Origin of the sequence: Streptomyces abikoensis, from assembly GCF_014648775.1 — a bacterium.
Classification (GTDB): Bacteria; Actinomycetota; Actinomycetes; order Streptomycetales; family Streptomycetaceae; genus Streptomyces; species Streptomyces abikoensis.
The window spans coordinates 1-57,002 of record NZ_BMRT01000004.1 but is presented as its reverse complement, the minus strand read 5'-3'; the positions used below and the strand labels follow the sequence as shown (position 1 = coordinate 57,002).

50 protein-coding genes and 2 pseudogenes (1 of these 52 running past the window's edge) are annotated in these 57,002 nt (G+C 73.2%); 17 read left to right on the top strand and 35 right to left on the bottom strand.

Features of this window, described 5'->3' with window-relative positions; genetic code table 11:
- Positions 1-1,784 carry the 3' portion of a bifunctional [glutamine synthetase] adenylyltransferase/[glutamine synthetase]-adenylyl-L-tyrosine phosphorylase gene (locus tag IE096_RS14270; RefSeq protein ID WP_189451839.1) on the top strand. Its footprint begins 1,330 nt before the window's first position, so only the last 1,784 of its 3,114 coding nucleotides appear in the window; the start codon falls outside the window, past its left edge; it ends in the stop codon at positions 1,782-1,784.
- Between the two features lie 41 nt (positions 1,785-1,825).
- Entirely contained in the window at positions 1,826-2,173 is a 348-nt protein-coding gene (locus IE096_RS14265) for a VOC family protein (protein WP_189451838.1), read from the top strand.
- Positions 2,174-2,194: 21 nt separating this feature from the next.
- On the opposite strand, the gene IE096_RS14260 is transcribed toward IE096_RS14265, so the two are convergent.
- Positions 2,195-3,592: an alpha-amylase gene (locus IE096_RS14260; RefSeq protein WP_189451837.1), complete on the bottom strand. Its 1,398-nt coding sequence runs from the start codon at positions 3,590-3,592 to the stop codon at positions 2,195-2,197.
- Between the two features lie 336 nt (positions 3,593-3,928).
- On the opposite strand from IE096_RS14260, the gene IE096_RS14255 reads away from it, so the two are divergent.
- The 7 genes and pseudogenes from IE096_RS14255 to pulA form a co-directional block, all read left to right on the top strand.
- On the top strand, positions 3,929-5,230 hold the full coding sequence (locus IE096_RS14255) for an extracellular solute-binding protein (protein WP_189451836.1): 1,302 nt from the start codon (positions 3,929-3,931) through the stop codon (positions 5,228-5,230).
- 7 nt (positions 5,231-5,237) lie between these two features.
- Positions 5,238-6,182 carry a carbohydrate ABC transporter permease gene (locus IE096_RS14250; RefSeq protein ID WP_189451835.1) on the top strand — a complete coding sequence of 315 codons (945 nt, stop codon included), beginning with the start codon at positions 5,238-5,240 and terminating at the stop codon, positions 6,180-6,182.
- A complete protein-coding gene (locus tag IE096_RS14245; RefSeq protein ID WP_189451834.1) occupies positions 6,179-7,027 on the top strand; it encodes a sugar ABC transporter permease in 849 nt (282 codons plus the stop codon). The genes IE096_RS14250 and IE096_RS14245 overlap by 4 nt, the downstream gene beginning before the upstream one ends.
- Before the next feature lie 76 nt (positions 7,028-7,103).
- Positions 7,104-8,774 (top strand): glycoside hydrolase family 13 protein, encoded by a 1,671-nt coding sequence (locus IE096_RS14240; protein WP_189451833.1) that lies wholly within the window; start codon positions 7,104-7,106, stop codon positions 8,772-8,774.
- Between the two features lie 25 nt (positions 8,775-8,799).
- On the top strand, positions 8,800-9,825 hold the full coding sequence (locus tag IE096_RS14235; protein WP_229820181.1) for a LacI family DNA-binding transcriptional regulator: 1,026 nt from the start codon (positions 8,800-8,802) through the stop codon (positions 9,823-9,825).
- 117 nt (positions 9,826-9,942) lie between these two features.
- Positions 9,943-10,938, top strand: coding sequence for a phosphatase PAP2 family protein (locus tag IE096_RS14230; protein ID WP_189451831.1), 996 nt, complete (start codon positions 9,943-9,945; stop codon positions 10,936-10,938).
- A gap of 187 nt (positions 10,939-11,125) precedes the next feature.
- A pseudogene (gene pulA / locus IE096_RS14225) lies at positions 11,126-13,657 on the top strand (pullulanase-type alpha-1,6-glucosidase); the annotation flags it as partial.
- On the opposite strand, the gene IE096_RS14220 reads toward pulA, so the two are convergent.
- The 10 genes from IE096_RS14220 to IE096_RS14175 all read right to left on the bottom strand — a co-directional run bounded on the left by IE096_RS14220 (position 13,638) and on the right by IE096_RS14175 (position 24,122).
- Positions 13,638-14,366: a TetR/AcrR family transcriptional regulator gene (locus IE096_RS14220; protein WP_189451830.1), complete on the bottom strand. Its 729-nt coding sequence runs from the start codon at positions 14,364-14,366 to the stop codon at positions 13,638-13,640. The pseudogene pulA and the gene IE096_RS14220 sit on opposite strands and share 20 nt — an antisense overlap.
- Before the next feature lie 55 nt (positions 14,367-14,421).
- Complete coding sequence (locus IE096_RS14215; RefSeq protein ID WP_189451829.1) at positions 14,422-16,365, bottom strand: hypothetical protein; 1,944 nt, start codon at positions 16,363-16,365, stop codon at positions 14,422-14,424.
- Between the two features lie 93 nt (positions 16,366-16,458).
- The gene (locus tag IE096_RS14210; RefSeq protein WP_189451828.1) at positions 16,459-17,265 is read right to left on the bottom strand and encodes a tyrosine-protein phosphatase; all 807 of its coding nucleotides are present in this window, start codon (positions 17,263-17,265) and stop codon (positions 16,459-16,461) included.
- 51 nt (positions 17,266-17,316) lie between these two features.
- Entirely contained in the window at positions 17,317-17,943 is a 627-nt protein-coding gene (locus tag IE096_RS14205; protein WP_189451827.1) for a rhomboid-like protein, read from the bottom strand.
- A gap of 4 nt (positions 17,944-17,947) precedes the next feature.
- Positions 17,948-18,595: a response regulator transcription factor gene (locus tag IE096_RS14200; RefSeq protein ID WP_189451826.1), complete on the bottom strand. Its 648-nt coding sequence runs from the start codon at positions 18,593-18,595 to the stop codon at positions 17,948-17,950.
- Positions 18,586-19,059, bottom strand: a complete 474-nt coding sequence (locus tag IE096_RS14195; RefSeq protein ID WP_189451825.1) for a cupin domain-containing protein — start codon at positions 19,057-19,059, stop codon at positions 18,586-18,588. Before IE096_RS14195 ends, IE096_RS14200 begins: the two co-directional genes overlap by 10 nt.
- 34 nt (positions 19,060-19,093) lie before the next feature.
- The gene (locus IE096_RS14190; RefSeq protein WP_189451824.1) at positions 19,094-20,353 is read right to left on the bottom strand and encodes a sensor histidine kinase; all 1,260 of its coding nucleotides are present in this window, start codon (positions 20,351-20,353) and stop codon (positions 19,094-19,096) included.
- A 142-nt stretch (positions 20,354-20,495) separates the two neighbouring features.
- Positions 20,496-21,149 (bottom strand): winged helix-turn-helix domain-containing protein, encoded by a 654-nt coding sequence (locus tag IE096_RS14185; protein WP_189451823.1) that lies wholly within the window; start codon positions 21,147-21,149, stop codon positions 20,496-20,498.
- 392 nt (positions 21,150-21,541) lie between these two features.
- Positions 21,542-22,519 (bottom strand): sphingomyelin phosphodiesterase, encoded by a 978-nt coding sequence (gene sph, locus IE096_RS14180; RefSeq protein WP_189451822.1) that lies wholly within the window; start codon positions 22,517-22,519, stop codon positions 21,542-21,544.
- Positions 22,520-22,613: 94 nt separating this feature from the next.
- On the bottom strand, positions 22,614-24,122 hold the full coding sequence (locus IE096_RS14175) for an MFS transporter (RefSeq protein WP_229820180.1): 1,509 nt from the start codon (positions 24,120-24,122) through the stop codon (positions 22,614-22,616).
- A 64-nt stretch (positions 24,123-24,186) separates the two neighbouring features.
- On the opposite strand from IE096_RS14175, the gene IE096_RS14170 reads away from it, so the two are divergent.
- Positions 24,187-24,948, top strand: a complete 762-nt coding sequence (locus IE096_RS14170; protein ID WP_229820179.1) for an ArsR/SmtB family transcription factor — start codon at positions 24,187-24,189, stop codon at positions 24,946-24,948.
- A gap of 67 nt (positions 24,949-25,015) precedes the next feature.
- Here the strand turns inward: IE096_RS14170 and IE096_RS14165 are convergent, their stop codons facing one another.
- The 3 genes from IE096_RS14165 to glnA form a co-directional block, all read right to left on the bottom strand.
- The gene (locus IE096_RS14165; protein WP_189451821.1) at positions 25,016-25,381 is read right to left on the bottom strand and encodes an arsenate reductase family protein; all 366 of its coding nucleotides are present in this window, start codon (positions 25,379-25,381) and stop codon (positions 25,016-25,018) included.
- Between the two features lie 26 nt (positions 25,382-25,407).
- Entirely contained in the window at positions 25,408-26,205 is a 798-nt protein-coding gene (locus IE096_RS14160; RefSeq protein ID WP_189451820.1) for an SDR family oxidoreductase, read from the bottom strand.
- A 157-nt stretch (positions 26,206-26,362) separates the two neighbouring features.
- Positions 26,363-27,772 carry a type I glutamate--ammonia ligase gene (glnA, locus tag IE096_RS14155; protein WP_189451819.1) on the bottom strand — a complete coding sequence of 470 codons (1,410 nt, stop codon included), beginning with the start codon at positions 27,770-27,772 and terminating at the stop codon, positions 26,363-26,365.
- Between the two features lie 242 nt (positions 27,773-28,014).
- Here glnA and IE096_RS14150 point away from each other — a divergent pair, with 242 nt between their 5' ends.
- Positions 28,015-28,482, top strand: coding sequence for an RDD family protein (locus tag IE096_RS14150; RefSeq protein WP_189451818.1), 468 nt, complete (start codon positions 28,015-28,017; stop codon positions 28,480-28,482).
- A gap of 112 nt (positions 28,483-28,594) precedes the next feature.
- Here IE096_RS14150 and IE096_RS14145 read toward each other — a convergent pair whose 3' ends face one another.
- From IE096_RS14145 to lipB, 4 genes are all read right to left on the bottom strand, one after another.
- Positions 28,595-29,281, bottom strand: coding sequence for a DUF4191 domain-containing protein (locus IE096_RS14145; protein WP_189451817.1), 687 nt, complete (start codon positions 29,279-29,281; stop codon positions 28,595-28,597).
- A 10-nt stretch (positions 29,282-29,291) separates the two neighbouring features.
- Positions 29,292-29,552, bottom strand: coding sequence for an SCO2195 family GlnR-regulated protein (locus tag IE096_RS14140; protein WP_229820178.1), 261 nt, complete (start codon positions 29,550-29,552; stop codon positions 29,292-29,294).
- Positions 29,553-29,780: 228 nt separating this feature from the next.
- A complete protein-coding gene (lipA, locus tag IE096_RS14135) occupies positions 29,781-30,746 on the bottom strand; it encodes a lipoyl synthase (protein WP_126913818.1) in 966 nt (321 codons plus the stop codon).
- A 161-nt stretch (positions 30,747-30,907) separates the two neighbouring features.
- Entirely contained in the window at positions 30,908-31,708 is an 801-nt protein-coding gene (gene lipB / locus IE096_RS14130) for a lipoyl(octanoyl) transferase LipB (protein WP_189451816.1), read from the bottom strand.
- A 313-nt stretch (positions 31,709-32,021) separates the two neighbouring features.
- Here lipB and IE096_RS14125 point away from each other — a divergent pair.
- Positions 32,022-33,477 (top strand): annotated as a pseudogene (locus IE096_RS14125) (NsdA family TPR-like regulatory protein).
- A 77-nt stretch (positions 33,478-33,554) separates the two neighbouring features.
- Here IE096_RS14125 and IE096_RS14120 read toward each other — a convergent pair.
- From IE096_RS14120 to IE096_RS14110, 3 genes are all read right to left on the bottom strand, one after another.
- The gene (locus tag IE096_RS14120; protein WP_189451815.1) at positions 33,555-34,877 is read right to left on the bottom strand and encodes an NAD(P)/FAD-dependent oxidoreductase; all 1,323 of its coding nucleotides are present in this window, start codon (positions 34,875-34,877) and stop codon (positions 33,555-33,557) included.
- A 176-nt stretch (positions 34,878-35,053) separates the two neighbouring features.
- Positions 35,054-35,947, bottom strand: a complete 894-nt coding sequence (locus IE096_RS14115) for a TIGR01777 family oxidoreductase (protein ID WP_189451814.1) — start codon at positions 35,945-35,947, stop codon at positions 35,054-35,056.
- A gap of 2 nt (positions 35,948-35,949) precedes the next feature.
- Complete coding sequence (locus tag IE096_RS14110; protein WP_189451813.1) at positions 35,950-36,468, bottom strand: DUF4240 domain-containing protein; 519 nt, start codon at positions 36,466-36,468, stop codon at positions 35,950-35,952.
- Between the two features lie 193 nt (positions 36,469-36,661).
- On the opposite strand from IE096_RS14110, the gene IE096_RS14105 reads away from it, so the two are divergent.
- Positions 36,662-37,591, top strand: a complete 930-nt coding sequence (locus IE096_RS14105; RefSeq protein WP_229820177.1) for an SDR family oxidoreductase — start codon at positions 36,662-36,664, stop codon at positions 37,589-37,591.
- Positions 37,592-37,978: 387 nt separating this feature from the next.
- On the opposite strand, the gene IE096_RS14100 is transcribed toward IE096_RS14105, so the two are convergent.
- From IE096_RS14100 to IE096_RS14075, 6 genes are all read right to left on the bottom strand, one after another.
- A complete protein-coding gene (locus tag IE096_RS14100) occupies positions 37,979-38,926 on the bottom strand; it encodes a helix-turn-helix transcriptional regulator (RefSeq protein WP_189451812.1) in 948 nt (315 codons plus the stop codon).
- Between the two features lie 197 nt (positions 38,927-39,123).
- A complete protein-coding gene (locus IE096_RS14095) occupies positions 39,124-39,747 on the bottom strand; it encodes a GntR family transcriptional regulator (protein WP_189451811.1) in 624 nt (207 codons plus the stop codon).
- Between the two features lie 135 nt (positions 39,748-39,882).
- Positions 39,883-41,607 (bottom strand): 2-oxoglutarate dehydrogenase, E2 component, dihydrolipoamide succinyltransferase, encoded by a 1,725-nt coding sequence (gene sucB, locus IE096_RS14090; protein ID WP_189451810.1) that lies wholly within the window; start codon positions 41,605-41,607, stop codon positions 39,883-39,885.
- 49 nt (positions 41,608-41,656) lie between these two features.
- Positions 41,657-43,045: a dihydrolipoyl dehydrogenase gene (gene lpdA / locus IE096_RS14085; protein ID WP_126913808.1), complete on the bottom strand. Its 1,389-nt coding sequence runs from the start codon at positions 43,043-43,045 to the stop codon at positions 41,657-41,659.
- A 323-nt stretch (positions 43,046-43,368) separates the two neighbouring features.
- Entirely contained in the window at positions 43,369-44,901 is a 1,533-nt protein-coding gene (locus tag IE096_RS14080; RefSeq protein WP_189451809.1) for a leucyl aminopeptidase, read from the bottom strand.
- Positions 44,902-45,034: 133 nt separating this feature from the next.
- Entirely contained in the window at positions 45,035-45,838 is an 804-nt protein-coding gene (locus tag IE096_RS14075; RefSeq protein WP_189451808.1) for an adenosylcobinamide-GDP ribazoletransferase, read from the bottom strand.
- Between the two features lie 94 nt (positions 45,839-45,932).
- Between IE096_RS14075 and IE096_RS14070 the strand changes: the two genes are divergently transcribed.
- A complete protein-coding gene (locus IE096_RS14070; protein WP_189451807.1) occupies positions 45,933-46,670 on the top strand; it encodes a hypothetical protein in 738 nt (245 codons plus the stop codon).
- On the opposite strand, the gene IE096_RS14065 is transcribed toward IE096_RS14070, so the two are convergent.
- The 7 genes from IE096_RS14065 to IE096_RS14035 form a co-directional block, all read right to left on the bottom strand.
- A complete protein-coding gene (locus tag IE096_RS14065; protein WP_189451806.1) occupies positions 46,630-47,388 on the bottom strand; it encodes a hypothetical protein in 759 nt (252 codons plus the stop codon). The genes IE096_RS14070 and IE096_RS14065 overlap by 41 nt on opposite strands.
- On the bottom strand, positions 47,385-49,160 hold the full coding sequence (locus IE096_RS14060; RefSeq protein ID WP_189451805.1) for a phosphatidylglycerol lysyltransferase domain-containing protein: 1,776 nt from the start codon (positions 49,158-49,160) through the stop codon (positions 47,385-47,387). The genes IE096_RS14065 and IE096_RS14060 overlap by 4 nt, the downstream gene beginning before the upstream one ends.
- A 79-nt stretch (positions 49,161-49,239) precedes the next feature.
- Complete coding sequence (gene cobT / locus IE096_RS14055) at positions 49,240-50,286, bottom strand: nicotinate-nucleotide--dimethylbenzimidazole phosphoribosyltransferase (RefSeq protein ID WP_189451804.1); 1,047 nt, start codon at positions 50,284-50,286, stop codon at positions 49,240-49,242.
- A 113-nt stretch (positions 50,287-50,399) separates the two neighbouring features.
- A complete protein-coding gene (locus tag IE096_RS14050) occupies positions 50,400-51,086 on the bottom strand; it encodes a response regulator (protein WP_189451803.1) in 687 nt (228 codons plus the stop codon).
- Positions 51,083-52,393, bottom strand: a complete 1,311-nt coding sequence (locus tag IE096_RS14045) for a sensor histidine kinase (RefSeq protein WP_189451802.1) — start codon at positions 52,391-52,393, stop codon at positions 51,083-51,085. The genes IE096_RS14050 and IE096_RS14045 overlap by 4 nt, the downstream gene beginning before the upstream one ends.
- Positions 52,394-52,536: 143 nt before the next feature.
- A complete protein-coding gene (pspAA, locus tag IE096_RS14040; RefSeq protein ID WP_189451801.1) occupies positions 52,537-52,815 on the bottom strand; it encodes a PspA-associated protein PspAA in 279 nt (92 codons plus the stop codon).
- A 45-nt stretch (positions 52,816-52,860) separates the two neighbouring features.
- Positions 52,861-53,655 carry a PspA/IM30 family protein gene (locus IE096_RS14035; RefSeq protein ID WP_189451800.1) on the bottom strand — a complete coding sequence of 265 codons (795 nt, stop codon included), beginning with the start codon at positions 53,653-53,655 and terminating at the stop codon, positions 52,861-52,863.
- Positions 53,656-53,932: 277 nt separating this feature from the next.
- On the opposite strand from IE096_RS14035, the gene IE096_RS14030 reads away from it, so the two are divergent.
- Entirely contained in the window at positions 53,933-54,526 is a 594-nt protein-coding gene (locus IE096_RS14030; protein ID WP_229820176.1) for a DUF3043 domain-containing protein, read from the top strand.
- Between the two features lie 59 nt (positions 54,527-54,585).
- Positions 54,586-55,308: a methyltransferase domain-containing protein gene (locus tag IE096_RS14025; protein WP_229820175.1), complete on the top strand. Its 723-nt coding sequence runs from the start codon at positions 54,586-54,588 to the stop codon at positions 55,306-55,308.
- A gap of 69 nt (positions 55,309-55,377) precedes the next feature.
- Here IE096_RS14025 and IE096_RS14020 read toward each other — a convergent pair whose 3' ends face one another.
- Positions 55,378-55,593 (bottom strand): hypothetical protein, encoded by a 216-nt coding sequence (locus tag IE096_RS14020; RefSeq protein ID WP_189451799.1) that lies wholly within the window; start codon positions 55,591-55,593, stop codon positions 55,378-55,380.
- A 109-nt stretch (positions 55,594-55,702) separates the two neighbouring features.
- On the opposite strand from IE096_RS14020, the gene IE096_RS14015 reads away from it, so the two are divergent.
- Positions 55,703-56,905, top strand: coding sequence for a bifunctional adenosylcobinamide kinase/adenosylcobinamide-phosphate guanylyltransferase (locus IE096_RS14015; protein WP_189451798.1), 1,203 nt, complete (start codon positions 55,703-55,705; stop codon positions 56,903-56,905).
- Positions 56,906-57,002: the final 97 nt, after the last annotated feature.

The following is a 57,002-nucleotide window of genomic DNA, read 5'->3' as shown; positions in this document are numbered from 1 at the left end:
ACCTCGTGCCCGACCGCGAGGACGACCTGCGCCGCCTGGGCCGCTCCCTGGCCCGTACGTACGAGTGGGCCCCCGGCAAGGAACCGGTCGCCGAATTCGGCCGGCAGTGGAAGCTCCACGCCCGCGAGGTCCGCCGGCTGCACGAGAAGCTCTTCTACCGGCCGCTGCTCGACGCCGTCGCCCAGCTGGAACCCGGCGAGATCCGCCTCAGCCCCAAGGCCGCCGGCCAGCGCCTCGCGGCCCTCGGCTACGCCGACCCCGCCGCCGCCCTCCGCCACCTGGAGGCCCTCGCCTCCGGCGTCACCCGCAAGGCCGCCATCCAGCGGACGCTGCTGCCCGTGCTGCTGGGCTGGTTCGCCGACTCCGCCGACCCCGACGCCGGGCTGCTCAACTTCCACAAGGTCTCCGACGCCCTCGGCAAGACCCCCTGGTACCTGCGGCTGCTGCGCGACGAGGGCGCCGCCGCAGAGAACCTCGCCCGCGTCCTGTCCGCCGGCCGGCTCGCCCCCGACCTGCTGCTGCGCGCCCCCGAGGCCGTCGCCCTCCTCGGCGACTCCGGGGGCCTGCGCCCACGCGGCCGCGAGGCCCTGGAACAGGAGGTCCTCGCCGCCGTCGGCCGCGCCGAGGACGCCGAGGCGGCCATCGTCGCGGTGCGCGGCGTCCGCCGCCGCGAGCTGTTCCGCACCGCGGCCGCCGACATCATCGGCGCCTACGGGCGCGTCGGCCCCGCCGCCCGCGCCCACGCCTCCGGCGAGCACGGCACCGGCTCGCGCGGCGCCGCCGAGACCGCCGGGAACGACCACGCCGCCCGCGCCGGCATTGTCGGCGACGCCGTCTCCGACCTCAACGCCGCCGCCGTCGCCGGCGCCCTGCGCGCGGCCGTCCGGGGCGAGTGGGGCGACACCCTGCCCACCCGGTTCGCGGTCATCGGCATGGGCCGCTTCGGCGGCCACGAACAGGGCTACGGATCCGACGCGGACGTCCTGTTCGTCCACGAGCCGCGCGAAGGCGTCTCCGACGAGGACGCCGCCAAGGCCGCCTTCGCCGTCGCCGGCGAGATGCGCCGGCTGCTCCAGCTCCCCACCACCGACCCGCCGCTGCTCGTCGACGCCGACCTGCGGCCCGAGGGCAAGTCCGGGCCGATCGTCCGCACCCTCGCCTCCTACGCCGCCTACTACCGCCGCTGGTCGCTGGTGTGGGAGAGCCAGGCCCTGCTGCGCGCCGAGCCCGTCGCGGGCGACGCCGACCTGGGCCGGCGATTCATCGAGCTGATCGACCCGCTGCGCTACCCGCCCGAGGGCCTCGGCGAGGACGCCGTCCGCGAGATCCGCCGCCTCAAGGCCCGCATGGAGTCCGAGCGGCTCCCGCGCGGCGCCGACCCCACCACCCACACCAAGCTGGGACGCGGCGGCCTGTCGGACGTCGAATGGACCGTCCAGCTCCTCCAGATGCGGCACGGCCACTCCGAGCCCGGCCTGCGCACCACCCGCACCCGCGAGGCCCTCGCCGCCGCGTGTGCCGCCAGGCTGCTCACCACCGAGGAGGCCCGCATCCTCGACGAGGCGTGGGTGCTGGCGACGAGCGTCCGCAACGCGGTGATGCTGGTGCGCGGCCGGCCCGGCGACACGTTCCCGGGCGAGGCCCGGGAACTGGCCGCGGTGGGCCGGTACCTGGGCTACCCGGCGGGGCACGGCGGGGAGATGCTGGACGACTACCGGCGGACGACGCGCCGGGCGCGTGCGGTGGTGGAGGACCTGTTCTACGGGAGCCCGGGCCCCCGCTGAGCGGGGGCACAAGACAGCTTCGTTCTCGTTTGGAGGCACTGATGACCGTCCGACGTGTCGTGCCCAACATCCGGTCGGAGGCCGGGAGGGAGAGCCGGGAGTTCTACGGCCTGCTGGGCTTCGAGGAGGTCATGAACCACGGCTGGATCATGACGCTCGCTTCCCCGTCCAGCCCGGCGGCGCAGATCAGTGTCATGACCGACGACAGGACCGCGCCCATCGCCCCCGACATGAGCGTCGAGGTGGACGACGTGGACGCGGCTTACGCGGTCATGGTGAAGAGCGGTGCGGAGATCATTCACCCCTTGCAGGACGAGGAGTGGGGCGTGCGGCGGTTCTTCGTTCGCGACCCCAGCGGGCGGGTGGTCAACGTGCTGGGCCACCTCTGACGGCCCTTCCCGCTCCGGGCGTCAGCCACAGCCACGCGCGCCCACATGCAGCGCCAGTGCCGTGTTCGGTGCGACCGTCGCCGTGAAGCGGCCGTCCGCGCCCACCGCGACGCGACGGCCGCTCTGGACGTCGCAGTAGTCCCCACCCGGCAGCGACGTCTGAAAGGTCCGACTCAGCGCGAACCCCTCGTGGTTGACCACCACGTACCCCTTGTCGCCCCGCGCGAAGGCGATCGCCTGATAGCCGTTGTCCCACCACCCCGTCACCGGCGTGCCCCGCACCGCGTTGCGGAACGCCACCATGCTCCGGATCTCCGGCCACGCGTGCTGGCACTTCCAGCCGTCCTGCCAGCACGCTCCCACCGCGCCCCCGCGAGGCGGTCCCGCATCGCGGTCGGTGAACTCGTAGCCGGAGTGGACGTCCGGCGAGCCGTACGGCCAGGCGAGCATAAAGGCCTGCGCCAGTGTGTAGTTCGCGCCGTCCTTGTACGTGAGAGTGTCGCCGTTGCGCTCGGTGTCGTGGTTGTCGACGAAGACCGACGCCCTGTCGCTCGGCAGATAGGCCCAGCCCTCGCCGTAGTTCTTCAGGTAGGCCAGTCGTTCGCGCTGGAAGACGCGCTTGAGGTCGCGGGCGTAGCGGAACTCCTGGACGTCACCGGTGCGGGTGTACTCCTCGGGCCGGACGGCCTCGCCGGCGCCGTGGATCGTCTCCTGCTTCCAGTAGACGTCCGGCCGGCTCAGCTTCGCCTTGATCGCGGCGAGGTCGTCGGCGGCGATGTGCTTGGCGGCGTCGACGCGGAAGCCGTCGGCACCGAGGGAGAGCAGGTCGTCGAGGTAGCCGGCGATGGCGGTGCGGACGTGGTCGTTGCCGGTGTCGAGGTCGGCGAGACCGACCAGCTCACAGTTCTGGACGTCCGTGCGGCTGGTGTAATCGCTGATGGGCTTGCGACAGGTGTGGAAGTCGGTGTCGCCGTAGAGACCGGGGTAGCCGTACTTGGTATACGACGTGCCGCCCGTGCCCACGCCGGTGCCCGCCGCCATGTGGTTGACGACGGCGTCGACAACGACCTTCACGCCCGCCGCGTGGCAGGCGCGCGTCATCTCCGCGAAGGCGGCCCGGTCGCCGAGCCGGCCGGCGATCCGGTAGCCGACGGGCTGGTAGGAGGTCCACCACTGGGGCCCCTGGATGTGTTCCTGGGGCGGGGAGACCTGGACGTATCCGTAGCCGGAGGGGCCGAGGGTGTTCGCGCACTCGCGGGCCACGGACTTGAGGTCCCATTCGAAGAGGACGGCGGTGACGTCCTTCCCGCCGGGGGCGCTCGCCGCCGCCGGCGGGGCGCCGACGGCCGTTCCCACCAGGAGGGCGGCGGCCGCGACAGTAAGGATTCTCCGGGCGATTCCGGACGCGTTTCCGGGCATGTTTCCGGGCGTGCGAGTGGGGGGCACGGCGACTCCTGGCGTGGGGGTGGGGGCGGCGGTGCGGCGTTCGACGACCCCGCGCGGCAACCCGCCTTGCCCGTAAGGCCATGAAGGTTCTTGCAGCAAAGGTGCCCGCACGACCGCAACCGCTTGCCGGTCGAGACCGTACGAGCCCCGGCCGCACCGGTCAACCCTCTGGACACGGGATGGTTACAACCGCGAAATCTTGGGATTCCCTTCTTGCAAGGTCTTTCGCAAGAGATTGCAGCCTGTTAGCTTCCTCCTCAGCTCGGGCCGTCCTCCCCTCAGGCGGCCTCCCGAAAGAGGAGCATCCATATGCGAAGAGGCATATCGGTCGCCGCCGTTGTCGGTGCGCTGGCCCTGACCATGACCGCGTGCGGCGGTGGCGGCGACAACAGCGGTGACGGCTCCAAGGCGGCGAACGACCCGGGCGCCGTGAGCGGCACCATCACCTGGTGGGACACCTCCGACGCGACCAACGAGGCGCCGGCCTTCAAGAAGCTCGTCAAGGACTTCGAGGCCAAGTACCCGAAGATCAAGGTCGATTACGTCAACGTCCCCTTCGACCAGGCGCAGCAGAAGTTCAAGACGGCGGCCTCCACCGGCAAGGGCGCCCCGGACGTGCTCCGCTCCGACGTGGGCTGGACCCCGGGCTTCGCCCAGCTCGGCTACCTCAAGGACCTCACCGGCACCCCCGCTCTGGAGAACACCGGCGACTTCCTCGAAGGCCCGCTGAAGAACGCGGCGTACCAGGGCAAGACCTATGGCGTCCCCCAGGTCACCGACACCCTCGGGCTCCTCTACAACAAGGAGCTCTTCCAGAAGGCCGGCGTCGAGAAGACCCCGGCGAACTGGCAGGAGGTGAAGGAGGCGGCCGCGAAGGTCAAGGAGAAGACGGGCGCCGAGGGCATCGGCCTCAGCCCCGACAGCTACTACTCGCTGCCCTTCCTCTACGGCGAGAACAGCGACATGGTCGACGCCGCCAAGAAGAAGATCACCATCGCGAACGCCGCGTCCCTCAAGGGCATCGAGACCGCCGTCGACCTGGTGAAGTCCGGCGCCGCGCCGAAGCCCGCCGGCACCGACGGCTACAACGTCCTCAAGACGGACTTCAAGAACGGCAAGCTGTCGATGCTGATCGACGGCCCCTGGGCGACCAAGGAGATCTTCGGCGGCGACGCCTACAAGTCCCGGGAGAACCTGGGCATCGCGCCGATCCCGGCCGGTTCCACCGGCACGGCGGGCGCCCCGGTCGGCGGCCACAACCTCGTCGTCTACGCCGGGTCCAAGAACTTCGACGCCTCCTACCTCTTCACCCGGTTCATGACCGAGGCCGCCCAGCAGGAGAGCGTCTCCACCGCCGTCGGCGTGCTGCCGACCCGCAAGTCGGCCTACACCCAGGCCGTGCTGGCCGACCCGGTGCGCAAGTCCTACTACGAGGCGCTGAGCAAGGCCCACCCGCGCCCGCCGATCCCGCAGGGCGGCGACCTCTTCACCGAGTGGCTCCAGCACTACACCAAGATCCTGACGCTCAAGGAGGAGCCCAAGGCGGGCCTCGACGCCACGGCCAAGGCCTGGCAGTCCGCGCTCCTCAAGGACTACGGGGTCGAGGAGTAGGACCCCCATGGCTGCCACAGTCGTCACCCGGGTCAAGCGCTCCTTCGGCACGCACTGGTACGCGTGGGCGATGGTGCTGCCTGTCGTCATCGTCCTGGCGGTCCTCGTCGGGTATCCGTTGGGACGGGGCATCTACCTGTCCTTCACCGACGCCAACGAGGCCAACATCGGCCGGACGATCGGCGTCAACCACATCCCGTCGAGCTACCAGTTCGTCGGCCTCGACAACTACTGGAAGGTGCTCTCCGGCCAGGAGGGCCACTTCTACTCGCGGCTGGGCTGGACGGTCGTGTGGACGGCGTCCTGTGTGGTGCTCCACTACACGATCGGCCTGGGGCTGGCGCTGCTGCTCAACCGGCAGATGCGGTTCCGGACGCTGTACCGGGTGCTGCTGGTGCTGCCGTGGGCGGTGCCCGCGTTCGTCGCCACGTTCTCCTGGCGGCTGATGTTCAACGAGAAGTACGGCGTCCTCAACTCCTTCATGACCACGCTGGGCCTGGACCCGGTGGACTGGCTCGGCGACAGCTTCCTGCAGAAGGTCTCGGCGGTCGCCGTCAACGTCTGGCTGGGCGTGCCGTTCATGATGGTGGCCATCCTGGGCGGGCTGCAGTCGATCCCCGCCGAGCTCCACGAGGCGGCCGAGATGGACGGCGCCTCGCCGTGGCAGCGGTTCCGGCACGTGACGCTGCCGGGGCTGCGGGAGGTGAGCGGGACGGTGATCCTGCTCGGCGTCATCTGGACGTTCAACATGTTCCAGGTGATCTACCTGCTGATCGGCGCGGGGGCCAGTTCGGACAGCGAGATCCTGGTGACGTACTCCTACCGGCTCGCCTTCCAGGGCATCCGCGACTACGCGGGCTCGGCGACCTACGGGATCCTCATCCTCTCCCTCCTCCTGGTCTTCGCCGTCTTCTACCGCCGGACGCTCGCCCGACAGGAGGCCTCGCGATGACGAGCACCACCCCCCGCCCCCGCGGCGAGCGCTCCCGGGCGGCCTCGGCCGGGCTGCACACCGCGCTGATCGCCGCCTCGGCCGTGGCGCTGTTCCCCGTCCTGTTCGTCGTCTTCGTCTCGCTGCGCGGCCGCGACGGCTGGCAGGAGCCCACCCGGTTCGTGGGCTTCAGCCTGGACAACTACACCCATGTGCTGGGCGAGACGAAGTTCCTGACGTGGTTCGGCAACTCCGTGGTCGTCGCCCTCGGGGCGACCGTCCTGGGCGTGCTGGTCGCGGCGAGCGCGGGGTACGCGGTCTCGCGGATGCGCTTCCCCGGCCACCGGCCGCTGATGTGGACGTTCCTCGTCGTGCAGATGTTCCCGATGGCGGTGCTGATCGTGCCGCTCTACAACCTCCTCGGGCAGCTGGAGCTCCTCGACTCCTACACCGGCCTGATCGTCACCTACTGCTCGATCTCGGTGCCGTTCTGCGCGTGGATGCTCAAGGGCTACTTCGACACGATCCCCGCCGAGATCGACGAGGCGGGCCGGGTGGACGGGCTGACGCCCTTCGGCACGTTCTGGCGGCTGATCGTGCCGCTGGCCCGGCCGGGGCTGGCCGTCACCGCGTTCTACTCCTTCATCACGGCCTGGGGCGAGGTCGCCTTCGCCTCCCAGTTCATGAGCAGCGAGGAGCACTACACGCTCGCCGTGGGCCTGCAGACCTTCGTGGGCCAGCAGAAGGCCGAGTGGGGGCTGATGACGGCGGCGGCCGTGCTCATCACCGTCCCCGCCGGCGTGGTCTTCTTCCTCGCCCAGCGGCACCTGGTCGCCGGGCTCACCTCGGGCGGCACCAAGGGCTGACCCCTCGGCCCGACGGCCGGCCCATGTAGCGACGCACCCCGAACCGACAGCGACCCTACGAACCGATAGGACGTACATGACCCAGGACCTCGCGCCCTCCGTCCGCCCGGACGCCCACGCCGACGCCGACGCCGCGCGGGCGGCGGACGGCTGGTGGCGCAGCGCCGTCATCTACCAGGTGTACGTGCGCTCGTTCGCCGACAGCGACGGCGACGGCATCGGCGACCTGCGCGGGATCCGCGAGCGGCTGCCGTACCTGGCGGGACTGGGCGTGGACGCGCTGTGGCTGACGCCGTTCTACGCCTCGCCGCAGGCGGACGGGGGCTACGACGTCGCGGACTACCGGGCCGTGGACCCGCTGTTCGGGCAGCTGTCGGACGCGGACGACCTGGTGCGGGAGGCGCACCGGCTGGGCCTGCGGGTGATCGTCGACATCGTGCCCAACCACACGTCGGACCGGCACGCCTGGTTCGAGGAGGCGCTCGCGGACCGCCCGGGGGGGACGGCCCGCGAGCGCTACCACTTCCGGCCGGGCCGGGGCGCGGCCGGGGAACTCCCGCCGAACGACTGGGAGTCCGTCTTCGGCGGCCCGGCCTGGACCCGGACGACCGGTCCGGACGGCACCCCGGGCGAGTGGTACCTCCACCTGTTCGCGTCCGAGCAGCCGGACCTCAACTGGGAGAACCCGGAGGTGCGCGAGGAGTTCGCGTCCGTGCTGCGGTTCTGGCTGGACCTGGGCGTGGACGGCTTCCGCATCGACGTGGCGCACGGCATGGTCAAGGCGCCGGGACTGCCGGACATCGGCCGCACCGAGCAGGCCAAGCTGATCGGCGCGCAGGTGCTGCCGTTCTTCGACCAGGACGGGGTGCACGAGATCCACCGCGACTGGCGGCGGCTGCTGGACTCCTACCCGGGCGAGCGGATCGGGGTGGCGGAGGCGTGGGCGCCGACGTCGGAGCGGCTCGCGCTGTACGTCCGGCCGGACGAGCTCCACCAGGCGTTCAACTTCCAGTTCCTCACCTGCGACTGGGACGCCGGTCAGATGCGGACGGTGATCGACGCGTCGCTGGAGGCGACGCGTTCGGTGGGGGCGCCCACCACCTGGGTGCTGTCCAACCACGACGTGGTGCGGCACCCCACGCGCTACGGCTCCGGCGACACCGGCCTGGGGCTGCGGCGGGCGCGGGCGGCGGCGCTGCTGATGCTGGCGCTGCCGGGCTCGGCCTACGTCTACCAGGGTGAGGAGCTGGGGCTGCCGGAGGTCGTGGAGCTGCCCGACGAGGTGCGCCAGGACCCGGCGTTCTTCCGGGGCGACGGCCAGGACGGGCTGCGCGACGGCTGCCGGGTGCCGCTGCCGTGGTCGGGCGAGGAGGCCCCGTACGGCTTCGGGCCCGGCGGCAGCTGGCTGCCGCAGCCCGCGGCGTGGGCGGAGCTGTCGGTCGAGGCGCAGTCGGGGGACCCCCGCTCGACGCTGGAGCTCTACCGCTCGGCGCTGGCCGTGCGACGGGAGCTGCCGGGGCTGGGCGACGGGGAGATGACCTGGCTGGACGCCCCCGAGGGGGTGCTGATGTTCTCCCGGCCGGGCTTCGTGTGCACGCTCAACACGCTCGGCGACGAGGTGACCCTGCCGGTGCCGGGCCGCCCGGTACTGGCGAGCACTGCCCTGGCCATCTCCATCCCGGAAGGTCGCTGCACGGGCGGTACGGTGCGGATCCCCTCGGACTCATGCGTGTGGTGGGCAGTCTGACATGCGACCGGTACAGTCACCTCCTGTGACCGCCCGGCTCTCCGACATCGCAGCCCAGGCGGGTGTCAGCGAAGCAACCGTCAGCCGCGTCCTCAACGGAAAGCCGGGGGTCGCCGCCTCCACCCGCGAGGGAGTGCTGGCCGCGCTCGACGTGCTCGGCTACGAACGGCCGGTACGGCTGCGGCAGCGCAGCGCGGGTCTGGTGGGACTGATCACCCCGGAGCTGGACAATCCCATCTTTCCGGCGTTCGCGCAGGTCATAGGGCAGGCGCTGACCCGTCAGGGCTATACGCCGGTGCTGGCGACCCAGACGCCGGGCGGCTCCACGGAGGACGAGCTCACGGAGATGCTCGTCGACCGGGGCGTCGCCGGGATCATCTATGTCTCCGGACTCCACGCGGACACCTCGGCGGACATGCAGCGCTACGCCCGGCTGCGCGCCCAGGGCGTGCCGTTCGTGCTGATCAACGGCTTCTCGGCGGAGGTCCGGGCGCCCTTCGTCTCCCCCGACGACCGGGCCGCGGTACAGCTGGCCGTCACCCATTTGGCCGCACTGGGCCACCGCCGGATAGGACTGGCCCTCGGGCCCCGCAGGTACGTTCCCGTGCAGCGGAAGATCGAGGGCTTCCTGGACAGCATGCGGGAGCAGCTCTCGATGGGCCGGGAAGAGGCCGAGGAGCTGATCCAGCATTCGCTGTTCACTCTTGAGGGTGGTCAGGCGGCGGCCGCCGCGTTGATCGACCGGGGGTGCACGGCGGTGGTGTGCGCCAGCGACATGATGGCGCTGGGGGTGGTCCGGGCGGCACGGCAGCACGGTCTCGAAGTCCCGCGCGACATCTCGGTGGTGGGCTTCGACGACTCGCCGCTCATCGCGTTCACCGATCCGCCGCTGACCACGATCCGGCAGCCGGTCCAGTCGATGGGTCAGGCCGCGGTGCGCGCGTTGCTGGAGGAGGTCGGCGGGACGCCCGCGCCGTACGGCGAGTTCGTCTTCCTGCCCGAACTGGTCGTCAGGGGCTCCACGGCCTCGGCGCCGGGAGCGCGTACGTAACCCTCGTACAGGCGCCCGGCACGGGCCGCCCGAAGGAGGACGAACCGGGGTGTAGGTGGCGTGAACCGGACCGGGTGCCGATCTGCCGTCGACGGCTATCTGGCAGACTCTTTCCCTATGGGTGAAGCGACAGCAAAGACCCTGGAAGGCCGCACGGCCGCCGCGCCACCCACCGAGGCGGGTGGCGCGACGGGCGCGGTCCGGCCGCGGACGAACCGCTTCCGGCTGCGGCGGCCCCGTGCGCCACGGCGCCCACGCCTGTGGTTCGAGGTACTGCTGATCGCGGTGAGTTACTGGACGTACTCGCTCGTCCGCAACGCCGTGCCGGAGCAGAGAGCCGCCGCGCTGCGCAACGCCGACTGGATCTGGCAGGCCGAGCAGAGCCTCCACATCGCCGTGGAGCACACGGTCAACCGGGCCGTGAACTCGGTGACGTGGCTGATCGTGGGCATGAACTACTACTATGCGACGCTCCACTTCGTCCTGACCGTCGGGGTGCTGGTCTGGCTCTACCGCTGGCACCCCGGGCGGTACGCGGCGGCCCGGCTGGCGTTGTTCGCCACCACGGGTGTGGCCCTGCTCGGCTACTACCTGTATCCGCTCGCCCCGCCGCGGCTGATGGAGGACCTCGGCTTCGTCGACACGGTCGTCGTCCACCACACCTGGGGCTCGATGGCCTCGGGCAACCTCGCGGACGTCTCCAACCAGTACGCGGCGATGCCCTCGATGCACATCGGCTGGTCGACCTGGTGCGGCGTCGTCATTGCGTCGCTGGCGCGGCCGGTGTGGGTACGGGTGCTGGGGGTGCTCTACCCGGTGGCTACGCTGGTGGTGATCGTGTCGACCGCCAACCACTTCTGGCTGGACGCGGTGGGCGGCCTGCTCTGCCTGGCACTCGGCCTCACCCTGTCCCGGGTGTGGTTCGGGGCGCTGCCGCACCGGCTGCCCCGTCATGTGGCGATCAAGGACGACCGGCGGGACGCTGGACCGAGCGGTCCGGGCACGGGCAACCCCGCCGGCCGGGCGCCGAGGCAACGCCGCCGGGCCCCGTCCCGCCCGGAACCGGTGGCCCCGGGCGGGCGGCGCACCCGCACGACGGAACGGGTGCGCTAGGGAATCGGCGCCCGCCCGCTTGCCCACCAGGTCAGCGCAATTCGCCATTCGGGCTCTGGGGGAGTGGGGCGAAGCGCTGGCACAAGACGTACCGCTCAGAGTCCCCGGGTCCCCCGGGGACTCTTTTCGTACCTCCGAACCGAAGGAGCACCCTTCCATGAGACGCCTGGCCGTCGTCATCACGGCCCTGTTACCCCTCCTGGGATCGGCCCCGGCGCACGCCGAACCGCCCGCCCCGCAGAAACCCGACGCCCGCGTCCAGTGGCTCGACAGCCGAACCGTCGCCTGGCCCAAGAACCTCGGCGACCCCACCCGCCCCCACCGCCTCGTCCACGAACGCGGAACGTTCACGCTCACCCCCCGGCCCGGCGGGCTCGGCGCCGCCTACGCCGGCTACGACGCGTTCCACGTCGAGGCGACCCCGGAACAGGTGCGCTCCGCGCTCCGCGGCCCCCTCACCGCCGAAACGGACGACGGCGTCCGCACCGGCGTCCAGATCCCCGGCGTCCTGGACGACCTCTACGCCCCCGCCGCCACCAAGGCCCGCCTGGGCCCCGTCTTCCGGGACGGCCGGCCCACCCTCTCCGTCTGGGCGCCCACGGCGAAGACCGTGGCGCTCGAGCTCGACGGCCGTACGCTCCCCATGCGCCGCGACGCCGCCAGCGGCGTCTGGAGCGCCACCGGGCCCCGCTCCTGGGCCGGCAAGCCCTACCGCTACGCCGTCACCGTCTACGCCCCGACCCTCCGCGAGACCGTCGTCAACCACGTCACCGACCCGTACTCCACCGCCCTCACCGCCGGCTCGTCCCGCAGCCTGGTCACCGACCTGTCGGCTCCCGCCCTCGCCCCGCCCGGCTGGGCGCACCTGCGCAAGCCCGGACCCGTCCCCTTCCGGGACGCCCGCATACAGGAGCTCCACGTCCGGGACTTCTCCCCGCGCGGCGACTACCTCGCCTTCACCGATCCCGCCTCGCCCGGCATGCGCCACCTCAAGTCCCTCGCCGACGCCGGGACCTCCTACGTCCACCTCCTGCCCGTCTTCGACTTCGCGACCGTCCCCGAACTCCGCGCCGACCGGGCCACCCCGCCCTGCGACCTGGCCGCCTTCCCCGCCGACTCCGAAGAGCAGCAGAAGTGCGTCGCCCGCACCGCCGCCCGCGACGCCTACAACTGGGGCTACGACCCGCTGCACTACACCGTCCCCGAGGGCTCCTACGCCTCCGACCCCGACGGGCCCCGGCGCACGGCCGAGTTCCGGCGGATGGTGCAGGGGCTCGCGGGTGCCGGGCTGCGCACGGTCATGGACGTCGTCTACAACCACACCGCCGCCTCCGGCCAGGACGAGCGGTCCGTCCTCGACCGGATCGTGCCCGGCTACTACCACCGGCTCCTCGACGACGGCTCCGTCGCCACCTCCACGTGCTGCGCCAACACCGCGCCCGAGCACGCCATGATGGGCAAGCTCGTCGTCGACTCGGTCGTCACCTGGGCGAAGGAGTACAAGGTCGACGGCTTCCGCTTCGACCTGATGGGGCACCACCCCAAGGCCAACATCCTCGCCGTGCGCGCGGCCCTCGACGCCCTCACGCCCGCGAAGGACGGCGTCGACGGCAAGTCCGTGATCCTCTACGGGGAGGGCTGGAACTTCGGAGAGGTCGCCAACGACGCCCGTTTCGTCCAGGCCACGCAGAAGAACATGGCCGGCACCGGCATCGCCACCTTCTCCGACCGCTCCCGCGACGCGATCCGCGGCGGCGGTCCCTTCGACGACGACCCCCGCGTCCAGGGCTTCGCCTCCGGGCTCTTCACCGACCCCAACGCCTCGCCCGCCAACGGAACGCCCGAGCAGCAGCGGGCCCGGCTGCTGCACGCCCAGGACCTGATCAAGGTCGGCCTGACCGGCAACCTCGCCGCGTACCGCTTCACCGACACCACCGGCCGGTCCGTGCGCGGCGCCGACGTCGACTACAACGGTCAGCCCGCCGGATACGCCGCCGCGCCCGGCGACGCCCTGTCCTACGCCGACGCCCACGACAACGAGACCCTCTACGACGCCCTCGCCTACAAACTGCCGCAGGCCACCACCCCCGACGACCGGGCCAGGGCCCAGGTCGTCGCCCTGGCCGCCGCCACCCTCTCCCAGGGCCCGGCCCTCTCCCAGGCCGGTACGGACCTGCTGCGCTCCAAGTCCCTGGACCGCAACTCCTACGACAGCGGCGACTGGTTCAACGCGATCCACTGGAACTGCGCCGAGGGCAACGGCTTCGGCCGCGGCCTGCCGCCCGCCGCCGACAACGCCGCCAAGTGGCCGTACGCCCGCCCGCTGCTGGCCGACCCGGCCCTGCGGCCCGGCTGCGGGCCCATCGCCGCGGCCTCGGCCGCCTACCGCGACCTGCTGCGCGTCCGCACCACCGAGAAGGCGTTCAGCCAGCCGACCGCCGAGGCCGTGCAGGCCGCGCTGTCCTTCCCGCTCTCCGGCAGGGACGAGACGCCGGGCGTCATCACCATGCGCCTCGGCGACCTGGTCGTCGTCCTCAACGCCACCCCGCAGGAACGCGCCCAGACGGTCCCGGCCCTCGCGGGCACCGGTTACCGCCTCCACCCGGTGCAGGCGCACGGCGCGGACCCCGTCGTGAAGTCCGCGTCCTACACCACCGGAACGGGCACCTTCACCGTGCCGGGCCGGACGGTCGCGGTCTTCAGGAACGCGACGCGGTAATACCGGCCGGGAGCAGGGCGGGGGCGGGCGCGCCGGTCCGGGCCGTGAGCCGGACGAAGGGCCCGTCCACGGGCTCGTCCCCGAGGACCCGGACGAGCACCGCCGCCGTCTCCCCGTCGTACGCGGCGCTCACCGCGGTGAGCGCCGCGAAGGCGTGCACCAGTTGCCGCTCCAGCTCCGCGCGGGGGACGCGGCGGCCGTCCAGCCACAGCAGCGCGGTGCTCTCCGCCAGCGAGATCCAGGAGCGCAGCAGCAGCTCCAGCCGGGCGGACGGCTCCCGGACGCCCAGGTGCGTCAGCAGGTGGCCGTACGCGGCCTGCCGCACCCCGTCGATCATCGCGCAGGACGGGCCGGTGCCCGCCATCGCCGGGCCGCCGCGCAGCAGGGCGGCGAAGGCCGGCCCGTAGGTCTCCACGAAGTCGAAGAAGCGGCGCATCACCCGCGCCAGCCGGCCGCCGGACGGACCCTCGCACGGCTCGGCGAGCCGTGCGGTCAGCTCGTCGGCGGCGTGGCGCAGCGCGGCCTCGTAGAGGCTCTGCTTGCAGGGGAAGTAGTGATAGACGAGCGGCCGGGAGATCCCGGCCGCGGTGGCGATGTCGTCGACGGAGACGGTGTCGGGCGGGCGGTGCCCGAACAGGTCGAGGGCGACCGCGATCAGTTGCTCGCGGCGCTGCTCGACACCCATCCTGCGGCGTACCCCGGTCGTCATGGCGGTCATCCTAAACCGCCCCGTACCGGGGGCCGTTCGGCCCGGGCCGGACGGCTCAGCGCAGCTGCTCCAGCTTGCCGCCGTTCTCCAGACGGGCCGTCAGCTCGACCTGGGCGCCCTGGTGGGCGGGCACGGCCAGGAGGGGCCCCCGCTCGCTGCCGTGCGCCCCGCCGGCCGCCGTGACGGAGACGACGTCGCCGCCGCCCGCCGCCAGCGCGTACCAGGTGCCGCCCGGGGACTTCCACAGGGCGCCCGCCAGGACGTGCGGTTCGCGGGCCCCGCAGGTGAGCGTGGACTCGGCGCGGCCGACGACCGCGGCGGGCGCGCCCGCCCGGCCGCCGGGGGCCAGGAACTGGGCCAGTACGCGGCTGCCCGCGCCGCGCCAGGTCTCGGCCCGGGTGCAGAACCATTCCGCGCTCCCGGCCGCGCCGGGGAGCGTCTGGGTGGCGAACTGCCAGGAGTTCACCGAGCGCACGCCCTGCCCCCGCACGGTCGTCAGCCGGCAGGCCGTGTGGGCCCAGGCCGCGCGGTCCTTGGCGCCGGTCGCGTCGTGCGGGGCGGTGGGGGAGCCCGCGGTGAGCCGGGTGGGGAGCAGTTCGCCGAGGTCGGTGACCAGGTGCTCGCCGAGGCGGAGGGCCGTCCAGGTGTGGCAGTCGCCCGCGCCGGCGGGGCTGCGCACGGAGTCGGTGACGCCGTCGGCGCCGCGGCGCAGCGGCTCGTCGGCGGCGCCGGGGGCGAGCAGGTCCCGTACGGCGGCGTCGGCGATCCAGGGGGCGGTCAGATAGCGGACGTTGCCGTCGGTGCGGCCGACGACCAGCGCGGCGGCACCGGCCGTGTCGGCCGCGTCGGCGCGGGCGAAGTCCAGGGCGGCCGCGCCGGTGTCGCCGTCCTTGGACTCGGCGTAGCGCACGACGCGCAGCCCGTCGTGGAGGAGGACGACCGTCGCCGCGTCGACCTCGCCGGCGTACAGCAGTTGCGGGGGACCGGCGGCGGGCCCGGTGGCGGTGCCGGGCGTCGCGGTGATCTGCACGGAGGGGCCCGGCCGGGCCCAGACGGCCAGTGCCCGGCGCAGCAGTTCCTTGTCGCCGGTGCGGCCGCCGCGCGCGGGCCAGGAGGCGAAGCCGGGCCGGTCGGCGCTCTTCCACGCGGTGGGGGCGGCGGTGACCAGCCGGGCCGGGTCGAGGGCCTGGGCGGCGGCCGAGTTCTGCGCGTACGGGGGCGCGGCCGCGCCGTCGGGGCCCCAGCCGCCGTCGGGCAGGGCGATCAGCGTCCCGCAGACCACGACGGCCGCGGCGGCGGCCAGGGCGGCCCTGGTGTGCTGGCGGCGGCGCATCAGGTCGGTGGGCCGGGCCTGGAGGGAGCAGGGGTCGAACTCCACCGACTCCAGCAGCGAGGCGTCCCGGCTGCCGGGCGGGATCCGCACCCCGTCGGCCTCGGCCAGCGCCGCGCCCGGCTCCATCACCCCGGCGGCGGCCAGCATCCGCACCACGTCGTCCTCGTCGGGGAGTTCCAGCGCGCGCAGCACATAGGCGGCGCGGCCGGGCGCGGAGAGCGCGGCGAGCGCCTGGTCGAGCACGAGCTCGTCGGCGCCGCCCGAGCGCGGGAACAGCCGCAGCCCCCACACCTGGGGCAGCAGCGGCGGCAGCTGCCCGGGGCGCGGCAGCCGGAACCGGCCGCGCGGGCGGGCGGCGGCCAGCGCGGAGTCCAGCACTCGCTGGCGGACGTAGGCGTATCCCGGGTCCTCCGGCGACCTGCGGGTGCCCCGGGGGCCCGGCAGGACGGTCTCCTCGTCCCGCGCGCCCGCCCTGCCCCGGGGCAGGGCCCGCTGGACGAGGGCGTGGGCGGTCAGCACGCGCCGGTTCCGGCCCAGCGACGGCGGCAGCACCAGGTAGGCGAGCCGTACCAGCCGCGGATAGTGCTCGATGAGCGCGGCCTCGGCCTGCTCGACGTCGACGGTGGGCGGGGCGGGGGGCCGGGAGGCCGTTGCTTGCTGCTGCACGTAGGTAGAACGAGTGAATGGTGCGATGGTCACTTCACCCGTCACCCGAGTGGGCGGCTCATCCGAGCGGGCCCCTCGGGGCGGCCGGGCGCGCTACGCGACGCAGCGGGCCCGGATCCGGTCCACCGCCGCGTCCGGGATGCCGAGCCCGTCGCGCACGTACCCCGTCACCCCGCCGTACGTCCGGTGCATCTCCTCCAGCGCCACCGCCAGATAGCCGGGCCGCACGCCGAGGATGGCGTCGACGATGGCCGGGTCGCCACCGGCGGCCGTGAAACGGTCGCTGACCGGCTTGAACGCCGCCCGGACGGCCGGTTCCACCGCCAGGTACTCCCGCTCGGCCGTCGCCTCGTCCGCCCCGAGCAGCAGCAGTATCAGCGTCGCCGCCCAGCCCGTGCGGTCCTTGCCCGCCGTGCAGTGGAAGAGCAGCGGCCCGCAGTCCGGCTCGGCGAGCGTGGTCAGCAGCAGCCGGAAGGCCTGGCAGGCGGACTCGGAGGAGACGAAGGAGCGGTAGACGTCGCTCATCACCTTCTCGGCCTTGCCGCCGCCCAGGTGCTCCTCGGCGGCGGCCGGGCTGCCCAGGACGTCCTCCAGCTTGCCGGGCACCTGCTCGCCGCCGCCCGGGTGGGTGGCGCCCGGCCCGGCGAAGACGTCCGCGACGATCAGACGGGCGCCCTCGGGCAGCCGGTCGGGCCGCTCGCGGCGCTCGTTCTCGCTGCGCAGGTCCACGACCGTGTGGATGCCGAGGGCGGCGACGGCGGGGTCGGCCACCACGTCGAGGCGGTCGAGTCCTCCGGAGCGGAGCAGCAGCCCGGGGCGGACGGCGGAGTTGCCGACGAGCGCGATGCCGCCGAGGTCGCGGAGGTTCGTGATCGTCGAGGCATCGAACTGCTGGGGCATGGGCCGGTCTCCCTCATCCGCGTTTTGCGGCTTATCGCATTTTCTGCCCTCTTATTGTGAGGAACGCCGGCCGAGTCCGCGACGGCGCCCCCCGCCCAGCGCCGGGCCCAGCCCCAGCCCCAGCCCCAGCGTCAGCGCCAGCAGATGGCCCACGTCCGTGAAGGTCGTCCGGCCCCGCCCCCGAAGGCAGGGGCGGACACCGAGCGTGAGCAGCGCCGCGCACGCGGCCGTCCGGGCCGGGCCGCGCGGCAGGGCGGCGGCCAGGGCGCCCGCCACGGCGTTGAGGCCGTAGCTGACGCCCACGTCCGTCGCGGACCGCGTCCGGGGGCCGGCGCGCAGGGCGCGCAGCCCCGCGTAGACGAGGAGCGAGGCGCCCGCGTGCCCGTAGGCGAACGCGCCCGCCGCCCACCACGCTCCGTACGCGTACTCCGTGTACCCCAGCACCGCCAGCAGGAGCAGCGCGTACGGCAGCTCCATGGGGGCCTCGACCAGGAAGGCGCTGCCGGCCAGGGTGTCCCAGCGGCCCGCGTCCAGGTTGTCGACGTTGGTGGAGCACCGGCGCAGCAGGCGCTCCCGTGCCTCCGGCGCGAGCAGGCTCCGCACGGCGTACGCGCCCAACTGCACGCCCCCGACATAGGCGGGGGCCAGCCAGGGCAGCGTGCGGGGGATCCGGGACACGCCCTCACCCCCGGTCGAGATAGGCCAGCACCGCCAGCACCCGGCGGTTGTCGTCGTCGGACACCGGAAGCCGGAGCTTGCCGAAGATGTTGGACGTGTGCTTGGCGATCGCCCGCTCGGTCACCGTCAGCCGCTCGGCGATCGCCGTGTTGGACCGGCCCTGCGCCATCAGCTCCATCACCTCGCGCTCGCGCGGCGTGAGCCTCGCCATCGGCCGGTCCTTCTCACGCCGCGTCAGCAACTGGGAGATGACCTGCGGATCCATCGCGGTGCCGCCCGCCGCCACCCGCCGTACGGCGTCGACGAACTGCTCCGCGTCGAAGACCCGGTCCTTCAGCAGATAGCCGACGCCACCGCTGCCGTCCGCGAGCAACTCCCGCGCGTAGAGCTGCTCCACGTGCTGCGACAGCACCAGCACCGGCAGCCCCGGGGTGGCCCGGCGGGCGGCCAGGGCGCACTGGAGGCCCTCGTCGGTGAAGGACGGCGGCAGGCGCACGTCCACCACCGCCACGTCCGGCCGCTCCTCGGCCAGCGCCCGGGTCAGCTCCGGGCCGCTGGCCACCGCCGCCGCTATCTCGAAGCCGTACGCCTCCAGCAGCCGGACCAGACCGTCCCGCAGCAGGAACAGGTCCTCGGCGAGCACTACGCGCACGGGTCCTCCGCGAGCGCGAAGTCCGCGTAGTCGAAACCGGGGGAGACCACGCAGGTCACCAGCACCGGCTCGGTGCCCGCCGGCTCGGCCGCCTGCCACACCCCGCCGGGGACCAGCCCCTGCGGCAGCTCGCCCCGCTCGACGGCGGCGCCGAGGACGAGCTCCTCGGCACCCGCCTCGTCGGGCTCCGGTCCGTCACCGCCCAGGAGCAGCCGCAGCGGGCCGCCCCGGTGCCAGAGCCACAGTTCGTCCGAGCGGACCCGGTGCCAGCGGGAACGTTCACCCGGGTGGAGCAGGAAGTAGATGCCGGTGGCGTGGGCGCGCGGGCCCGGGTAGCCCTCGGGCACGGTCGTGCCGGGGGCCCGCCAGGTCTCGCGGAACCAGCCGCCCTCGACGTGGGGTTCCAGGCCGAGGAGCGCGACGAGCCCGGAGCGTTCGGCGAGGCTTTCGGAGGCTTCCGTCATGGGGTCACTCTCCCACCGGACCCCGCCCACCGGGTCACCGGGTGAGCGCGCACGGGATCTCCATCGTGACCATCGTCGGGCCGCCGTGCGGGCTGCTGACGGCCAGCACGCCGTCGAAGGCGCCCAGGCGGCGCTCGATGCCGCGCAGCCCCGTGCCGCCCGCCGGGTCGGCGCCGCCACGGCCGTTGTCGGTCACCGCGATCCGCAGGGTGCCCTCCGCGTGCCGGACGTCCAGCCAGATCCGGTCGGCGGCGGAGTGCTTGGCCGCGTTGGTGAGGGCCTCGCTGATGGCGAAGTACGCGGCGGACTCGACCGGTTCGGCGGCCCGGCCCGTCAGCTCCACGTCCACCTCGACGGCGAGCGGCAGCCGCAGCGCCAGGGCGCGCACGGCGTCCGCGAGGCCCCGCTCGGCCAGCACGGGCGGGTGGATGCCCCGGACGAGGTCGCGCAGCTCGGTGAGGGTCTCCGCCGTGCCGGCGCGGGCGGCCGCCAGCAGCCGCTTGGCCTCGGCGGGGTCCCGCTCGATCAGCGCCTCGACGGTGCCCAGGCTCATGCCCATGGCGACGAGCCGGGCCTGCGCCCCGTCGTGGAGGTCGCGCTCGATGCGGCGCAGTTCGGCGGCGGAGCTGTCCACGGCCTCGTACCGGGTCTCGGTGAGCCGGTCGACGCGCCGGGCCAGCTCGGTCTCCCGGGTGGGCCGCAGGAAGGCCGCCGCCAGCCCGAAGTGGAAGCGCAGCAGACGCGGGTTGACGAAGAGCCCGAGGACGCCGAGGGCGAGGCCGAGGGCGGCCGCCATGTTCGCCGACGTCTGGCCGGTGATGTGGATGAACGCGAACCACTCGTTGCCCCCGGCGTTCACGATCGGCTTCCATACGCCGAGCGCCAGCACCGGCCCCCAGATCGCGTACACCAGCAGGATGGCCGGGAGCATCGCGGTGAGCACGCCGCCCGTCATCTCGACCAGCAGCCACTGCGCGTCCCGCCAGGTGGTGCGGTCCTTGAGCAGGGCCAGGCACAGCTCGACCCGGCCGACGATCCCGCCCTTGACCGCGGGCGGCGGCCCGTAGGGCGCCGGGATGCGCACCCCGGACCAGTCCAGGGCCTGGGCCCGGCGCTGGTTGGCGTGGGCCCGGACGGCCTTCAGCACGAGCGGCGTCGTGAACAGCCCCACACCCAGCACGATCAGGACGACCGACACCGCCGCGAACGCGAACAGCACGGTCGCCGTCACCGCCCCGGACACCGCCAGCCAGAATCCGCGCGCCCCGGCCAGGAGCCCTTCCCGGACCTTCATCGTTCCTTCTCCCCCACGGGTCGTTCCCACGGGCCGTGGATCCGGCCCGCGGGAACAAGTCTGCGGGGTCGGGCCGCGCCCGGTCACGGGGGCTGGGCGACGGCCGGGGGTGTACCTGGCACCACCCCCGGGGAGGAGGAGGTCAGAGGGCCGCCGGGGGCGCGTACTTGTAGCCGACGCGGCGGACGGTGACGATCGACGAGCGGTACTCGGCGCCCATCTTGCGGCGCAGCCGGGCGACGTGGACGTCGACGGTCCGGCCGTCGCCCACGTGCCCGTAACCCCACACGGTCGTCACCAACTGGTCGCGGGTGTGCACCCGGTGGGGGTGGGCGACGAAGTGGGCCAGCAGCTCGAACTCGAGGTAGGTCAGATCCAGCGGGCGGCCCGCGACGCTCGCCGTCCGCTGCTCGGGGTCGATGCTCACCAGCGCGTCGCCCTCGGTGGCGGGCGCGGCCTCGGGGGTGGCGTCGGCGGTGGCGTCGGGGATGGCATGCCCGGTCCGAGCCGCCTGGCCGGCCTGGCCCGCCAGCGCCGCCTGGCCCGCCAGTGCCGCCTGTCCGGCCTCGGCGTGCTCGGCCGGTACGAGGACCAGGTAGCCGATCATCGGCGGCCGGCCCGGCAGGGTGGGCAGCGCGTGCTGGGGCGCCGGCAGCCAGGTGGCCCCGGCGTGCAGCAGCTCGGCGACGGGCGGCACCTCGTCCGGCGCCACGGCTCGCAGCCGGTGGCGGCGGTCGGTACGGCCGGCCTGGGCGGGGATCTGCGGGGACGCGGTGAGGGTGCGGAGGTTCGTCATGGAGAGCTCAGCTCTTTCGCGCGAGAAGCCGTCGAGAGGACGTGCGTGGCGCGGGCCGCTTGGCCGGAACCGGTGCCGGCGGCTGACTTCGACGCGGGTCAGCGGGAGGAGTGGGCCTGCGCGGGAATCGCGCGACAACACACTCGGTCGAAATCGTGGTGCTGACGGGAAGGCCAGAACGGCTCGAGGTCGAAGCGACCCGTCGCGGAGTTCTGATAGCTGGCCATGCCCCCTATTGAAGCACGGCCGGCGACGGGACAGGAGCCCTGCCGGCCGGTGAATACGGAACCTTGGCGATCTTGGATGTTGCTACGGGAACGGACCGGGAGCGGACCGGGGCCGGGGCCCGGATCCGCTCCCGCGGGGTTACCGGCGGTCGGCGAGCAGGGTGATCAACTCGCCGAGGCGATCACCGGGTAGTGATCGCTGAGGTTGGTGTACGTGTACTCCTTGCCCCAGCTGGAGACCGTCCAGGGCGCGGAGCTCTCCTTGATCACGGAGTTCGTCCAGCCCCGGGGCCGGACGTGACCCTTGCGGTGGAGGACGTAGTCGAGGTCCTCGCGGGGGTCGGTGGGGTAGCGGTAGGCCGCGATCGAGTTCTCCTTGGTGTCGAAGGAGTACGGGTGCCCGGTACGGCCGCCGTCCGCCGGGACCAGATCGGCGTCGGCGAGCATCGAGCCGTACTCCTCGCTCCGCGAGTCCACGTTCAGATCGCCCGCGACCATCACCTGCTCGTCCGCCGGGATGTTCTTCGCGTCGAGGAACGCGTCGATCTGCCGGAACTGCTTGGCGCGGTCGGCCTCCGCCTCGCCCGCCTTGCAGCCGCTGTCCGTCGACTGGGCGTGCGTCCCCACCAGGTGCACCTTCGTGCCGTTCACGTTCAGGACGACGTAGGCGAAGCCCTTGTTGGACCACCAGTCCGCGCCGCACGCGTCCTTGTAGATCACCTGCTCCTTGCGGACGATCGGCCACTTGCTGAGCACGGTCACCCCGCCGTCCTCCGGCGTGGTGGTGGAGTAGGAGCCCCCGGTGGCGTCCCAGCCGTCCTTGCTCCGGCCGACGACGGGCGTCTGGTACGGGTAGCCGGCGGCCGCCCGGGCCTTCAGGTCGTCCGAGGCGGCGTTGTCGAAGGCCTCCTGGAGGACCACGACGTCGTTGCCCTGGAAGAAACCGGCGGTGGCTATCTCCTGGGCGCGGTGCGCCTGGCCCCAGTTGGGGTAGAGCTTCGTGCTCATGAGGAACGTGTTGTAGGTGAGCACCTTCAGCTGGGGCGTGGCGGTCGCCGCGTGAGCGGGTTGGGCCAGGACGGTGGTGGTGAGCAGGGCGGCGGCGGACAGGGCGACGGATCCGGCGGTCTTCGTGAACGGCACTGCGACTCCCTCGACGGTCGGTGATCCTTTGGGCGGCAACGGCCCGCCACATCAGATCAGTTGCCGTTAGCACCCGATGGCGGGCAGGTTTCCGTCAGCCGACGCGCGGGACAAGACCCGTCGCCGCCGCCTCCCTCTTCTCGGCATGTCGCCGACGCCGCGCCCCCAGCAGGAGCGCCGTGGCGAGCACCCCGCCCACCAGGAACGCGGCCGCCGCGAGCACCGCCGACAGCCGCAGACCGGCGGTGAACCCGCCCGCCGCCGTGGCCACCGTGCCGAACAGGGCCACCCCGGCCGCGCTGCCCACCTGCCGGGCGACGTTGAAGACCGCGGACGCCACGCCCGTACCGTCCGCCGGAGCCGCGTCGATGACGGCGGCGGTGGCGGCGAGCGCCGTCGTCGTCTGACCCAGGCCCGTGGCGGCGAGCGCGAACAGCAGGGCGGGGTAGGGGACGCCCGGCGAGGCGACGAGCCAGCCCAGGAAGCCCGCCGCGCCCAGGAACAGCCCGGCGGCCATGGGCACGTACGGACCCGTGCGCGCGGTCACCCGGCTCAGCAGCGGCGCCGCGATCAGGCCCATGCAGACCGAGGGCAGCAGGGCCAGGCCGGTCTCCAGGGCGTCGTAACCGCGCTCCTGCCGGAAGTAGAGGGTGGAGAGGAACAGCATGCCGTAGTAGCCGAAGCTGATCAGGAAGCCGATGGCGGCCGTGGTGGAGAACGCCTTCCGCCGGAACAGGGACGGCGGCAGCAGCGGCCGCCGGGCCCAGGCCGCCGTCATGGCCGACGTCGCCGTCGTGGCAGGCATTGCAAGCGTGGCAGGCGTTGCAAGCGTGGCCGTCGTGGCCTCCAGCCGGTGCTCCACGACGGCGAACGCGGCCAGCGCCACCACGCCCGTCACGGCCGCCACCAGCACCGGGGGAGCGGTCCAGCCGGCCGTCCCGGCCTCGTTGAGCGCCCCGGCCAGCGCGACGAGACCGACCACGCCCAGCACCTGGCCGAGGGGGTCCATCCGCCCGGCGCCGGGGCCCTGGAGAACCCGGACGGCAGGAATGTGACGCATCGTCAGGAAGACGGTGAGCCCGCCCACCGGCAGGTTCAGCCAGAACACCGCCCGCCAGTCCAGCCCGGCCACCAGCAGCCCGCCCACCACGGGACCCGCGCCGAAGGCGATCGAGGCGACGGCCCCCCACACCGCGACCGCCCGGGCCCGCGCGGCCCGGTCCGGATGGGCGGCCCGCAGCAGCGCCAGCGAGGCCGGCACCAGGAACGCCGCCCCCGCGCCCTGCGCCAGCCGGCCCGCCACCAGGGCGCCCGCCGTGGTGGCCAGCCCGCAGGCGGCCGACGCGGCGGTGAAGACGCCCAGCCCCCACAGGAACACCCGCCGGTGCCCGAACCGGTCGCCCAGCCCGCCACCGAGCAGCAGCAGCCCCGCGAAGACGGTGCTGTAGCCGTCGACGCACCACTGGAGGGCGGCCGGCCCGGCGCGGAGCGAGGCGCCGATGTCGGGCACGGCCACGGTGACGACGGTGACGTCCAGCATCACCAGGAAGTAGCCGAGGCTGAGGGAGACGAGGGGCAGGGATGTACGAAGGGAAGCTCTCACCGGACGAGTCTCGGCCCCGCACACTTCGTCGAACGACGAAAGGTGGACGTCGTAGATTGGCCGTGTGACCGACGTGATCAACCGCCAGCCCGATGTCGCCCGCGCCGCCGCCCTGATCGCGGACCCGTCCCGCGCCCGGATCCTCAAGGCGCTGTGCGACGGCCGTGCCCTGTCGGCGGGCGCCCTCGCCACCGAGGCGGGCGTGAGCGCACCCACCGTCAGCGCTCACCTCGCCCGGCTCACGTCCGGCGGCCTGATCACGGCCGTCCACGAGGGCCGGCACCGCTACTACCGCCTCACCGGCCCCGACGTCGCCGGCGCGCTGGAGGCACTCGCCCTCATCGCCCCGCCCCTGCCGGTGCGCTCGCTGCGCGAGAGCGGCGTCGCCAACGCCCTCCACCGCGCCCGCACCTGCTACGACCACCTGGCCGGCCACCTCGGCGTCACCCTGATGCGCGCCCTCCTCGACCGCGGCCTGCTCACCGGCCACGACGGCACCCACCGCCCCGACACCGCCGTCCGCGACCGCCCCGCCGCCTATGGCCACGACGCCGCCTACCGGCTCACCGCCCCCGGCCGCACCGCCCTGACCGCCTTCGGCGTGGACGTCGCGGGCCTGCCCCGGCGCCGCCCGGCCATCCGCTACTGCGTCGACTGGAGCGAGCACCAGCACCACCTCGCCGGCGCGCTGGGCGCCGCCCTCACCGCCCGGCTCTTCGCCCTCGGCTGGCTCCGGCACGGGGCGAGCCCGCGCGTCGTCCACCTCACGGAGGCGGGGACGCGCGGGCTCGCGGACGCGTTCGGGGTGGTCGACCTGGCGGCGTGAGGACCTGGCCGTGCGAGGGGCCTGGCCGCGCGTGAGGGGCGGGGCCGCACGCGAGGGCCCGGCCGCGCTAGGACGACCGGCTCAGCGCCTCCCGGACGGCCTCCTCGGAACGCCCCACCACGGCCGTGCCGTCGTCGGCGGTGATGATCGGCCGCTGGATCAGCTTCGGATGCGCCGCCAGGGCTTCCACCCACCGATCGCGGGCCGTAGCGTCCCGGGGCCAGTCCTTGACGCCGAGCTCCTTGGCCTCGGCCTCCTGGGTCCGTGTGATGTCCCAGGGCTCCAGGCCCAGCCGCTTCAGCACAGCGCGGATCTCCTCGACGGTGGGCACGTCCTCGAGATAACGCCGGACGGAATAACCGGCTCCTTCGGCGTCGAGCAGCGACAGCGCGCTACGGCACTTCGAACAGGCGGGATTGATCCAGATCTCCATACCACCGAGCCTAGAGCTCACGGCCCCTAGCGGCCGCCCGCCCGCTCCACGCCCCGCCCCACCCGCTCCGCCAGGAACCCCTCCCACGTCCGCCGGCCCCTGACGGCTCCGTCGAGGTTCAGGTTCTCCCCGGCCCGGTACGCGCGGCCGAGCCCGCCCGGCACCCGGACCGGCAGCATCGGCCGGCGCTTGCCCGCGGCCCGCAGATAGCCGCGGCTCAGCTCGGCCAGCTCGTACACCTCCGGCCCGGCGAGGTCGGGCACCGCCCCGGCGGGCTCGCCGAGCGCCAGCTCCACGAGCCGGGCGGCCACCTCCCGCGCGTCGACCGGCTGCCAGCGCACCCCGCCGGGCGCCGGGACCACCGGCAGCTTCCCCATCGCCGTCACCACCTTCAGGGCCAGGTCGTGGAACTGGGCGGCGCGCAGCGTCGTCCACGGCAGCCCGGACTCCGCCACGGCCCGCTCGGCCTCCAGCTTGGCCCTGAAGTAGCTCAGCGGCACCGTGTCCGCCCCGATGACGGAGATGTACACCAGATGCCCCACCCCGGCCGCCCGCGCGGCCCGCACCAGATTCCGGGTCGCCACGTCGTCCCCCTTGGCGCCACCCGCCAGGTGCAGCACGACCCCGGCCCCCTCGACGGCCGCCTCGACCCCCTCGTCCTTGAGCAGATCACCGGTGACATACGCGACCCCGCCCCCGCCCTCCCGCTCCCGCTCCCGCCGGCTGAGCACCCGCACCTCACGACCGGCGTCCCGCAACAACGGCACGACCAGCCGCCCGAGCGTGCCCGTACCGCCGGTGACCAGGATGGTGGACGTCGTCATGGCTGCTTCCTCGTTCGCTCGAGCGGTTCTTCCGTGGCCTTCGCCGACATGACGTACGGCGAGGAAGGAATGTGACAGGCGAGCGAAAAAGGCCGTCGGCCGCGTCTTCCCTTCCGGGAAGACGCGGCCGACGGCCTGTGCTGTGTCGCGGCGGTTCTTAGATGTCGAAGTACATCTCGAACTCGTGCGGGTGCGGGCGCAGCTGGATCGGGGCGATCTCGTTGGTGCGCTTGTAGTCGATCCAGGTCTCGATCAGGTCGGAGGTGAAGACGCCACCGGCCTGGAGGTACTCGTTGTCCTGCTCCAGGGCCTCGAGGACGGCCGGGAGGGAGGTCGGGACCTGGGGGACGTTGGCGTGCTCGTCGGGGGCGAGCTCGTAGAGGTCCTTGTCGATCGGCTCGGCCGGCTCGATCTTGTTCTTGACGCCGTCGAGGCCGGCCAGGAGGAGGGCCGAGAAGGCGAGGTAGGGGTTCGAGGACGGGTCCGGGGCGCGGAACTCGACGCGCTTGGCCTTCGGGTTGGAGCCCGTGATCGGGATGCGCATCGCGGCGGAGCGGTTGCGCTGCGAGTAGACCAGGTTGACCGGGGCCTCGAAGCCGGGGACCAGGCGGTGGTAGGAGTTCACCGTGGGGTTGGTGAAGGCCAGCAGCGACGGGGCGTGCTTGAGGATGCCGCCGATGTAGTAGCGGGCGGTGTCCGAGAGGCCCGCGTAGCCCTGCTCGTCGTAGAAGAGCGGCTCGCCGTTGCTCCACAGCGACTGGTGGACGTGCATGCCGGAGCCGTTGTCACCGAAGATCGGCTTGGGCATGAAGGTCGCGGTCTTGCCGTTGCGCCAGGCGACGTTCTTCACGATGTACTTGAAGAGCATCAGGTCGTCGGCGGCGGCGAGCAGCGTGTTGAACTTGTAGTTGATCTCCGCCTGGCCGGCGGTGCCGACCTCGTGGTGCTGGCGCTCGACCTGCAGGCCGGCCTTGTCCAGCTCCAGGGAGATCTCGGCGCGCAGGTCGGCGAAGTGGTCGACCGGCGGGGCCGGGAAGTAGCCGCCCTTGTAGCGGACCTTGTAGCCGCGGTTGTCCTCCAGCGCACCGGTGTTCCAGGCGCCCGCCTCGGAGTCGATGTGGTAGAAGGACTGGTTCGCGCTGGTCTCGAAGCGGACGCTGTCGAAGACGTAGAACTCGGCCTCGGGGCCGAAGTACGCGGTGTCCGCGATGCCGGTGGAGGCGAGGTAGGCCTCGGCCTTCTTGGCGATGTTGCGCGGGTCGCGGCTGTACTGCTCACCCGTGATCGGGTCGTGGATGAAGAAGTTGATGTTCAGCGTCTTGTCGCGGCGGAACGGGTCCATACGGGCCGTGGAGAGGTCCGCGCGCAGCGCCATGTCCGACTCGTGGATGGCCTGGAAGCCGCGGATCGAGGAGCCGTCGAAGGCCAGCTCCTCGTCGGGGTCGAACACCGAGGCCGGGATCGTGAAGTGCTGCATCACGCCCGGCAGGTCGCAGAAGCGGACGTCGACGAACTTGACGTCCTCATCCGAGATGAACTTCTTGGCCTCGTCGGCGTTCTGGAACATCCAAGTCCTCCTAGCCCGGCCGCTCGCGGTCGGGGATTGCTTCGGTGGCGCGTGTACCGCATGGACGCGCTGCCGCCGACCCTAGAGAGACGGGATTTCTCAAGGATGACCCATCTGTTTCGCCGAGGTTAACCGGTCTGGTGGCGGTCTTGTGGGGTACGCCGGGTAGTGGGCCCGCTCCGGGGCCCGGGAGCGGGGACCCGGGACCCGGGAAACGTATGCGGGCCCAGTACCGTGGACGGGTGGACAATAGGCAAGCAATCGGATCATGGCTCTCCGGGCCCCGCGCGGCCGCGGAGGACATGGGCATCGAATTCGGCCACCGGGGTGAGCGCCTCGGCCTGCCGGCGAGCGGGCCGGGCTCCGTCGCCCCGATCGGGCGGCGGTTCGGCGCCCTGGTCATCGACTGGGCGCTGTGCATGCTCATCGCCTACGCGTTCCTCGCCCAGGGGAACCAGCAGCGCGCCGGCAACTGGGCCCTGCTGATCTTCCTCGTGCTCAGCCTGCTCACCGTCGGCACGGTCGGCTGCACCCCCGGCAAGCGCCTCCTCGGGCTGCGCGTCATCTCCGAGGACGGCACGCGGCTGACCCTGCCGCGGGTGCTGCTGCGCAGCGTGCTGCTCCTGCTCGTCATCCCCGCCGTCATCTGGGACCGCGACACGCGTGGTCTGCACGACCGGCTCGCCCGGGCCGTTCAGGTTCGGATCTGATCAAGTTCGGATCTGGGCACATACGAATTCGGATCTGAATACATACGAATGGGGGCGGCCGGAACCTTTCGGTTCCGGCCGCCCCCATTCGTATGCGGTCGTATCTGTGCGGTCAGCGGCCCTTCGGCATCCTCATGCCCTTGCCCGGGATAGGACCCTTCGGGATCGGCATGTTGCTCATGAGGTCGCCCAGCGCCCGGAGACGGTCGTTGACGGCCGTCACCTTCGCGCCCGGCAGCACGCGCGGCAGCTTGAGCAGGGTGGTGTGCAGCTTCTTCAGAGGCACCTGGCCCTCGCCCTCGCCCACGACGATGTCGTGCACCGGCACGTCCCCGACGATGCGCGACATGCGCTTCTTCTCGGCGGCCAGCAGGGTCTTCACCCGGTTCGGGTTGCCCTCGCCGACCAGCACGATGCCCGCCTTGCCGACGGCCCGGTGGACGACGTCCTGGCTGCGGTTCATCGCGACCGCGGGCGTCGTCGTCCAGCCGCCGCGGCGGATGTTCTCCAGGACCGCTGCGGCGGCTCCCGGCTGGCCCTCCATCTGCCCGAAGGCAGCGCGCTCGGCGCGGCGTCCGAAGACGATCGCCATCGCGAGGAAGGCCAGCAGGAAGCCGAGGATGCCCAGGTAGACCGGGTGGTCGAGCCAGAAGCCGATGGCAAGGAGTACACCGAAGGTGACAATGCCCACAGCCGCGACGACAAGACCGACCTTCGAGTCGACCTTCTTGGTCATCTTGTAGGTCTGGGCGATCTGCTTCAGTCGCCCGGGGTTCTCGGATGTTTCCTTCCTCGCCATACGGCGCAGTTTACGTCGCCCGCGGGCCGGGGGCCGCCACGGCCTCCAGCACGTGCTGGGCCTCCCGCCGGTCCTTGGCGCGGCGGCGGTCCTCCAGCACGGCGGTCCACGCGTTGCGCCGTGCGGTGCGCTGGCCACCGCGCATCAGCAGCCGTTCCAGCGCGCGCAGGGCCCCGGTGACGGACGGGGGCCGTACGGAGAGCGTGGACGGCAGAGCGGAGGAGGCGCGTGTGGCGGTCGCCAAGACTGCGTTACCGGGCGCGGCCTGCATGTCGATGTCCCCTCGGGAGCGGAAGAATTCGGTTGCGTGGAGGGTGTCGCACTGCTGTGCGTGGTTCCATCGTCACCGAATGGTGTTACCAACGCATGACCTCTTGGTCAAACACCTATGAAACGTTGACGCGGCCCGTACCGTTCGCTTGCTTTCGCAAGGAACGGTACGGGCCGCGTCAGGGTCCGCAGCAGGGCCGAACGGGGCAGACCGCCGGTCGGGCGTCGGTCAGACCGCCTGGGTCGAAGCGGCCGCCTCGCGCTTCTCGATCGCCTGCTGGTGGAGGCGACCCGCCCGGTACGAGGAGCGGACGAGCGGGCCCGACATGACACCCGCGAAGCCGATCTCCTCGGCCTCCTCCTTGAGCTCCACGAACTCCTGCGGCTTCACCCAGCGCTCCACCGGGTGGTGGCGCACCGACGGGCGCAGGTACTGGGTGATCGTGATGAGATCGCAGCCCGCGTCGTGGAGGTCCTGGAGGGCCTCGCTGATCTCCTCGCGGGTCTCGCCCATGCCGAGGATCAGGTTGGACTTCGTCACCAGACCGTAGTCGCGCGCGTCGGTGATGACCTTGAGCGAACGCTCGTAGCGGAAGCCCGGGCGGATGCGCTTGAAGATCCGCGGGACGGTCTCCACGTTGTGGGCGAAGACCTCGGGGCGGGACTCGAAGACCTGCTGGAGCAGCTCCGGCACCGCGTTGAAGTCGGGCGCGAGCAGCTCGACCTTGGTGTGGCCCGCCTCGCGGCCCGCCGTCTGCGCGTGGATCTGGCGCACGGTCTCGGCGTACAGCCAGGCGCCGCCGTCCTCGAGGTCGTCGCGGGCGACGCCGGTGATCGTGGCGTAGTTCAGGTCCATCGCGACCACGGACTCGCCCACGCGACGGGGCTCGTCGCGGTCGAGCGCCTGCGGCTTGCCGGTGTCGATCTGGCAGAAGTCACAGCGCCGGGTGCACTGGTCGCCGCCGATGAGGAACGTGGCCTCGCGGTCCTCCCAGCATTCGTAGATGTTGGGGCAGCCGGCTTCCTGGCACACCGTGTGCAGGCCCTCGCGCTTCACCAGGCCATGGAGCTCTTTGTACTCCGGGCCCATCTTCGCGCGGGTCTTGATCCACTCGGGCTTCCGCTCGATGGGGGTCTGGGCGTTCCGGACCTCCAAGCGCAGCATCTTGCGTCCGTCGGGTGCGACAGCGGACACGTCCGGCTCCCTATGACTTCGATTCCTCGGCGGACACCAGGGTACGCCCGTTATTTCCTGTGCTCTTCATTCTGCGCCCTGGGTAACCGATGGATCCCGGTGCGCATTCCCCGCCTCGCGTCGGCTCGGCGGGTTCGGTTCCTCGGCGGGCTCGGTTCCGTTCAGCCCGCCGCGGCCGGTTCCACGGCTCGGGGGCTCGGGGCCTCCTCCGCCAGGACCTCCCGCAGGTGCTTCTCCACCAGCGGCACCACCTCGGCCACCGGTACCCGGCGGCCCAGCTCGTTCGACAGGGACGTCACGCCCGCGTCCCGGATGCCGCACGGGACGATCCGGTCGAACCAGGTGTTGTCGGGATCACAGTTGATCGCGAAGCCGTGCATCGTGACGCCCTTGGCGATCCGGATGCCGATCGCCGCCAGCTTGCGGTCCTCGCGGCGCTGGCCCGCGTTGGACGGGGCGTACTCCGGGCCGTTGAGGCGGGGGTCGAACTCCTCGTCCGTCAGCCGGGGGTCGAAGTCCAGGCTCAGGCCGCCGATGGCCGGGCGCCGCTTCACGGGGTCGCCCAGCACCCAGACGCCGCTGCGGCCCTCGACCCGGGTCGTCTCCAGGCCGAGCTCGGCGCAGGCGCGGATCAGGGCCTCCTCCAGGCGGCGGACGTGCGCGATGACGTCCACCGGGCGGGGCAGCTTGAGGATCGGGTAGCCGACGAGCTGACCGGGCCCATGCCAGGTGATCTTGCCGCCGCGGTCGACGTCGACGACCGGGGTGCCGTCCAGGGGGCGCTCGCTGTCCTCCGTGCGCCGTCCGGCCGTGTAGACCGCCGGGTGCTCCAGCAGCAGACAGGTGTCGGGGATCTCGTCCGCGAAGCGGGCCGCGTGGACCTCGCGCTGCTTGTCCCATGCCTGCTGGTACTCGACCGCGTCCGCACCGAAGCCCAGATGGACAAAGCGCAGCTCACTCACGGCAGCTCCTCCTCGAACCGGTTCCGAACCCGTTCCGGCCCGGTCTGGTGGTCTTGAGGGCGGCCCGCCGCGTGCCGTCGCGCCTCGCACGCCCGTGCCCACTGTACGACCGCGCCCGGCGGACCCCGCAGTCGGCCGGAGTCCGGACGATCTTCCCCGGGGCGGCCTCGGGGGGCTCGGGGGCCTCTTCCCGGGTATTCGGCCTGTCCTCACACGATCGGATGAATGCGGGGCGAAGGCGGCTTTCGGGGCGAGGAAGACCGCTAAGTTCACGCCGTTCCAGGAACAAAAGATCAGGGAGACCGGCAGGCTGATGACGGAACGACCCCCACAGCGCATCCCCAACCGTCAACTCGCCGCGCTCATCGCGGAGGCCGGCTTTTCCAATGCGGGCCTGGCCCGCCGCGTAGATCAGCTGGGGCTCGAACACGGCCTCGACCTGCGCTACGACAAAACGTCCGTCACGCGGTGGCTGCGCGGGCAGCAGCCGCGCGGGACCACGCCCGCGCTGATCGCCGAGGTGTTCACCCGGCGGCTCGGGCGGCGGCTGTCCGCCCAGGACCTCGGGCTGGACGCGTGCGCGCCCGTGTACGCCGGGCTGGAGTTCGCCGCCTCGCCGGAGGAGGCCATCGACATCGTCAGCGGCCTCTGGCGCAAGGACTCCGGGAGCCACACCGAACTACGGAAGATCGCGTTCACTCCGGCCGGGCTCGTGGTGCCGAGCCGCGACTGGCTGATCGGGCGCGCGGACGAACGGGTGGCGCGCGGCATGAGCCCCGCGCCCTCCAGTGAGGGCGCGCGCCTGCCGCTCCAGGCGCGCGGCGGGCAGCTGCCGCGCCAGCGGGCCGCGGAGCGCGCTCCCGGGGGGGCGGGTGTCCATGGGCGACATCGCGGCCCTGCGGTCGGTGGGCGAGCTCTTCCGCACGATCGACCACGCCTACGGGGGCGGGCACGCCCGGCAGGCGCTGGTGCGGTACCTCGAGCACGAGACCGAGCCCATGCTGCGCGGGACGTACGGGGAGACCACCGGGCGGCGGCTTTTCGCCGCTGCCGCCGATCTCACCCGGCTGGCCGGGTGGACCTCCTACGACATCGCCGCGCACGGGCTCGCGCAGCGGTACTACGTCCAGGCGTTGCGGCTCGCCCAGGCGGCCGGGGACCGGGCGTACGGGAGCTATGTGCTCGTGACCATGAGCCGGCAGGCCGTCTATCTCGGGCACGGGCGCGAGGCCGTGCAGCTGGCGCGGGTCGCTCAGCAGGGGGTCGGGTCCGGGGCGCCGCCCGTCGTGCAGTCCCTGCTGCACGCGGTGGAGGCGCGGGGGCACGGGGTGCTCGGCGAGGTACGGGCGTGCTCGGCCTCGCTGGCACGGGCGGAACGGGCCCTGGAGAGCTCGCGGGCGGGCGACGACGTGCCGTACTGGGTGCGGTTCTTCGACGAGGCGCAGTTGGCGGACGAATTCGCGCACTGCCACCGCGATCTGCAGCAGTACCGCGCTGCCGCGCAGCACGCGGAGCGGTCGCTGCAGTTGCGGTCGCCCGCGTACGCGCGGTCGCGGCTGTTCTGCCGGGTGGTGCTGGCGTCGGCGCGGCTGGGGCTGGGCGAGCTGGAGCAGGCGTGCGCGCTGGGGGTGGAGGCGGCCCAGGCGGCGGCGGAGATGCGGTCGGTGCGGGCGCTGGAGTACGTGCGGGACTTCGAGCGGCGGCTGGAGCCCTATCGGGACGCGGCGCCGGTGCGGGGTTATCGGGAGAAGGTGGCCGGGCTGGTCTGAGCCGCTCGTCGGAGGTGGGGTGGGCGAACCCGCGCCGAAGGCGCGGGCACTCCCACAAGGCGGGCGGCCGGGGACGGCTACGCCGCCCGTAGGGCGGGGGTGCCGTGGCCCGGGCGGATGCCCAGGTCGCGGAGGACCGCCTGGGCGGCGCGGCGCCCGGAGAAGAGGGCGCCCTGGACCGTGCTGGTGTCGCGGTGGTCGCCGCAGACGTAGAGCCCCGAGAGCAGCCGGACCTGGCGGCGGACGTCGTGGGGGGCCGGCATGGCCGGGACCGCGTCCGGGTCGTGGTGGGCGGCGACGAGGCGCCAGGACGACGTCGACGTGCCGTAGACGTGGGCCAGCTGCTCGCGGGCCAGCCGGTCCAGTTCGGCCGTCGGCCGCGCCGCCGACGGGCCCAGGACCGTCGAGGTGATGAGCGTGCGGCCCAGCGGCGCCCGGTCCGGGTCCACCTCGCTGGCGACCGTGGTGTGGGCCACCGGCCCCCGGCACGTCCCGGTGAGGATCAGCGAGGCGTCGCGCAGGGGCGGTTCGTCGGCCGTGTGGTGGAGGACCGTCACCGGGTGGAAATCGGGGAGCCGGAGGCCGGGGATCAGTTCGGCCGCCGCCCTCGCGCCCGTCGCCACGATGACGGAGCGACAGGTGAACGTGCCGTGCCCGGCCGTGCCCACGGACGTCGTGCCGACGGAGACGGCCTCCACCCCCGTGCGGACCGTGCCGGGCGGGAGCTGGGCGGCCATCAGTTCGGGGATGACGCCGGAGCCCCCGGCGGGCAGGCAGAGCCGGCCGCGCGCGTAGCCGCGCAGCACCAGGTCGGCGCAGCGGCTGGACGTGGTGAGGTCCGGGTCGGAGAGCAGGGACGTCAGCAGGGGGCGCAGGAAGCCCTCCACCGTGCGGGTCGGCAGGCCCCGGGAGGTGAGGGTCGCCGACGTGGGACGGTCCGGCCGGGCCAGCATCCGGTCGATGGGCAGCGCGGCCAGGCGGGCCAGTGCCGCGCCGAGCCGCGCTTGATCGAGGCCGGCGCTCCGCGACGCGCGGGCCGCCGCGAAGGCCCGGGCGGTGGTGAAGGCGCGCTTGGCGCCGCGGAGTTCGCCGGTGCGGTGGTTTCGTCCGTCGGCGTGGACCAGCACCCCGGGGGTGAAGGGGCGCAGCTTGAGCGCCTCCAGGCCCGGGGTGCGGATCAGCTCCGGGAAGGAGGTGTTGAGCAGCTGGCCGGAGCGGTCCAGCAGGAACCCGTCGGCCTTGTCGGTCGTCATGCGGCCGCCGGTGCGGTGGGCCGTCTCCAGGACGGTGACCGTCACCCCCGCGGCGGTGAGCTGTTGAGCCGCGGAGAGGCCGGCCAGGCCGGCTCCCACGATGACGACGTCAGCGTGGTGTGCGGTGTGGCGTGCGCTGTCGAGCACGTGCCCTCCCGGGGTCGGTCCGCTCGCTGGGGGCCTGATGCCCCCAACGGGCGGCGGCAATGCGCGAGTTCGCCTCGACCGTAGAGAGAAATCCGGTCAATAACAGTCGCGCACGGGGCGAGCACGGTCGCACGGCGGTCGCACGGACGGGGTTCTTGAAGCTTGGAGCGGATGCGTCAGCTGTCGGTCAGCGCCGCGCGTACGGCGCTCTCGACGTCCGGGCAGGCGAAGCGGAAACCGGAGCCCAGCAGCCGGGTGGGCAGGGCACGGCAGCTGGCCAGCACTTCCGTGGCCATCTCGCCCAGGGCCAGCCTGAGCGCCGGAGCGGGCGCGGGCAGCAGTGCCGGACGCTTCAGCGCGCGCCCCACCGCCTCGGTCACCTCCCGGTTGGTGGCCGGGTGGGGCGCCGTGAGGTTCACCGGGCCGGAGACGTCCGCGTCCAGGAGGTGCCGCAGGGCCGCGACGTGGTCCCGCAGGGCGATGAAGCTCCAGTACTGGTGGCCGTCGCCGAGCCGGCCGCCGAGGCCCGCCCGGAACAGCGGGAACAGCTTCGCCGCCGCCCCGCCGTGCCGGGAGAGGACGATCCCGGTGCGCAGCAGGACCGTCCGCACGCCCGCTTCCGCCGCCGTGCCCGCGGCGGCCTCCCAGTCGCGGCAGACCTCGGCGAGGAAACCGCTGCCGGGCGGGCTGTCCTCGTTCACCGGGCGGTCGCCCGTGTCGCCGTAGAAGCCGATCGCGCTGCCCGAGAGGAACACGCGGGGCGGGGTGGCGAGGGAGGCCAGCGCCTCGGCGAGCGCCCCCGTGCCGTGCACCCTGCTGTCGCGGATCTCCTTCTTGTACGCGGCGGTCCAGCGGTGCGCCGCCACTCCGGCGCCCGCGAGGTGGACGACGGCCTCGCAGCCGGCCAGTTTCGCGGGGTCGACGAACTGGCGGCCGGGGTCCCACTCGGCCTCCCCGGGGCCCCGGGGAGCGCGGCGCACGAGCCGCACCACCTCATGGCCGTCCTGTTCCAGCGAACGGGTCAGCGCCGAGCCGATGAGGCCGGTCGACCCGGTGATCGCGACGCGCATCGTCACTCCCGGAAGCGGTCCCAGAGGGCGGGGAAGCGTTCGGCCAGCACGGCTTCGTCCTCCAGGTCGAAGGGGGCGCCCACCGGTTCGGGGGGCTGGGGCGGCAGGCCCAGGTCCGGCGTCTCCGCGCCGGTCAGCTGCTCGTACGCCTCGTCCGCGGCGTAGCCGAGGCTCTCGCCGTCCCCGTCGACCTCGTCGTCGAAGTCGTCCAGGAGCTCGGCCAGGCTGTCCGGATCGTGCACCGCGCCCTCGAAGACCTCCCGGCCCTGGCCGATCAGCCAGCACCGGAAGTAGTCGAACACGTCGTCGCTCGCCCCGTCGAGGAGGACGGCGGCGGCCCCCCACAGGTCCCAGAGGTAGGCGCGGTTGTAGCGCGCCTCGAAGTGCCGGGCGAAGTCCAGCACGGCGTCCGGGTCGAGCTGCGTCAGCCTCTCGACCAGGAGATCGGCCTGTTCCTCGGCGTCCCCGTCGGCGGCCTGACGAGTGCTGTCCATCAGCTCCCAGAACTCGGTCTCGTCCATCACGGCTCCAGCATCGGTCCTGCCGGGGGGCCACGCACCCGGAGGGGCTCGGATGCGGCCGTGTTGTTATCGGCGAGTACCGGGGAGGGTGATGCCGCGATGCGATATGTCCTTCGGATACCCGACACAAGGTGTCCGGTTTCGGTGCGAACGTCATGTCCGTCGCACGGAACGAGTGAGAGGACATGTTGTCGTGACTGCAGCGGAGAGCGCCGTTCGTCCCCTTGACGGCAAGGTGGCGCTGGTCGCCGGGGCCACCCGGGGCGCGGGGCGGGCCATGGCCGTGGAGCTGGGGCGCGCCGGGGCCGTCGTCTACGCGACCGGGCGCACCACCCGCGAGCGGCGCAGCGAGGTGGGCCGGCCCGAGACCATCGAGGAGACGGCGGAGCTGGTGACGGCGGCGGGCGGCACGGGTATCGCCGTGCCGGTCGACCACCTGGAGCCGGAGCGGGTACGGGCGCTGGTCGAACGCATCGACAGGGAGCACGGGCGCCTCGACGTCCTCGTCAACGACGTCTGGGGCGGGGACCACCTGCTCGAGTTCGACAAGAAGGTGTGGGAGGTCAAGCTGGCGGACGGCCTCCGCATGCTCCGCCTCTCCCTCGACGCCCACGCCATCACCAGCCACTTCGCCGCCCCCCTGCTGATCCGGCGGCCCGGGGGACTGCTCGTGGAGATCACCGACGGCACGGAGGAGTCCAACCGGGCCTACCGGGGCAATCTCTTCTTCGACCTCGCCAAGTACGGCCCGATCCGGATGGCGTTCGGGCTTGCCCAGGAACTGAAGGAGTACGGCGGCACGGCGCTCTGCCTGACGCCGGGCTTTTTGCGGTCCGAGGAGATGCTCGACTACTTCGGCGTCACGGAGGGGACGTGGCGGGACGCGATCCGGAAGGAGCCGCATTTCGCGATCGCGGAGTCGCCGGCGTTTGTGGGCCGGGCGCTCGCGGCGGTGGCCTCCGACCCGGAACGGGCCCGTTGGAACGGGCGGTCCGTTTCGAGCGGGGAGCTGGCGAAGGTGTACGGGTTCACTGACGTGGACGGGTCGCGGCCGGATTGCGACGGGTACTTTCGGGATGTGGTCTTCGGGGGAGTGACCGCGTCCGCGGAGGATTACCGGTAGGGCGCCGTTGGCTTCGGGGTGCCGCCTGTCTCCCGTGCGGGTTCCGTTGGCGTTTCCGGTTGACCCCGGTGGGTGGCGCCCGCGCCTGACGGCGCGGTTCTCCCCCACCCGCCCGCCCGATTGCCCGGCACGGGTTGCCCCGGCGAGGGGGCGGGCGGGGTGGGGTGGGTGCGGGGTGGTGGGTGGGTTTGTGCCCACCCGTTCCGCCCTGCGGAACGCCTGCCCACAAACGGGCGTGAGGGGGCGGGGTGGGGTGGATGGGCCCTGGTAGGGGCGTAAAGAGCTCTTCGCCGCTGGTGACACGGGCGGGGCGACCAGCACCGTGATACCAGGGGCCGCGAAGAGCTCAGCCCCGTAAGGGCCCGTCCGCCCCACCCCGCCCCCGACCTACAGATAAGCCGCCGCCATACGCGCCGCCGCCTCCGCGAAGCGGGCTCGTAGCGGGGGAGGCCCCAGTACCTCCACCTCCGGCCCCAGCGCCAGCAGCTGTGCGTACGCCACCTCCAGGGACTCCACCGGAAGCGTCACGGTGGCGGCGCCCCCCGCCAGCGCCTCCTCCGCCGCCCGCCGGTCCGTGACGTGCGGAAGCAGCCGCGCCCCCTCCGCCGTCAGCCGCACCTCCACCCGGTCCCGCAGGATCGAGCGGGCGAACTCCGCCGCCCGCTCCTCCCAGAAAGCCGGCAGGTCGAAGGACTCGGACCGCTGGAAGCGGGCCTCCCCGACCGCCACGGCCGTGAAGCGGTCCACCCGGTAGACCCGGAAGTCATCCTCGACACGAGCCGCCACGTACCAGACCCCCGCCTTGAGGACCAACCCGTAAGGCTCCAGGTCCCGCTCCACCTCCTCCCCGTCCCGCCGCGCGTAGCGGGCCGTCACGCGACGGTCGTCCCAGACGGCGTCGGCGACGGCGGGCAGCAGTTCGGGCGGGTCGCCGGAGCGCCACCAGGCGGGGGCGTCCAGATGAAAGCGCTGGGCCGCGCTCACCGGCGCGTCGCTGAGCTCGGGGACGAGCGCGGCGGCGACCTTGAGGCGCGCGGCGGACGCGGCGTCCGCCAGCCCCATGTCGCGCAGGGCGGCCGGCACGCCGGAGAGGAAGAGGGCCTCGGCCTCGGCCCGGCCCAGGCCGGTGAGCCGGGTGCGGTAGCCGCCGACGAGGCGGTAGCCCCCCGCCCGGCCGCGGTCCGCGTACACGGGCACCCCGGCCTCGGAGAGCGCGGTGACGTCCCGGGCGACCGTGCGCTCGGAGACCTCCAGCTCGCGCGCCAGTTCACCGCCGGTCATCGACGGGCGGGACTGGAGGAGCAGGACGAGCTTGATCAGACGGGCCGCGCGCATGCGCCCATCATGCCGGGGCGCGACGACAGGAACCCGCGTGCCAGCCAGGGCAGCGGATTGAGCGCGCGAGGTCCTGTCGTCACCCCTGAGCCGTACCGCGACACAGGACAGGGCGGCGCGGTGCGACTCCAGCGGAGACGATACGCCTTTGATCGATGATCGATCAATCCCTGTCGGCCAAGTCCGGGCCAAGAAGATCAGATCTGCGGCGCGCAGCTCAGCACATGCCGCTTCAGCAGCTCCCCGATGCCCGGATCCCGCTCCCGGAACGCCCGGACGATCGCCGCGTGGTCCTCCGCGTGGGCCCGCGGCTCCGGGCTCAGCCAGCGGATCGACAGGGTCGTCCACACCTCGATGCCCAGGGACTCCCAGGTGTGGAGCAGCACGGAGTTCCCGGAGGCCCGCACGATCTCGCGGTGGAAGGCCACGGTGTGCCGCGCCTGGGCCTCGCTGTCGTGCGCGAGGTCGGCCGTCCGCAGGGCGGCCACCTCGGCCTCCAGCCCCGAGACGTCCTCGGCGAGGGCGCCGGCCGCGAGCTCGGCGGCCACCGCCTCCAGGCCGGCCCGGACGGGATAGCTCTCCTTGAGGTCGGCGGCCGTCAGATCCCGCACGCGGACGCCCTTGTTGGGGGCGGATTCGATCAGCCGCAGCGACTCCAGCTCCCGCAGCGCCTCGCGCACGGGCGTCTGGCTGACGAGCAGTTCGGCGGCGATCCGCCGCTCCACGATCCGCTCGCCCGGCTGCCAGCGGCCGCTGACGATCCCTTCGAGGATGTGCTCGCGGATCTGTTCGCGCAGCGAATGGACGACGGGGGGTGACATGGCTTGCTCCTCGGCGGTGGATCTGGGCCCATTATCCGGGCATGGCCGCTCATGCCGAAGGGCGCGGCCCCGGCTCGTACGGATACGAAGCCGGGGCCGCGCCCTTGGCACATGCAGCCGTGGGGGCTACCGGGATCAGAGACCGATCTCGGTCTCGAACTCGGCGGCCTCCAGGATCTGCTTGACCGCGGTCAGGTAGCGGGCGGCGTCGGCGCCGTCCACCAGACGGTGGTCGTAGGAGAGCGTCACGTACGTCATGTCGCGGACGCCGATGGTGGTGCCCTCCTCGGTCTCGATGACCACGGGGCGCTTGACCGTGGCACCGATGCCGAGGATCGCGACCTGGTTCGGCGGCACGATGACCGTGTCGAACAGCGCGCCGCGCGAGCCGGTGTTGCTGATCGTGAAGGTCGCGCCGGCCAGGTCGTCCGGGCTGATCTTGCTGGAGCGGACCTTGCCGGCCAGCTCGGCCGTCTTCTTCGCGATACCCGCGATGTTGAGGTCACCGGCACCCTTGATGACCGGGGTCATCAGGCCCTTCTCCGAGTCGACGGCGATGCCGACGTTCTCGGAGTCGAAGTAGGTGATGGTGTTCTCGTCCTCGTTGATCCGGGCGTTGATGACCGGGTGGGCCTTCAGCGCCTGGACGGCGGCCTTGACGAAGAACGGCATCGGGGAGAGCTTGACGCCCTCGCGGGCGGCGAAGCCGGCCTTGGCCTTCTCGCGCATCCGCATGATCTTGGTGATGTCCACCTCGATCACGGAGCTCAGCTGAGCCTGGCCGTGCAGCGCCTTCATCATGTTCTCGGCGATGACCTTGCGCATGCGCGGCATCTTGACCGTCTGACCGCGCAGCGGCGAGACCTCGAGGGCCGGGGCGGCCTTCGGGGCGGCAGCGGCAGGGCCCGCAGCAGTCACAGTGGCCGGGGCCGGCGCGGCCTTGGCGGCCTCGGCGGCGGCGATGACGTCCTGCTTGCGGATGCGGCCACCGACGCCGGTGCCCGCGACGGAGCGCAGGTCGACGCCGGACTCGGCGGCGAGCTTGCGGACCAGCGGGGTGACGTAGGCGCCGTCCGTCGCCGGGGCGACAGCCGGAGCAGCCGGAGCAGCCGGAGCAGCCGGAGCAGCCGGAGCGACCGGCGCGGGGGCCGGAGCAGCAGCCGGGGCGGCGGCCGGAGCCGGAGCCGGAGCGGCGGCGGGAGCAGCCGGAGCGGCCGGAGCGGCAGCGGCGGCGGCACCGGCGACGCCGATGACGGCGAGCTTGGCGCCGACCTCGGCGGTCTCGTCCTCGGCGACGAGGATCTCCAGCAGGACACCCGAGGCGGGGGCCGGGATCTCGGTGTCGACCTTGTCGGTCGAGACCTCGAGCAGCGGCTCGTCCTCGGTGACCTCCTCGCCGACCTCCTTCAGCCAGCGGGTGACGGTGCCCTCGGTGACCGACTCGCCCAGCGCGGGCAGGACGACGTCGGTACCGGCGGCAGCGGCGGCCGGAGCGGCGGCGGGGGCCTCGGCGGCCGGAGCCGGCGCGGCGGGGGCCTCGGCCACGGGGGCCGGGGCGGGCTCGGCGGCCGGGGCCGGAGCCTCGGCGGCGGCCGGAGCCGGGGCAGCGGCGGGGGCGCCGGTGCCGTCGTCGATGACGGCCAGCTCGGAGCCGACCTCGACCGTCTCGTCCTCGGCGACCTTGATGGAGGCGAGGATGCCGGAAGCGGGGGCCGGGATCTCGGTGTCGACCTTGTCGGTGGAGACCTCGAGCAGCGGCTCGTCGGCCTCCACGCGCTCACCCTCGGCCTTCAGCCAACGGGTGACGGTGCCCTCGGTCACGCTCTCGCCGAGCGCCGGCAGGGTTACGGAAACCGCCATGATTGCGGTTGCTCCTTACGAGTAGTGCGGATGGTGGTGCGCTCGGGACTCAGTCGTGCGAGTGCAGCGGCTTGCCGGCGAGAGCCAGGTGGGCCTCGCCCATGGCCTCGTTCTGCGTCGGGTGCGCGTGGATGAGCTGGGCGACCTCGGCGGGCAGCGCCTCCCAGTTGTAGATCAGCTGGGCTTCGCCCACCTGCTCACCCATGCGGTCGCCGACCATGTGGACGCCGACCACGGCACCGTCCCGCACCTGGACGAGCTTGATCTCGCCCGCGGTCTTCAGGATCTTGCTCTTGCCGTTGCCGGCGAGGTTGTACTTCAGGGTGACGACCTTGTCGGCGCCGTACAGCTCCTTGGCCTTCGCCTCGGTGATACCGACGGAAGCGACCTCGGGGTGGCAGTACGTGACGCGCGGCACGCCGTCGTAGTCGACCGGCACGGGGTTCTGCCCGGCCAGACGCTCCGCTACCAGGATGCCCTCGGCGAAGCCGACGTGCGCGAGCTGGAGGGTCGGGACGAGGTCACCGACGGCCGAGATGGTCGGCACGTTGGTGCGCATGTACTCGTCGACGAGGACGTAGCCGCGGTCCATGGCGACCCCGGCCTCCTCGTAGCCCAGGCCCTGGGAGACCGGGCCGCGGCCGACGGCGACGAGCAGCAGCTCGGCCTCGAAGGTCTTGCCGTTCTCCAGGGAGACCTTCACACCGTCGGCGGTGTACTCGACGCCGGAGAAGCGGGAGCCGAGCGCGAAGTTGATGCCGCGCTTGCGGAAGGCGCGCTCCAGCAGCTTGGAGCTGTTCTCGTCCTCGACCGGGACGAGGTGCGGCAGGGCCTCGACGATGGTGACGTCGGCGCCGAAGGACTTCCACGCGGAGGCGAACTCGACGCCGATGACGCCGCCGCCCAGCACGATCGCGGACTTCGGGACGCGGTCCAGGACCAGCGCGTGGTCCGAGGAGATGACGCGGTCGCCGTCGATGGTCAGGCCCGGCAGCGACTTCGGCGTGGAGCCGGTGGCCAGCAGGACGTGGCGGCCGGTGATGCGCTGGCCGTTGACGTCGACGGACGTGGGGGAGGACAGGCGGCCCTCACCGGTGATGTAGGTGACCTTGCGGGAGGCGACCAGGCCCTGCAGACCCTTGTACAGGCCCGAGATCACGTCGTCCTTGTACTTGTGGACGCCCGCGATGTCGATGCCCTCCAGGGAGGCCTTGACACCGAACTGCTCGGCCTCGCGGGCCTGGTCGGCGATCTCACCGGCGTGCAGCAGAGCCTTGGTGGGGATGCAGCCGCGGTGGAGGCAGGTGCCGCCCAGCTTGTCCTTCTCGATCAGGGCGACGTCGAGACCCAGCTGGGCTCCACGCAGGGCGGCGGCGTAACCACCGCTGCCGCCTCCGAGGATCACTAGGTCGAAAACGGTGCTGGCGTCGTTCGCCACGTCACGTCCTCCATGCATGGGTGCGCCGTCCGGTCGTCGGTGACCGGGCGGCGGCTGTCGTACGGCCGCTTTGCTTCGGCCCTGTGATGGGTGGGCCCTGTCCTGCCGGGACAACATCTTCGCACTTGTTGACGGAGGGCGGGACGCCGGGCCGGGCCTGAGTGACGACTGATGCGTCACCTTCGGGGGTTACCAGTGCGTAGAAATGTGAGTTTTCGCCCCGAGCGAACACGCGCCGGGAAAAAAGCGCGAGCGCCGGGAGGAAAAGCGACGCGGCCCCGGGTCATTCCCGGGGCCGCGTCGCCTCGGCCCCCGAGGGGGCCTCAGCCGAGGTCGCCGTCGGCGGTGCGCTCCGCCAGCCGGACCAGGGTGCGGACGGCCGAGCCGGTGCCGCCCTTCGGGGTGTAGCCGTAGGGGGCCTTCTCGTGGAACGCCGGGCCCGCGATGTCCAGGTGCGCCCAGGTGATGCCCTCGCCCACGAACTCCTGCAGGAACAGGCCGGCCACCAGGCCGCCGCCCATGCGCTCGCCCATGTTGGCCATGTCGGCCACCGAGGAGTCCATGGACTTGCGCAGCTCGGCGGGGAGCGGCATCGGCCACGCCTGCTCGCCGACCTCCTCGGCGATCTCGTGGATCGCGGCGCGGAAGGCGTCGTCGTTGGCCATGACACCGAAGGTCCGGTCGCCCAGGGCGAGGACCATGGCGCCGGTGAGGGTGGCGACGTCCACGATCGCGTCCGGGTTCTCCTCGGAGGCGCGGGTCAGGGCGTCGGCCAGCACCAGGCGGCCCTCGGCGTCGGTGTTCAGCACCTCGACGGTCTTGCCGCTGTACATCTTCAGCACATCGCCCGGACGGGTGGCGGTGCCGGACGGCATGTTCTCCGCGAGGGCCAGCCAGCCCGTCACGTTGACCTGAAGGCCGAGCTTCGCGACGGCCACGACCGCGGCGAACACGGCGGCGGCACCGCTCATGTCGCACTTCATGGTCTCGTTGTGGCCGGCCGGCTTCAGGGAGATGCCGCCCGAGTCGTAGGTGATGCCCTTGCCGACCAGGGCGAGGGTCTTCTCCGCCTTCGGGTGGGTGTAGGCGATGCGCACGAGGCGGGGCGGGTTGGCCGAGCCCTGGCCGACGCCCATGATGCCGCCGTAGCCGCCCTTGAGCAGCGCCTTCTCGTCCAGCACCTCGACCTTGAGACCGTGCTCCTTGGCGGCGGTCTGGGCCTCGGCCGCGAAGCTCTTCGGGAAGAGGTCGTTGGACGGGATGTTGATCAGGTCGCGGGCGCGGTTGACCTCGGCGGCCACGGCGGCGGCCCGCTCGACGGCGGCCTTGAAGGCCTTGTCGCGGGGCTTGGCGCCCAGGATCGCGGCCTCGGCCAGCGGCGCGCTCTTGTCGTTCTTGGCGGCCTCCTTCTTGCCGTCCGTACCCCGGTAGGACGTGAAGGAGTACGCGCCCATGATCGCGCCCTCGCCGATGGCGGCGACGGACTCGGCGTCCTCGACGGGCAGGGCGAAGGCGGCCTTCTTGACGCCGGCCAGCGCACGGGCGGCGGTGCCGGCCGCGCGGCGCAGCGCCTCCTCGGCGAAGCCCTCGTCCTCGGCGGGCAGTTCGCCGAGGCCGACCGCCAGCACGACCGGGGCCTTCAGGCCGGACGGGGCGGGCAGCTTGGTGGCCTCGCCCTCGCCGCCGGAGGCGCCGAGGGTCTCCAGGACGGCGGCCAGCTTGCCGTCGAACGCCTGGTCCACGGCTTCGGCGCCGGGCGCGACGACGGGGCCCTTCGGGCCCTTCGCCACACCGACGACAACGGCGTCCGCGCGCAGCGTCGCCGCACTGGAAGTGCTGAGAGTCAGAGCAGTCACGGTGGTGGGTGTCCCTACTTCCGTTGAATTCTCGGCCGATAGTGGTGGGCCGGCCGCACCCAGTGATCGTATGTGCCGTGCACGGACCGTCCGGCCCCGGGCCGCCCGGCACGCGAGAGCGTATCCCCGGCGGTCACGCCGGGCCCAGGGCCATGACGACCAGGGCCGCCGTCGCGGCCGTTTCGGCGAGCGCCCCGAACACGTCGCCGGTGACCCCGCCGAACCGTCGCCGGCAGTGCCGCAGCAGTGCTTCGGCCGAGGCCAGGGCGAGGAGGACGGCCAGGGCGCAGCGCGCCGCGTCGTACGGGCCGAGGAGCGCGCCGGCCCCGGCCGCGGCGGCGGTGACGGCGGCGGTCGCCGCCCACGCGGCCGTCCGGGGGACGACGCCCGCCACGGCGGCGCCCAGGCCCTCCGGGCGGGCGGCCGGTACGCCCGCGCGGGAGGCGAGGGTGAGGGCGCAGCGGGCCGCGAGGGCCGCCGTGAGGGCGGCGAGGGCGCCGCGTGCCGGGTCGCTCTCGTAGGCCCGGGCGAGGGCGGCGGTCTGGCCGAGGAGGGCCAGCAGCAGGGTGATGACGCCGAACGGGCCGATGTCCGACTGCTTCATGATCCGCAGGGCGTCGGGGGCGGCTTTGCCGCTGCCCAGCCCGTCGGCGACGTCCGCGAGCCCGTCGAGGTGGAGGCCGCGGGTGAGCGCCGCCGGGACGGCGACGGCGGCGACGGCGGCGAGCAGCGGGCCGCCGCCGAGCCACAGGAGGGCCAGGCCCGTGGCGGCGGCGCAGCCGCCGACGGCCAGCCCGGCCAGGGGTGCCGCCAGCATGCCGCCGCGCGCGGCCGCGCGGTCCCAGCGGGTGAGGCGCACGGGGAGGGCGGTGAGGGTGCCGAAGGCGAAGCGCAGGGCGTCCCCGGTGGTGGCCCGGGCGGAGGTCGTGTCGGTCATCGCGGGCAGGGTATCCCGCACCCGACGGCAGTATTTTGCTGAAGGCGGGCGAAAATGCTGGTCACGGCGGGTGCGGGAGCGAGCGGAGAGTCCGATGGGTCACTGGCTGGCACGCAACATCGTCGAGCCGGGCAAGCTGCCGCTGCTGCTGGCGCTCGGGGCGTTCGTGCTGACGTTCCTGGTCACCCGCGTCATCACCCGGCTGATCCGGGCGGGCAAGGGCCCGTTCCGCAACATCCGGCCGGGCGGGCTGCACGTCCATCACGTGGTGCCCGGCGTGGTGCTGATGGTGGTCGGCGGGTTCGCGGCGGTCGCCGAGGGCCGGCACGGCTTCGGGGCGGCGCTCGCGGCGGTGCTCTTCGGCATGGGCGCGGGGCTGGTGCTGGACGAGTTCGCGCTGATCCTCCACCTGGACGACGTGTACTGGACCGAGCAGGGCCGCAAGAGCGTGGAGATCGTGGTGCTGACGGCCGCGCTGGTGGCGCTGGTGCTCGCGGGTTTCTCCCCGTTCGGGGTGAACGAGCTGACCCCGGACGAGCTGCAGAACCGCACCATCGTGGTGACCAACACGCTGGTGAACTTCCTGCTGGCGCTGGTCTCGCTGGCCAAGGGCAAGCCCCGGCTGGCGCTCATCGGGGCGGTGGTGCCGCTGGTGGCGATCGTCGGCGCGGTGCGGCTGGCCCGGCCGGGCTCGCCCTGGGCCCGGCGCTTCTACCGGCGGCGGCCCCGGGCCCGTCGCCGGGCCCGGGTGCGCGCCTACCGGCACGACGCGCGCTGGGCGGCCGTGCGCATCAGGATCCACGACCTCCTGGCGGGCGCGCCGGATCGCTGAGCGCGCTCCCGGCATGGGCGCCGGGCCGCCGGTCGTGCTCGCGGTGGGCGTCCCGGCGGGGCTTGCGGCGGCGGCGCAGCTCGTCCACGGCGCACATCGCCAGGATCACCGTCATGGCGGCGATGTGCTCCTTGCCCGCGAGGTTGGGCTTGACGATCACCTCGCCCGCCATGGCCGCCACCACCAGGCCGCAGGTGAACCAGGCCCGGTAGCGCCAGGAGACGTAGATCGCGAGGCCCACGACGGCCGCCGAGGGACCGGTGTCGATGACCTTGGCGGCCTCCGGCGGCAGCCCCAGCGGCGAGCCGGGGCCGAGGTCGACGCCCAGCCGGGCGTACATCGTGCCCGCGAGGGTGGCGGTGTAGGCCACGGCCAGGGTGCGCCACTTGCCCAGGCACGCCTCGGCGAGGCCGAAGACGATCAGGACCTGGGCCAGCGCTCCCCACACCGGGAGGTCCAGCGCGGGTACGAACAGCGACAGGGGAGTGCGCAGCAGCGCGATCCACCAGGGCAGCTGGGCCTGGACGGAGCCGAGCCGCTGGACGGGTTCGTAGCCCCAGGGCTGGTTCTGGATCACCTGGAAGACCGCCGTGAGGGCGACGGCCGTGAGCGTCATGGGGACGGCCGCGAGCCGCTTACGGGCGAACGTCCCCCGTACGGCCGCGTACAGCGGGCCCCATTCGGTGCGCGCGGCGCGGAGCAGCGCCGCGCGGGTCATCGCCGGCTCTCCAGGTGTTTGCGATTGAGCCACTTGGGCAGGCCGGGCGCCTCCAGGAAGCCCTCGGCCCGGGCGGCGGCCACACCGATCCGCAGCAGGTCACTGCTCTTCTCGAACAGCATGAAACGAGGCTCCCAGATGGGCCGGTACTTCGCATTTGCTCGGTAGAGCGACTCGATCTGCCACCAGCGGGAGAAAAAGCTCAGCAGCGAGCGCCACATCCGCAGCACCGGGCCGGCGCCGAGCCGGGAGCCCCGTTCGAAGACGGACCGGAACATCGCGAAGTTCAGCGACACCTGGGTGACGCCGAGCTCCTTGGCCCGCTGGAGCAGCTCGATGACCATGAACTCCATCAGGCCGTTCTCGGAGTCCCGGTCACGGCGCATCAGGTCGAGCGAGAGGCCCTTGGGGCCCCAGGGCACGAAGCTCAGCACGGCGCGCAGCTCGCCCTCGCCGTCATGGCACTCCAGCATCACGCAGCGCCCGTCGTCCGGGTCGCCCAGGCGGCCCAGCGCCATGGAGAAGCCGCGTTCGGTCGCGCCGTCGCGCCAGTCGTCGGCGCGGCGCAGCAGCGTGGCCATCTCCTCCTCGGGGATGTCCTCGTGGCGGCGGATGGTGACGGTGTATCCGGCGCGCTTGACGCGGTTGTACGCCTGGCGGACGGTGCGCATGGCCCGGCCCTCCAGGGTGAACTCGGCGGTGTCGACGATCGCCTCGTCGCCGAGTTCGAGGGCGTCCAGGCCGTGCCGGGCGTAGATCGTGCCGCCCTCCTCGCTCGCGCCCATCACGGCGGGGATCCAGCCGTGTTCGCGGGCCTCGGCCAGCCAGGGCTCGATGGCGCCGGGCCATGCCTCGGGGTCGCCGATGGGGTCGCCGGAGGCCAGCGACACCCCGCCGACGACGCGGTAGGTGACGGCGGCCTTGCCGGAGGGGGACCACACGACGCTCTTCTCGCGGCGCAGCGCGAAGTAGCCCAGCGAGTCGCGCTCGCCCCAGCGGCCGAGCAGCTCGCGCAGCCGGGACTCGTCCTCGGCGGTGAGCGGGTCGGTGGCGCGGCGGGAGCGGAAGGCGGCCCAGACCACCACGATCAGCAGGATCGTGCTCATCACGTTGATGGTGACGTCGACCCAGCCGGGCGTGGCGATGCCCGCGTAGCGGGAGTCGTCGGCGGCGATGGAGATCAGCCGCATCACGCCGTAGTGCCAGCGGTCCAGGAAGGTGGAGCGCTGCTCGTCCGTGGACTCGTTGGTGATCGTCACCAGCCCGGCCGCCAGCAGCGAGGTGACGAGCAGGCCGGCCGCGGCGACGGCGCTCGCGAGCTTGGGGTTGGAGCGGTCGCCCTTGGCGTAGAACTCCCGGCGGCCCACCAGCAGGGCGAGGGTGAACAGGGCGGTGACGATCAGGGAGAACCAGTTCAGCGGGTGCCTGCGGAACTCGGGGAAGAACATCGCGAACGCCAGCACCAGCAGGAGCAGCCCGGCCAGCACCAGGTTGAGGATCCACGCCGCCCGCTTGCGCCGCCGCATGGTGATGGCCATGAACAGCGACACCACCGCGGGGGAGAAGCCCGCCGTCAGCAGGTAGGGCGTGAAGAACTCGTCGACGTTGTGCCTGCGGATGTCGGCGCCGAAGGACACCCAGACCGCGCCGAGCAGGTTGACGAACGTAACGGCACGCAGGTACCAGACGGCGAAGCCGGCGGCTCGCCGCCGCCGGACCGCGCCGCGGTCGCTGTGGACGCCCTCATCCGGAGTCAAGCGGACTTCTCCCATGAAAAGTGAGCATATGGGGCACCGTCTGCGGAGGAATTCCGTGCGCTCACCGTGATCCGCCGGCCCGTCACGGCCGGCGTCAGGAGCGTTCGGGAAGCTCCGCCGCCAGGGCCGCGGCCGCCTGCACCAATGGCAGGGCGAGCAGCGCCCCTGTCCCCTCGCCCACTGTGACGCCCTGGTCGAGGAGAGGGTTGAGTGCCATCCGTTCGAGCGCCTTCGTCTGCGCCGGGTCGCCGCTGCCCTGACCCGCCAGCCACCAGTCCGGCGCCCGGAAGGCCACCCGCTGGCCCACCAGCGCGCACGCGGCCGAGACCACCCCGTCGAGGATCACCGGCGTCCGGCGCACCGCGCTCTGCAGCAGGAACCCGGTCATCGCGGCAAGATCCGCGCCGCCCGTCGCGGCCAGCAGCGCCAGCTGGTCGCCCAGCACCGGACGGGCCCGGCGCAGCGCGTCCCGGATCGCGGCGCACTTGCGCATCCAGGCCAGGTCGTCGATGCCGAAGCCGCCCCGGCCGGTGACCACGGACGCGTCCGTACCGCACAGCGCCCCGATCAGGGTGCCCGCGGCCGTCGTGCCGCCCACGCTCAGATCGCCCAGGACGACGAGGTCGGTGCCGGAGTCGGCCTCCTCGTCGGCGAGCGCCATGCCCGTGCGGAACGCCCGCTCGGCCTCCTCGGCACTCAGCGCGTCCTCGGTGTCGATCCGGCCCGAGCCGCGCCGCACCCGGTGCCGGGTGACCTCCTCGGGCAGCTCCGCCGGGTCGCAGTCCACCGCCATGTCGATCACGCGCAGGCCCACGCCGTAGCGGCGGGCCAGGATCGCGACGGTGCTCGTGCCGTCGAGGGTCGTCCGGACGAGCTCGGCCGCCCCGCCCTTCGGGCCGCCCGACACGCCCAGGGACGCCACCCCGTGGTCGCCCGCGAACAGCAGCGCCTTGGGCCGCTCCACCGGCCTCACCGGCACCGTGCCCTGGGCGGCGGCGAGCCACTCGCCCAGCTCGTCCAGCCGCCCCAGCGCGCCGGGCCCGGGGCCCAGGCGCGCCCGCCGCGCCTCCGCGTCACGCCGGGCGGCGGAGTCGGGGCGCTCGATCAGCGTGGCGAAGTCATCCAGATTCAGACCGCTCATCCGCGACACACTACCGTTCCTGTGCAAGTTGGCCAGTGCCGTCCAACTTGCCCTATTCCAGGCGTCGCTGGCCGGTGCCCGGACGGGCCCGCGGGCGCCGGCCCCGCCGCAGGTCAGCCCGCCCCCGGCCGCACCAGCCCCGACTCGTACGCGACGACCACCAGCTGCGCCCGGTCGCGCGCGCCCAGCTTGGCCATCGCCCGGTTCACATGGGTCTTGACCGTCAGGGGGCTGACCGACAGCCGCCCCCCGATCTCCTCGTTGGACAGCCCTCCGGCCACGTGCGTCAGCACCTCCCGCTCGCGCCCGGTCAGCGCCGCCAGCCGCTCGGCGTGCTCCGCCGGGGGACCGGCCGGGCCCCCGCCCTGCGCCAGGAACGTCGCGATCAGCCCCTTCGTCGCCGTGGGGGACAACAGCGCCTCGCCCGCCGCCGCGACCCTGATCGCCGCGAGCAGCTCGTCGGGCTCCGCGCCCTTGCCGAGGAACCCGGACGCGCCCGCGCGCAGCGACTCCACCACGTACTCGTCGACCTCGAACGTCGTCAGCATCACCACCCGCACGGCCGCCAGCGCCGGGTCGGAGCAGATCTCCCGGGTCGCGGCCAGCCCGTCCGTGCCCGGCATCCGGATGTCCATCAGGACCACGTCGGGCGTGTGGGCGCGGGCGAGCTCCACCGCCCGGGCGCCGTCCGCCGCCTCGCCCACCACCCGCATGCCCGGCTCGGAGTCCACCAGCACCCGGAACGCGCTGCGCAGCAGCGCCTGGTCGTCGGCCAGGAGAACGGTGATCGGATCGCTCATGCGCCCACCCTAGGGGCGGGCGCGCCGGGGCCCGGCAGGGGCAGCACCGCGGACACCCGGAAGCCGGGCGTCCCCGGGCCGCGCGGGCCCGCCGCGCAGCTCCCGCCGAGCGCGACGGCCCGCTCCCGCATGCCCAGCAGCCCGTGGCCGCCCGCCTCTGCCGCGCCGTTCGCGGGGGGCTCCGGGGCCTCGGGGCGCTTCCCGCCGTCGTCCACCACCGTCAGCTCCAGGGCGTAACGGCCGCGGCGCAGCGTGACCTCGGCCCGCGCGCCGGGGCCCGCGTGCTTGTGGACATTGGTCAGCGCCTCCTGGAGCACCCGATAGGCCGTCAGATCGACGGCCCCGGGCAGCGCCCCCACGGCGGCCGCGGCCGCCTCCGCGCCCACGGCGCCGCCGGGTGCGCCGGGCGGTGCCGGGACGGCGGCGACGTCGACGGACAGGCCCACCCGGGCGAAGCCCTCGACGAGCCGGCCGAGGTCGCCGAGGCCCGGCGCCGGCTCGGTGGGGGCCGCCGGGTCGCCGTACTGCCGCAGCAGGCCGACGGTCGCCCGGAGCTCGGCGAGCGCCGAGCGGCCGGCCTCCCGGACGTGCGCGAGCGCCTCCTTGGCCTGCTCGGGGCGGCTGTCCATGATGTGCGAGGCCACGCCCGCCTGGACGTTGACGAGCGCGATGTGATGGGCGACGACGTCATGGAGCTCGCGGGCGATGCGCAGCCGCTCCTCGGCCACCCGGCGGCGGGCCTCCTCCTCGCGGGTGCGCTCCGCCCGTACGGCCCGTTCCTCAATGGCCGCGACGAAGGCCCGGCGGCTGCGGACGGCGTCCCCCGCCGCGCCGGCCAGCCCGGTCCAGGCCATGAGGCCGAAGTTCTCCTGCGCGTACCAGGGCGGGGCGCCCAGGAGCATCACCACGCCGGTGAGCGCGGTGACGGTCGTGACGACGGTCCGCAGCGCGGAGGGCCGCTCGCTGCGGACGGCCACCGTGTAGAGCGCGACCGCGGCGCTCATGGCGATCTGGGTGCGCGGGGGCCCGTCGCCCCGGGTGAGCACGACGGCCACGACCGTCAGCGCGCACGTCACGGCGAGGACCGTACGGGGTGCCCGGCGGCGTACCGCCAGCGCGCCGCAGGCGGCGGCGGACAGCAGCAGGAAGACGGCGCCCGGCGGATGCCGCTCGGCGCGCGGCGCCAGGAAAGCGCCCACGACGACGAGGCATAAGACGAGGCCGGCGAGGAGGGTGTCGGCGGCGAGCGGATGGCCGCTCAGCCAGCGGCGCGGACGGGCCAGGCCCGTGGCGGCGAGGGAGTTCATCGCGATCCCATCGGGGGCCGTCGCGGAGGATACGGAAAGGGGCACGGAGACCGGCCGCGCCCCCGTCCCCGGAGGGAACGAGGGCGCGGAGGCGTGCCGGAGTGCCGTGGAGGCGCGCCGCCCGTGGCGGGGCGTCGGCGGACTCAGCCGGGGATCAGGCCGTCGTCACTGAGCATCTCCCGGACCTCGTCGAGCGAGGAGTCGGGCGCGGGCAGGATCAGCTCGGAGGGCTCCAGCGCGTCGTCGGGCAGTGGATCGCCCAGCCGGCGCACGGCGTCGAGCAACGCTCCCAGCGTGCGGCGGAAGCCCTCCTCGTCGCCGCTCTCCATCTCCGCGAGCAGCTCGTCGTCCAGGCTGTTGAGCTCGGCGAAGTGGCTGTCGGCCAGTTTCACCTGGCCCTCCCCCATGATCCGTACGATCATGACGGTCTCCCTTGCTCGGTCGGCTCCCGTTGAGGTGGGGGCGGCTCAGCTCTTGTCGAAGCGCGGCCGGTCCTGGGGCTGGGCCTGCCGCTCCTGCCCCGGCGCCCCGCCCTCGATGGCCGGCTTGGCGGCCGTGCCGCCGGCCAGCTCGGCCTTCATCCGCTGAAGCTCGATCTCCACGTCGGAACCGCCCGAGAGCCGGTCCAGCTCGGCGGTGATGTCGTCCTTGGCCATGCCCGTCGGGTCGTCGAGCGCGCCGGAGGCCAGCAGCTCGTCGATGGCGCCCGCGCGGGCCTGCATCTGCGCGGTCTTGTCCTCGGCCCGCTGGATGGCCATGCCGACGTCGCCCATCTCCTCGGAGATGCCGGAGAACGCCTCGCCGATCCGCGTCTGGGCCTGGGCGGCCGTGTACGTCGCCTTGATGGTCTCCTTCTTCGTCCGGAAGGCGTCCACCTTGGCCTGGAGGCGCTGGGAGGCGAGCGTGAGCTTCTCCTCCTCGCCCTGGAGCGTCTGGTGCTGCGTCTCCAGATCGCTGACCTGCTGCTGCAGCGCGGCACGACGGGTCAGCGCCTCGCGCGCCAGATCCTCCCGGCCGAGCGCCAGGGCCTTGCGGCCCTGCTCCTCCAGCTTGCTGGACTGGTTCTGGAGCTGATTGAGCTGGAGCTCCAGACGCTTGCGGGACGTGGCCACGTCGGCCACCCCGCGCCGCACCTTCTGCAGCAGCTCGAGCTGCTTCTGGTACGAGTAGTCGAGGGTCTCGCGCGGATCCTCGGCCCGGTCCAGGGCCTTGTTGGCCTTCGCGCGGAAGATCATCCCCATCCGCTTCATGACACCGCTCATGGGCCTCGCGCGCCCCCTTCTGACCGACCTTGGCTCGGGCTTAGGCTCCGGCACATCTTTCAGAACCCACAGTACGGGCCCCACTTCCATTACCGCACCGTCCGGGCCCGGATGCGCTCCTCCTCCAGGACGATCAGGAAGCCGCCGCCTCACGCGCAAGGAGGAGTGGAAACCCCGGGGGAGGGGAGGCGCGCGCGCCGGGGCGCACGCCGGTCGTTGCCGGATCGTGCCCGCCCGGACCGCGATCGGGCACGGAAAGCCCGTACCCTTGGGTTCCGTGTTCCGAAGCCGTTCGAAAGCGCAGGCCGCGACCCCCGAGGTGACCGCGGACCAGCCCAAGAAGCCCCGTGACCCGCAGGCGCCCAAGGGCCGCCCCACGCCCAAGCGCAGTGAGGCCAACTCCCAGCGCCGCACCCTGGCCGCCACCCCGGCCAACCGCAAGGAGGCCGCCAAGCGCGCCCGCGAGGCGCGCCGCGTGGACCTGGCCAAGCAGCGCGAGGCCCTGGCCAGCGGCGACGAGCGCTACCTGCCCGCCCGTGACAAGGGCCCGGTGCGCTCCTACGTCCGCGACTTCGTCGACGCGCGCTACTCGGTCGCCGAGTTCTTCCTGCCGCTGGCCGTGCTCATCCTCGTGCTGAGCATGATCAACCGCGGTGCCTTCCAGGCGTACGTGCTGCTCGCGTGGCTGGTGGTGATCGTCCTGATCGTCATCAACTCCGCGATCACCGGCATCACCCTCAAGCGTGCCCTCAAGCAGCGCTTCCCCGACGAGAACCTGCGCGGAGCCGTCCCCTACGGCCTCATGCGCACCCTGCAGATGCGCCGGCTGCGCCTGCCCAAGCCGAAGGTCAAGCGCGGGGAGAAGCGCTGAGCGCCTTCGCGTCGGGCTTCGGGGGCGGCACCGAAGGGTGGCCGAGCGGGCCCGGGGGGTTGCGGAACACCGTTCGTCAGGAACTGGTCGCCCGCCAGATCGACGAGCAGATAGCCGCCCGGTTCCCGGTGGGCCGGCGGCTGCGCGTCCTCGACGTCGGCCTCGGCCAGGGCACCCAGGCGCTGCGCCTGGCCCGTGCCGGCCACGAGGTCACCGGCCTGGAATCGGACCCCGAGATGATCGCCGGGGTCCGCGCCGCGCTGGCGGGCGAGCCCGAGGGCATCCGGGAGCGGGTGCGGCTGATAGAGGGCGACGGCCGCGACACGGGCGCCCACTTCCTGCCGGGCACCTTCGACGTGGTGCTCTGCCACGGCGTCCTGATGTACGTACCGGAGCCGGACCCGCTGCTCGCGGCGCTGGCCCGGGTGCTCGCCCCGGGCGGGCTGCTCTCCCTGCTCGTCCGCAACGCGGACGCGCTGGCGATGCGGCCGGGCCTGTCCGGTGACTTCGCCACCGCGCTGCGGGCGTTCGACTCGCCCGCGTACACCGACCGCCTGGGCCTGGAGGTCCGCGCGGACCGCCGGGAGACGCTGACGGCGACGCTGGCCGGGATCGGCGCGCCGCTGCGGGCCTGGTACGGGGTGCGGGTGTTCTCCGACCTGGCGGCGACGGCTCCCGCGGACCTCGACCAACTGCTGGCCGCGGAGGAACGCGCGGGCCGCACGGACCCCTACCGGGCGGTGGCCGCGCTGCTGCACCTGTGCGGGGTACGGGGCGGCTGACCGGGGCTCCGCCCCGGAACCTTGGCCTCAAACGCCGGACGGGCTGCGTCGCAGCCCGTCCGGCGTTCGTCAGCTGTCCGCCGCCTCGTGGAGACTCATCGGCGCCGCGTAGATCTCCGTGTCGTCCTCGAACAGACGGACCTGGTCCACGCCGCCGTCCAGCAGGGCGCGCCACTCCTCGCCGATCCAGGACTCCGCGTCCCCCTGCGTCGTGAACTCCTCCGGCTCCACCGCCGGCTCCGTCTCCGTCCCGTCGGCCTTCTCGAACCGCCACGTCCACGCCATGTCCGCCTCCTGGGCGATCGGGAACCTCTGCGGTCGCAGCCTAACGGTCACCGGTGACGCCCAGTAGTGATGGATCGCGCCGGGCCCGCCGACGCGAGACGATCAGGGGGTGGAACTGACTCTCCTCGGCACCGGGGCCCCCGAGGGCCTGCCGCGCCCCGACTGCCCCTGTGCCGCCTGCGCCTGCGCCGTGGGCGACGAGGCACGGGCCGCGACGTCCCTGCTCGTCGACGGCGCGCTGCTGCTCGACCTCACCCCCGGCCCCGCCTTCGCCGCCGCCCGCGCCGGGCGGTCGATCGCCGGGGTGCGCCAGGTGCTGCTCTCCCACCCGCACGACGGGCCCGCCGTGGAGTTCCCGGCCGGGCTGCCCGCGCCGGTGCGGGTGCCGGACGGGCGCGAGCTGTCGGTGATCAGCGGGCACCGGGTCCGGGCCCTGGCGCTGGACGCGCCGGGCACGGGGTACGAGGTGACGGCGCCGGACGGCGAGCGGCTGCTCTACCTGCCGCCGGGCGCCGCGCCGGCCGGGCTGTCGCAGACCGCGCCGCCCGGCCCGTACGGGATGGTGCTGCTCGACGTGCTCGGGCGGCCCGACGCGCTGGCCCGGCTGCGGGAGACGGGGGCGGCGGGCCCGACGACCGACGTCATCGGCGTCCACCTGGACCACGACGTGCCGCCCGGCCGGGAGCTGCACCGCAGGCTGGCGGCGGCGGGGGCGCGCACGGTCCCGGACGGCGCCACGCTCGTCGTCGGCGACTACCACGCCGTACCGGACCTGCCCCGGCGGACGCTCGTCGTGGGCGGCGCCCGGTCGGGGAAGTCCGTGGAGGCCGAGCGGCGGCTGGAGTCCTTCCCCGAGGTCCTCTACGTGGCCACGAGCGGCACCCGCGAGGGCGACCAGGACTGGGCGGCGCGCGTCGCCCACCACCGCGAGCGCCGGCCGGGCTCCTGGCGCACGGCCGAGACCTGCGACCTCGTGCCGCTGCTGGCCGCCGACGGCCCCCCGATGCTGATCGACTGCCTGGCGCTGTGGCTGACCGACGCGATGGACTCCGTCGGCGCCTGGGACGACGCCACGTGGGCGAACGGCGGCGAGGAGGCCCTGGCCGGGCGGACGGCGGAGCTGGTCGCCGCGATACGGGCGACCCGGCGGACGGTGGTGCTCGTCAGCAACGAGGTGGGCTCCGGCGTGGTGCCCGCGACGGCGTCCGGTCGGCGCTTCCGCGACGAGCTGGGCAGGCTCAACGCGGCGGTCGGCGACGAGTGCGAGCACGTGCTGCTGGTGGTGGCGGGGCAGGCGCTGCCCCTGCGGTGACGGGCGACGGCACGACGACGGCCCCGCACCGGGAGGGGATGCCGTTGGCGAATTCGGGGTTTGATCACTTCGCCCTGTCGGGTTGTTACCCGACAGG

What these genes read in the sequence shown, in the direction of transcription:
- IE096_RS14265 (WP_189451838.1), top strand. Translation starts at nt 1,826, where the DNA reads ATGACCGTCCGACGTGTCGTGCCCAACATCCGGTCGGAGGCCGGGAGG.
- IE096_RS14260 (WP_189451837.1), bottom strand. Translation starts at nt 3,592, where the DNA reads ATGCCCGGAAACGCGTCCGGAATCGCCCGGAGAATCCTTACTGTCGCG.
- IE096_RS14255 (WP_189451836.1), top strand. Translation starts at nt 3,929, where the DNA reads ATGCGAAGAGGCATATCGGTCGCCGCCGTTGTCGGTGCGCTGGCCCTG.
- IE096_RS14250 (WP_189451835.1), top strand. Translation starts at nt 5,238, where the DNA reads ATGGCTGCCACAGTCGTCACCCGGGTCAAGCGCTCCTTCGGCACGCAC.
- IE096_RS14245 (WP_189451834.1), top strand. Translation starts at nt 6,179, where the DNA reads ATGACGAGCACCACCCCCCGCCCCCGCGGCGAGCGCTCCCGGGCGGCC.
- IE096_RS14240 (WP_189451833.1), top strand. Translation starts at nt 7,104, where the DNA reads ATGACCCAGGACCTCGCGCCCTCCGTCCGCCCGGACGCCCACGCCGAC.
- IE096_RS14230 (WP_189451831.1), top strand. Translation starts at nt 9,943, where the DNA reads ATGGGTGAAGCGACAGCAAAGACCCTGGAAGGCCGCACGGCCGCCGCG.
- IE096_RS14220 (WP_189451830.1), bottom strand. Translation starts at nt 14,366, where the DNA reads ATGACGACCGGGGTACGCCGCAGGATGGGTGTCGAGCAGCGCCGCGAG.
- IE096_RS14210 (WP_189451828.1), bottom strand. Translation starts at nt 17,265, where the DNA reads ATGCCCCAGCAGTTCGATGCCTCGACGATCACGAACCTCCGCGACCTC.
- IE096_RS14195 (WP_189451825.1), bottom strand. Translation starts at nt 19,059, where the DNA reads ATGACGGAAGCCTCCGAAAGCCTCGCCGAACGCTCCGGGCTCGTCGCG.
- IE096_RS14190 (WP_189451824.1), bottom strand. Translation starts at nt 20,353, where the DNA reads ATGAAGGTCCGGGAAGGGCTCCTGGCCGGGGCGCGCGGATTCTGGCTG.
- IE096_RS14185 (WP_189451823.1), bottom strand. Translation starts at nt 21,149, where the DNA reads ATGACGAACCTCCGCACCCTCACCGCGTCCCCGCAGATCCCCGCCCAG.
- IE096_RS14165 (WP_189451821.1), bottom strand. Translation starts at nt 25,381, where the DNA reads ATGGAGATCTGGATCAATCCCGCCTGTTCGAAGTGCCGTAGCGCGCTG.
- IE096_RS14160 (WP_189451820.1), bottom strand. Translation starts at nt 26,205, where the DNA reads ATGACGACGTCCACCATCCTGGTCACCGGCGGTACGGGCACGCTCGGG.
- glnA (WP_189451819.1), bottom strand. Translation starts at nt 27,772, where the DNA reads ATGTTCCAGAACGCCGACGAGGCCAAGAAGTTCATCTCGGATGAGGAC.
- IE096_RS14145 (WP_189451817.1), bottom strand. Translation starts at nt 29,281, where the DNA reads ATGGCGAGGAAGGAAACATCCGAGAACCCCGGGCGACTGAAGCAGATC.
- IE096_RS14140 (WP_229820178.1), bottom strand. Translation starts at nt 29,552, where the DNA reads ATGCAGGCCGCGCCCGGTAACGCAGTCTTGGCGACCGCCACACGCGCC.
- IE096_RS14115 (WP_189451814.1), bottom strand. Translation starts at nt 35,947, where the DNA reads ATGCGCGTCGCGATCACCGGGTCGACCGGCCTCATCGGCTCGGCGCTG.
- IE096_RS14110 (WP_189451813.1), bottom strand. Translation starts at nt 36,468, where the DNA reads ATGGACGAGACCGAGTTCTGGGAGCTGATGGACAGCACTCGTCAGGCC.
- IE096_RS14100 (WP_189451812.1), bottom strand. Translation starts at nt 38,926, where the DNA reads ATGCGCGCGGCCCGTCTGATCAAGCTCGTCCTGCTCCTCCAGTCCCGC.
- IE096_RS14095 (WP_189451811.1), bottom strand. Translation starts at nt 39,747, where the DNA reads ATGTCACCCCCCGTCGTCCATTCGCTGCGCGAACAGATCCGCGAGCAC.
- sucB (WP_189451810.1), bottom strand. Translation starts at nt 41,607, where the DNA reads ATGGCGGTTTCCGTAACCCTGCCGGCGCTCGGCGAGAGCGTGACCGAG.
- IE096_RS14075 (WP_189451808.1), bottom strand. Translation starts at nt 45,838, where the DNA reads ATGACCGACACGACCTCCGCCCGGGCCACCACCGGGGACGCCCTGCGC.
- IE096_RS14070 (WP_189451807.1), top strand. Translation starts at nt 45,933, where the DNA reads ATGGGTCACTGGCTGGCACGCAACATCGTCGAGCCGGGCAAGCTGCCG.
- IE096_RS14065 (WP_189451806.1), bottom strand. Translation starts at nt 47,388, where the DNA reads ATGACCCGCGCGGCGCTGCTCCGCGCCGCGCGCACCGAATGGGGCCCG.
- IE096_RS14060 (WP_189451805.1), bottom strand. Translation starts at nt 49,160, where the DNA reads ATGGGAGAAGTCCGCTTGACTCCGGATGAGGGCGTCCACAGCGACCGC.
- cobT (WP_189451804.1), bottom strand. Translation starts at nt 50,286, where the DNA reads ATGAGCGGTCTGAATCTGGATGACTTCGCCACGCTGATCGAGCGCCCC.
- IE096_RS14050 (WP_189451803.1), bottom strand. Translation starts at nt 51,086, where the DNA reads ATGAGCGATCCGATCACCGTTCTCCTGGCCGACGACCAGGCGCTGCTG.
- IE096_RS14045 (WP_189451802.1), bottom strand. Translation starts at nt 52,393, where the DNA reads ATGAACTCCCTCGCCGCCACGGGCCTGGCCCGTCCGCGCCGCTGGCTG.
- pspAA (WP_189451801.1), bottom strand. Translation starts at nt 52,815, where the DNA reads ATGATCGTACGGATCATGGGGGAGGGCCAGGTGAAACTGGCCGACAGC.
- IE096_RS14035 (WP_189451800.1), bottom strand. Translation starts at nt 53,655, where the DNA reads ATGAGCGGTGTCATGAAGCGGATGGGGATGATCTTCCGCGCGAAGGCC.
- IE096_RS14020 (WP_189451799.1), bottom strand. Translation starts at nt 55,593, where the DNA reads ATGGCGTGGACGTGGCGGTTCGAGAAGGCCGACGGGACGGAGACGGAG.